Source organism: Haladaptatus marinus (assembly GCF_051194195.1).
Window position 1 is genome coordinate 601,282 of sequence record NZ_JBLZNK010000003.1, and the last position, 53,900, is coordinate 655,181.

At 59.2% G+C, this 53,900-nt stretch carries 61 protein-coding genes (2 of these 61 only partly in view); 36 read left to right on the forward strand and 25 right to left on the reverse strand.

The features are described 5' to 3' along the window. The 3 genes from ACN2TU_RS08975 to ACN2TU_RS08985 all read left to right on the forward strand — a co-directional run. Positions 1–304, forward strand: the final stretch of a protein-coding gene (locus tag ACN2TU_RS08975; RefSeq protein ID WP_435154771.1) for a PKD domain-containing protein. Its footprint begins 1,070 nt before the window's first position; 304 of the gene's 1,374 nt are visible here — the last part of the coding sequence; the start codon falls outside the window, past its left edge; it ends in the stop codon at positions 302–304. 71 nt (positions 305–375) lie between these two features. Further along, positions 376–1,713, forward strand: a complete 1,338-nt coding sequence (gene hmgB, locus ACN2TU_RS08980; protein WP_435154772.1) for a hydroxymethylglutaryl-CoA synthase — start codon at positions 376–378, stop codon at positions 1,711–1,713. A 421-nt stretch (positions 1,714–2,134) separates the two neighbouring features. Further along, positions 2,135–3,100 (forward strand): winged helix-turn-helix domain-containing protein, encoded by a 966-nt coding sequence (locus ACN2TU_RS08985; protein ID WP_435154774.1) that lies wholly within the window; start codon positions 2,135–2,137, stop codon positions 3,098–3,100. Positions 3,101–3,137: 37 nt separating this feature from the next. Here ACN2TU_RS08985 and psmA read toward each other — a convergent pair whose 3' ends face one another. The 3 genes from psmA to ACN2TU_RS09000 form a co-directional block, all read right to left on the reverse strand. Continuing rightward, positions 3,138–3,881, reverse strand: coding sequence for an archaeal proteasome endopeptidase complex subunit alpha (gene psmA / locus ACN2TU_RS08990; protein WP_435154776.1), 744 nt, complete (start codon positions 3,879–3,881; stop codon positions 3,138–3,140). After that, the gene (locus tag ACN2TU_RS08995) at positions 3,878–4,495 is read right to left on the reverse strand and encodes an Ntn hydrolase family protein (RefSeq protein ID WP_435154777.1); all 618 of its coding nucleotides are present in this window, start codon (positions 4,493–4,495) and stop codon (positions 3,878–3,880) included. Before ACN2TU_RS08995 ends, psmA begins: the two co-directional genes overlap by 4 nt. A gap of 419 nt (positions 4,496–4,914) precedes the next feature. Further along, positions 4,915–5,622: a helix-turn-helix domain-containing protein gene (locus ACN2TU_RS09000; RefSeq protein WP_435154778.1), complete on the reverse strand. Its 708-nt coding sequence runs from the start codon at positions 5,620–5,622 to the stop codon at positions 4,915–4,917. A 538-nt stretch (positions 5,623–6,160) separates the two neighbouring features. Here ACN2TU_RS09000 and ACN2TU_RS09005 point away from each other — a divergent pair. The 3 genes from ACN2TU_RS09005 to ACN2TU_RS09015 all read left to right on the forward strand — a co-directional run bounded on the left by ACN2TU_RS09005 (position 6,161) and on the right by ACN2TU_RS09015 (position 7,713). Continuing rightward, a complete protein-coding gene (locus ACN2TU_RS09005; RefSeq protein ID WP_435154779.1) occupies positions 6,161–6,772 on the forward strand; it encodes a metal-dependent hydrolase in 612 nt (203 codons plus the stop codon). A gap of 24 nt (positions 6,773–6,796) precedes the next feature. Beyond that, positions 6,797–7,288: a GNAT family N-acetyltransferase gene (locus ACN2TU_RS09010; RefSeq protein ID WP_435154780.1), complete on the forward strand. Its 492-nt coding sequence runs from the start codon at positions 6,797–6,799 to the stop codon at positions 7,286–7,288. 197 nt (positions 7,289–7,485) lie between these two features. Then, complete coding sequence (locus ACN2TU_RS09015; RefSeq protein ID WP_266078084.1) at positions 7,486–7,713, forward strand: hypothetical protein; 228 nt, start codon at positions 7,486–7,488, stop codon at positions 7,711–7,713. 21 nt (positions 7,714–7,734) lie between these two features. Here the strand turns inward: ACN2TU_RS09015 and ACN2TU_RS09020 are convergent, their stop codons facing one another. The 3 genes from ACN2TU_RS09020 to ACN2TU_RS09030 are packed head-to-tail and all read right to left on the reverse strand — an operon-like array spanning position 7,735 to position 9,234. Next, entirely contained in the window at positions 7,735–7,968 is a 234-nt protein-coding gene (locus tag ACN2TU_RS09020; RefSeq protein WP_435154781.1) for a DUF7385 family protein, read from the reverse strand. Continuing rightward, complete coding sequence (locus ACN2TU_RS09025) at positions 7,965–8,573, reverse strand: GNAT family N-acetyltransferase (RefSeq protein ID WP_435154782.1); 609 nt, start codon at positions 8,571–8,573, stop codon at positions 7,965–7,967. The genes ACN2TU_RS09020 and ACN2TU_RS09025 overlap by 4 nt, the downstream gene beginning before the upstream one ends. Before the next feature lie 31 nt (positions 8,574–8,604). Next, entirely contained in the window at positions 8,605–9,234 is a 630-nt protein-coding gene (locus ACN2TU_RS09030) for a GNAT family N-acetyltransferase (protein ID WP_435154784.1), read from the reverse strand. 44 nt (positions 9,235–9,278) lie between these two features. Here ACN2TU_RS09030 and ACN2TU_RS09035 point away from each other — a divergent pair, with 44 nt between their 5' ends. The 3 genes from ACN2TU_RS09035 (at position 9,279) to ACN2TU_RS09045 (ending at position 10,499) form a co-directional block, all read left to right on the forward strand. Beyond that, on the forward strand, positions 9,279–9,428 hold the full coding sequence (locus ACN2TU_RS09035; protein ID WP_435154786.1) for a hypothetical protein: 150 nt from the start codon (positions 9,279–9,281) through the stop codon (positions 9,426–9,428). 68 nt (positions 9,429–9,496) lie between these two features. Beyond that, entirely contained in the window at positions 9,497–10,165 is a 669-nt protein-coding gene (locus ACN2TU_RS09040) for a bacterio-opsin activator domain-containing protein (RefSeq protein WP_435154787.1), read from the forward strand. 112 nt (positions 10,166–10,277) lie between these two features. After that, on the forward strand, positions 10,278–10,499 hold the full coding sequence (locus ACN2TU_RS09045) for a HalOD1 output domain-containing protein (RefSeq protein ID WP_435154788.1): 222 nt from the start codon (positions 10,278–10,280) through the stop codon (positions 10,497–10,499). Between the two features lie 20 nt (positions 10,500–10,519). Here the strand turns inward: ACN2TU_RS09045 and ACN2TU_RS09050 are convergent, their stop codons facing one another. Continuing rightward, on the reverse strand, positions 10,520–10,969 hold the full coding sequence (locus ACN2TU_RS09050) for a pyridoxamine 5'-phosphate oxidase family protein (RefSeq protein ID WP_435154789.1): 450 nt from the start codon (positions 10,967–10,969) through the stop codon (positions 10,520–10,522). 85 nt (positions 10,970–11,054) lie between these two features. Here ACN2TU_RS09050 and ACN2TU_RS09055 point away from each other — a divergent pair, with 85 nt between their 5' ends. Together ACN2TU_RS09055 and ACN2TU_RS09060 are read left to right on the forward strand one after the other, a co-directional pair. Continuing rightward, complete coding sequence (locus ACN2TU_RS09055; protein ID WP_435154791.1) at positions 11,055–11,942, forward strand: PhzF family phenazine biosynthesis protein; 888 nt, start codon at positions 11,055–11,057, stop codon at positions 11,940–11,942. A 62-nt stretch (positions 11,943–12,004) separates the two neighbouring features. Beyond that, positions 12,005–13,477: a replication factor C large subunit gene (locus ACN2TU_RS09060; protein ID WP_435154792.1), complete on the forward strand. Its 1,473-nt coding sequence runs from the start codon at positions 12,005–12,007 to the stop codon at positions 13,475–13,477. Positions 13,478–13,501: 24 nt separating this feature from the next. Here the strand turns inward: ACN2TU_RS09060 and ACN2TU_RS09065 are convergent, their stop codons facing one another. From ACN2TU_RS09065 to ACN2TU_RS09090, 6 genes are all read right to left on the reverse strand, one after another. Next, positions 13,502–14,044, reverse strand: a complete 543-nt coding sequence (locus tag ACN2TU_RS09065) for a GNAT family N-acetyltransferase (RefSeq protein WP_435154794.1) — start codon at positions 14,042–14,044, stop codon at positions 13,502–13,504. Positions 14,045–14,311: 267 nt separating this feature from the next. Continuing rightward, positions 14,312–15,985: a Na+/H+ antiporter NhaC family protein gene (locus tag ACN2TU_RS09070; RefSeq protein ID WP_435154795.1), complete on the reverse strand. Its 1,674-nt coding sequence runs from the start codon at positions 15,983–15,985 to the stop codon at positions 14,312–14,314. Between the two features lie 75 nt (positions 15,986–16,060). Further along, positions 16,061–16,795 (reverse strand): amino acid ABC transporter ATP-binding protein, encoded by a 735-nt coding sequence (locus tag ACN2TU_RS09075; RefSeq protein WP_435154796.1) that lies wholly within the window; start codon positions 16,793–16,795, stop codon positions 16,061–16,063. After that, positions 16,792–17,625 (reverse strand): amino acid ABC transporter permease, encoded by an 834-nt coding sequence (locus tag ACN2TU_RS09080; RefSeq protein ID WP_435154797.1) that lies wholly within the window; start codon positions 17,623–17,625, stop codon positions 16,792–16,794. Before ACN2TU_RS09080 ends, ACN2TU_RS09075 begins: the two co-directional genes overlap by 4 nt. Before the next feature lie 18 nt (positions 17,626–17,643). Then, the gene (locus ACN2TU_RS09085; RefSeq protein ID WP_435154798.1) at positions 17,644–18,486 is read right to left on the reverse strand and encodes a transporter substrate-binding domain-containing protein; all 843 of its coding nucleotides are present in this window, start codon (positions 18,484–18,486) and stop codon (positions 17,644–17,646) included. 94 nt (positions 18,487–18,580) lie between these two features. Further along, positions 18,581–19,060, reverse strand: coding sequence for a COX15/CtaA family protein (locus tag ACN2TU_RS09090; protein WP_435154799.1), 480 nt, complete (start codon positions 19,058–19,060; stop codon positions 18,581–18,583). Between the two features lie 379 nt (positions 19,061–19,439). On the opposite strand from ACN2TU_RS09090, the gene ACN2TU_RS09095 reads away from it, so the two are divergent. Together ACN2TU_RS09095 and ACN2TU_RS09100 are read left to right on the forward strand one after the other, a co-directional pair. Next, positions 19,440–20,519, forward strand: coding sequence for a M24 family metallopeptidase (locus ACN2TU_RS09095; protein WP_435154800.1), 1,080 nt, complete (start codon positions 19,440–19,442; stop codon positions 20,517–20,519). Between the two features lie 72 nt (positions 20,520–20,591). Beyond that, positions 20,592–22,850 carry an NADP-dependent malic enzyme gene (locus tag ACN2TU_RS09100; protein WP_435154801.1) on the forward strand — a complete coding sequence of 753 codons (2,259 nt, stop codon included), beginning with the start codon at positions 20,592–20,594 and terminating at the stop codon, positions 22,848–22,850. Positions 22,851–22,918: 68 nt separating this feature from the next. On the opposite strand, the gene ACN2TU_RS09105 is transcribed toward ACN2TU_RS09100, so the two are convergent. After that, positions 22,919–23,599: an IS6 family transposase gene (locus tag ACN2TU_RS09105; RefSeq protein WP_435154802.1), complete on the reverse strand. Its 681-nt coding sequence runs from the start codon at positions 23,597–23,599 to the stop codon at positions 22,919–22,921. Between the two features lie 75 nt (positions 23,600–23,674). On the opposite strand from ACN2TU_RS09105, the gene ACN2TU_RS09110 reads away from it, so the two are divergent. Next, positions 23,675–23,803, forward strand: a complete 129-nt coding sequence (locus ACN2TU_RS09110) for a hypothetical protein (protein ID WP_435154803.1) — start codon at positions 23,675–23,677, stop codon at positions 23,801–23,803. A 289-nt stretch (positions 23,804–24,092) separates the two neighbouring features. Here ACN2TU_RS09110 and ACN2TU_RS09115 read toward each other — a convergent pair whose 3' ends face one another. Continuing rightward, on the reverse strand, positions 24,093–24,509 hold the full coding sequence (locus ACN2TU_RS09115) for a hypothetical protein (protein ID WP_435154805.1): 417 nt from the start codon (positions 24,507–24,509) through the stop codon (positions 24,093–24,095). A gap of 88 nt (positions 24,510–24,597) precedes the next feature. On the opposite strand from ACN2TU_RS09115, the gene ACN2TU_RS09120 reads away from it, so the two are divergent. Then, positions 24,598–24,780, forward strand: a complete 183-nt coding sequence (locus ACN2TU_RS09120; RefSeq protein WP_435154806.1) for a hypothetical protein — start codon at positions 24,598–24,600, stop codon at positions 24,778–24,780. A 75-nt stretch (positions 24,781–24,855) separates the two neighbouring features. Next, positions 24,856–24,993, forward strand: a complete 138-nt coding sequence (locus ACN2TU_RS09125) for a C2H2-type zinc finger protein (protein WP_435154807.1) — start codon at positions 24,856–24,858, stop codon at positions 24,991–24,993. A 13-nt stretch (positions 24,994–25,006) separates the two neighbouring features. On the opposite strand, the gene ACN2TU_RS09130 is transcribed toward ACN2TU_RS09125, so the two are convergent. Beyond that, on the reverse strand, positions 25,007–25,642 hold the full coding sequence (locus ACN2TU_RS09130; RefSeq protein WP_435154808.1) for a reverse transcriptase-like protein: 636 nt from the start codon (positions 25,640–25,642) through the stop codon (positions 25,007–25,009). 129 nt (positions 25,643–25,771) lie between these two features. Between ACN2TU_RS09130 and ACN2TU_RS09135 the strand changes: the two genes are divergently transcribed. The 6 genes from ACN2TU_RS09135 to ACN2TU_RS09160 all read left to right on the forward strand — a co-directional run bounded on the left by ACN2TU_RS09135 (position 25,772) and on the right by ACN2TU_RS09160 (position 32,672). Next, the gene (locus ACN2TU_RS09135; RefSeq protein ID WP_435154809.1) at positions 25,772–27,376 is read left to right on the forward strand and encodes an ABC transporter substrate-binding protein; all 1,605 of its coding nucleotides are present in this window, start codon (positions 25,772–25,774) and stop codon (positions 27,374–27,376) included. A gap of 31 nt (positions 27,377–27,407) precedes the next feature. Continuing rightward, positions 27,408–28,394 carry an ABC transporter permease gene (locus ACN2TU_RS09140; RefSeq protein ID WP_435154810.1) on the forward strand — a complete coding sequence of 329 codons (987 nt, stop codon included), beginning with the start codon at positions 27,408–27,410 and terminating at the stop codon, positions 28,392–28,394. Then, positions 28,391–29,407: an ABC transporter permease gene (locus tag ACN2TU_RS09145; RefSeq protein WP_435154811.1), complete on the forward strand. Its 1,017-nt coding sequence runs from the start codon at positions 28,391–28,393 to the stop codon at positions 29,405–29,407. The genes ACN2TU_RS09140 and ACN2TU_RS09145 overlap by 4 nt, the downstream gene beginning before the upstream one ends. After that, positions 29,404–30,603, forward strand: coding sequence for an ABC transporter ATP-binding protein (locus ACN2TU_RS09150; RefSeq protein ID WP_435154812.1), 1,200 nt, complete (start codon positions 29,404–29,406; stop codon positions 30,601–30,603). Before ACN2TU_RS09145 ends, ACN2TU_RS09150 begins: the two co-directional genes overlap by 4 nt. Further along, positions 30,600–31,907 carry an ABC transporter ATP-binding protein gene (locus ACN2TU_RS09155; RefSeq protein WP_435154813.1) on the forward strand — a complete coding sequence of 436 codons (1,308 nt, stop codon included), beginning with the start codon at positions 30,600–30,602 and terminating at the stop codon, positions 31,905–31,907. The genes ACN2TU_RS09150 and ACN2TU_RS09155 overlap by 4 nt, the downstream gene beginning before the upstream one ends. 102 nt (positions 31,908–32,009) lie before the next feature. After that, a complete protein-coding gene (locus ACN2TU_RS09160) occupies positions 32,010–32,672 on the forward strand; it encodes an HAD family hydrolase (protein ID WP_435154814.1) in 663 nt (220 codons plus the stop codon). Here the strand turns inward: ACN2TU_RS09160 and ACN2TU_RS09165 are convergent. After that, entirely contained in the window at positions 32,631–34,517 is a 1,887-nt protein-coding gene (locus ACN2TU_RS09165) for a molybdopterin biosynthesis protein (protein WP_435154816.1), read from the reverse strand. The genes ACN2TU_RS09160 and ACN2TU_RS09165 overlap by 42 nt on opposite strands. Then, entirely contained in the window at positions 34,514–35,725 is a 1,212-nt protein-coding gene (locus ACN2TU_RS09170) for a molybdopterin molybdotransferase MoeA (protein ID WP_435154817.1), read from the reverse strand. Before ACN2TU_RS09170 ends, ACN2TU_RS09165 begins: the two co-directional genes overlap by 4 nt. Before the next feature lie 72 nt (positions 35,726–35,797). Between ACN2TU_RS09170 and ACN2TU_RS09175 the strand changes: the two genes are divergently transcribed. Continuing rightward, complete coding sequence (locus ACN2TU_RS09175) at positions 35,798–36,580, forward strand: GIDE domain-containing protein (RefSeq protein ID WP_435154819.1); 783 nt, start codon at positions 35,798–35,800, stop codon at positions 36,578–36,580. 13 nt (positions 36,581–36,593) lie between these two features. Here ACN2TU_RS09175 and ACN2TU_RS09180 read toward each other — a convergent pair whose 3' ends face one another. After that, complete coding sequence (locus ACN2TU_RS09180) at positions 36,594–36,767, reverse strand: hypothetical protein (protein WP_435154820.1); 174 nt, start codon at positions 36,765–36,767, stop codon at positions 36,594–36,596. A gap of 218 nt (positions 36,768–36,985) precedes the next feature. Here ACN2TU_RS09180 and ACN2TU_RS09185 point away from each other — a divergent pair, with 218 nt between their 5' ends. Beyond that, complete coding sequence (locus tag ACN2TU_RS09185) at positions 36,986–37,342, forward strand: Hsp20/alpha crystallin family protein (protein WP_435154821.1); 357 nt, start codon at positions 36,986–36,988, stop codon at positions 37,340–37,342. Positions 37,343–37,348: 6 nt separating this feature from the next. Continuing rightward, positions 37,349–39,022 carry an ABC1 kinase family protein gene (locus ACN2TU_RS09190; protein ID WP_435154823.1) on the forward strand — a complete coding sequence of 558 codons (1,674 nt, stop codon included), beginning with the start codon at positions 37,349–37,351 and terminating at the stop codon, positions 39,020–39,022. Positions 39,023–39,029: 7 nt separating this feature from the next. Here the strand turns inward: ACN2TU_RS09190 and ACN2TU_RS09195 are convergent, their stop codons facing one another. Then, the gene (locus tag ACN2TU_RS09195) at positions 39,030–39,443 is read right to left on the reverse strand and encodes a GNAT family N-acetyltransferase (protein WP_435154824.1); all 414 of its coding nucleotides are present in this window, start codon (positions 39,441–39,443) and stop codon (positions 39,030–39,032) included. 114 nt (positions 39,444–39,557) lie between these two features. Here ACN2TU_RS09195 and ACN2TU_RS09200 point away from each other — a divergent pair, with 114 nt between their 5' ends. Then, on the forward strand, positions 39,558–39,923 hold the full coding sequence (locus ACN2TU_RS09200; RefSeq protein ID WP_435154826.1) for a hypothetical protein: 366 nt from the start codon (positions 39,558–39,560) through the stop codon (positions 39,921–39,923). Positions 39,924–39,939: 16 nt separating this feature from the next. On the opposite strand, the gene ACN2TU_RS09205 is transcribed toward ACN2TU_RS09200, so the two are convergent. Next, positions 39,940–40,398 carry a DUF5518 domain-containing protein gene (locus ACN2TU_RS09205; RefSeq protein WP_435154828.1) on the reverse strand — a complete coding sequence of 153 codons (459 nt, stop codon included), beginning with the start codon at positions 40,396–40,398 and terminating at the stop codon, positions 39,940–39,942. A gap of 175 nt (positions 40,399–40,573) precedes the next feature. On the opposite strand from ACN2TU_RS09205, the gene ACN2TU_RS09210 reads away from it, so the two are divergent. Next, complete coding sequence (locus ACN2TU_RS09210; RefSeq protein ID WP_435154830.1) at positions 40,574–41,638, forward strand: aminotransferase class I/II-fold pyridoxal phosphate-dependent enzyme; 1,065 nt, start codon at positions 40,574–40,576, stop codon at positions 41,636–41,638. A gap of 459 nt (positions 41,639–42,097) precedes the next feature. Here ACN2TU_RS09210 and ACN2TU_RS09215 read toward each other — a convergent pair whose 3' ends face one another. Continuing rightward, positions 42,098–42,727 carry an RNA ligase partner protein gene (locus ACN2TU_RS09215; protein WP_435154831.1) on the reverse strand — a complete coding sequence of 210 codons (630 nt, stop codon included), beginning with the start codon at positions 42,725–42,727 and terminating at the stop codon, positions 42,098–42,100. 454 nt (positions 42,728–43,181) lie between these two features. Between ACN2TU_RS09215 and ACN2TU_RS09220 the strand changes: the two genes are divergently transcribed. The 3 genes from ACN2TU_RS09220 (at position 43,182) to ACN2TU_RS09230 (ending at position 45,988) form a co-directional block, all read left to right on the forward strand. Then, the gene (locus ACN2TU_RS09220; protein ID WP_435154833.1) at positions 43,182–43,562 is read left to right on the forward strand and encodes a translation initiation factor IF-5A; all 381 of its coding nucleotides are present in this window, start codon (positions 43,182–43,184) and stop codon (positions 43,560–43,562) included. Beyond that, positions 43,563–44,369 carry an agmatinase gene (speB, locus tag ACN2TU_RS09225; RefSeq protein ID WP_435154835.1) on the forward strand — a complete coding sequence of 269 codons (807 nt, stop codon included), beginning with the start codon at positions 43,563–43,565 and terminating at the stop codon, positions 44,367–44,369. It abuts the gene before it with no gap. 857 nt (positions 44,370–45,226) lie between these two features. After that, complete coding sequence (locus ACN2TU_RS09230) at positions 45,227–45,988, forward strand: Nif3-like dinuclear metal center hexameric protein (RefSeq protein WP_435154837.1); 762 nt, start codon at positions 45,227–45,229, stop codon at positions 45,986–45,988. Between the two features lie 150 nt (positions 45,989–46,138). Here ACN2TU_RS09230 and ACN2TU_RS09235 read toward each other — a convergent pair whose 3' ends face one another. Then, positions 46,139–46,279 (reverse strand): hypothetical protein, encoded by a 141-nt coding sequence (locus ACN2TU_RS09235; protein WP_435154839.1) that lies wholly within the window; start codon positions 46,277–46,279, stop codon positions 46,139–46,141. A 259-nt stretch (positions 46,280–46,538) separates the two neighbouring features. On the opposite strand from ACN2TU_RS09235, the gene ACN2TU_RS09240 reads away from it, so the two are divergent. Beyond that, positions 46,539–47,552: a deoxyhypusine synthase gene (locus ACN2TU_RS09240; protein WP_435154840.1), complete on the forward strand. Its 1,014-nt coding sequence runs from the start codon at positions 46,539–46,541 to the stop codon at positions 47,550–47,552. Between the two features lie 6 nt (positions 47,553–47,558). On the opposite strand, the gene ACN2TU_RS09245 is transcribed toward ACN2TU_RS09240, so the two are convergent. Next, positions 47,559–47,948, reverse strand: a complete 390-nt coding sequence (locus ACN2TU_RS09245) for a pyridoxamine 5'-phosphate oxidase family protein (RefSeq protein ID WP_435154842.1) — start codon at positions 47,946–47,948, stop codon at positions 47,559–47,561. A gap of 497 nt (positions 47,949–48,445) precedes the next feature. On the opposite strand from ACN2TU_RS09245, the gene ACN2TU_RS09250 reads away from it, so the two are divergent. From ACN2TU_RS09250 to ACN2TU_RS09265, 4 genes are all read left to right on the forward strand, one after another. After that, on the forward strand, positions 48,446–48,640 hold the full coding sequence (locus tag ACN2TU_RS09250; RefSeq protein ID WP_266078150.1) for a cold-shock protein: 195 nt from the start codon (positions 48,446–48,448) through the stop codon (positions 48,638–48,640). Between the two features lie 135 nt (positions 48,641–48,775). After that, positions 48,776–49,618, forward strand: a complete 843-nt coding sequence (locus tag ACN2TU_RS09255) for an ion transporter (RefSeq protein ID WP_435154844.1) — start codon at positions 48,776–48,778, stop codon at positions 49,616–49,618. Positions 49,619–49,730: 112 nt separating this feature from the next. Next, positions 49,731–50,222, forward strand: a complete 492-nt coding sequence (locus ACN2TU_RS09260) for an SRPBCC family protein (protein WP_435154846.1) — start codon at positions 49,731–49,733, stop codon at positions 50,220–50,222. Between the two features lie 163 nt (positions 50,223–50,385). Continuing rightward, positions 50,386–51,900, forward strand: a complete 1,515-nt coding sequence (locus ACN2TU_RS09265; RefSeq protein ID WP_435156160.1) for a phosphoenolpyruvate carboxykinase (ATP) — start codon at positions 50,386–50,388, stop codon at positions 51,898–51,900. 146 nt (positions 51,901–52,046) lie between these two features. Here the strand turns inward: ACN2TU_RS09265 and ACN2TU_RS09270 are convergent, their stop codons facing one another. Further along, positions 52,047–52,607, reverse strand: a complete 561-nt coding sequence (locus ACN2TU_RS09270; protein WP_435154848.1) for a VOC family protein — start codon at positions 52,605–52,607, stop codon at positions 52,047–52,049. Positions 52,608–52,837: 230 nt separating this feature from the next. On the opposite strand from ACN2TU_RS09270, the gene ACN2TU_RS09275 reads away from it, so the two are divergent. Next, on the forward strand, positions 52,838–53,900 hold the 5' portion of the coding sequence (locus ACN2TU_RS09275; protein ID WP_435154850.1) for an alpha/beta hydrolase family protein. Its footprint extends 125 nt past the window's final position; 1,063 of the gene's 1,188 nt are visible here — the first part of the coding sequence; its start codon is at positions 52,838–52,840; the stop codon falls past the right edge of the window.

Sequence of the window (53,900 nt, forward strand, 5' to 3'; positions counted from 1 at the left end):
TGACGACGTATTCGGTAACTTCTACGATGCCCCAGAGGTGTCCGTTTCGGGAACTAGAAACGGATATGCACGGAGGACACCCGGAGGATACGATTTGGACAGTGAAATCGAACTTCGAAATAATGGTAGAAATCGGTACGCTACCATACAAAGCGGCACGGAAGCCCGCGTGTATTTGATAGAATTCCAGAAACAAAACGACAAACCAGTCGATATAAGCGTAGAAACGATAACAGTCACCGTTTCGGTTCACATACGCAAACGGAACAACGGAAACGAAGACGTTCTCCGTCCCCTCCGGTAAACGGATTTCGACGACCGTCGATAGTTCTATCGACAAATCCTTATACCACGTTGGACAAAGTGGTGGCAAGAATGACAGCCGTCGGTATCGATGCCATCGAAATCTGGACCGGGAAGTTGAAACTCGACCTGCCGGAGACGGTCGCACCTGTGAAGGACAAGGATCCGGATTATTTCACGAAGGGACTGGGACTGTATGCCAGTTCGTTCCCCGACGCACACGAAGACATCGTGACGATGGGCGCGAACGCGGCCTACCGTCTCATGGAGCGAAAGGATCTGACGCCGGACGATATCGGTCGAATCGACGTGGCGACGGAAAGTGCGTTCGACAATTCGAAGCCGGTTTCGACGTACATCGCGGGCTGTCTCGAACAAGTGTACGACGGCGACTTCCACCACGCCAACAAAGGTGAGCGGAAGTTCGCCTGTATCGCGGGAACACAGAGCCTGGATGACGCCTACAACTGGATCAAGGCGGGGCGAAATCGCGGACGATCCGCACTCGTCGTCGCCACCGACACCGCGCTCTATGCGCGTGGCGACCCCGGCGAGGCGACGCAAGGAGCAGGTGCAGTTGCCATGCTCATCAGTGAAGACCCGGCTCTGATGGAGCTTTCGACGGAGCAGGGGTACGGCAGCGCCGACGAAACCGACTTCCTGAAGCCCAACCAGCAGTTCCCGAGCGTCGACGGCAAACGCTCCATGCAGGTCTACCTCGCTCGGATGCGCGAGGCACTGGAGGACTTCGAGAGCGTCGCAGGTGACACCCACCCCGAGGACTTCGAGTACATCCCGTTCCACACGCCGTTCCCCGGTATGGTGCGCAAAGCGGGGCTGCTCGGCTATCGACACATGATTCGGGACACCGAGGTCGAAGAGGAGTTGGCGGAGGAAATCGGTCGCCAACCCCGCGAAGAAGAGTACGACGACCGCGAAGCCTACGAAGAGGCCATTCGCGCGTACATGGACGAACTCAAATCGACCGACCAGTATCAAGCGTGGTACAGCGACACCATCGAACCGACCCTCGGCATCTCCCGCGAAGTCGGCAACTGGTACACCGGCTCGGTTCACATCGCCCGCGCCTCGGCACTCCGGTACGCCGCAGAAAACGACGTCGACGTGACCGGAAAGCAACTTCTCGTCGCCTCCTACGGTAGCGGTGCGCAAGCCGAAATCCACTCCGAAACCATCCAGAACGGGTGGGAAGAGGAAATCGACAAACTCACCATCGACGAGCAGATTCGCAACCGCTACAACCTCTCTTTCGAGGAGTACGAGCAGGTTCACGACCGCCACAATCACGACAAGCGCGTCGAACTCGGCGACTTCACGGAACCCGAAGACGAGTTCATCTTCACGGGTCGCGGCGAGATGGACGAGCGCGTCTACGAATACGTCGAATAACGCTTCGAGTACGGCGATGAAGTGACGTTCCGGTTTTTCGAGTTATGATTTCTTCGTGTGGCTGAGCTACCGAGACGGTCGGTTTGGGAGTGTTGACTACTGATACAGGCAGTAGGCCACGCCCTCACTCGTCATTCGCTCCTTGCAGTCGCTCATTCCTCGTTTGCCCGATGCGACAGAAGGAACGAGTGGCGACGCCACGAGTGACTGACCAAGCGAGGGCGTGAATTGGAGTTAGCATCAGCGATCAACATGTTGTAACCAACAATATCACAAAATTAATAGAAGTTCACAACAGGATAACGCCAGACTACCCACCGAAGTTTCCGTGGACAAACGATTTATCCGAGTCGCCACCCACTGTGTAACCAAGGAACACACCCTGAACGACGAATTTCTCGAACAGCAACCCACCAACACAATGACCGAAACCGAGTCAGAGTCACAGTCGGCGAACGACCTCCCCGAAACTACGGCCTCCGAAAGTGACGAACAAGTTAACCCGACGGACGCCTTCTCCGTCCTCGGTAACGAGGTTCGGATGGCGGTGCTTCGCGCGCTCGTGGACGCCGAAGCGGACGGAAAGGATACCCTTGCGTTCTCCGAACTTTTCGAGGCGACCACCGCCGACAACACGGCGGGCTTTTCGTATCATCTTCGCCAACTGACCGACTATTTTATTCGGAAAACGGAGCGTGGCTACGCGCTGACCTACGCTGGGCGCGAAATCGCCCGCGCGATTCGTGCCGGAACCTACACCGACAGCGTGGATTTCGACCCCATCGACCTGTCCGACCCCTGCCCCTTCTGTCGGGAGGAATCCCTCGTCGCCCACGGCGAAGACAACTACGTCGTCATCGAATGTGCGGCCTGCGACAGGCCGACACTCACCCTCCCGTTTCCGCCGGGTGGCCACCGGGCACATGACCGTGACGGCCTGCTGACGGCGTTCGACCGCCACCACCGCCACCGCCTATCGCTCATGGCCGACGGCGTCTGTCCGGAGTGTAGCGGCCCGGCGGCGGCCCATGTCGGGTATTTCGACACGGATTCCGGTTCCGACGAGGACGATACCTCGGATGGCGCGGACCGTCCGAACGTCCGGTTCGACTGCGACCGTTGTGGCTGTCGGCTTCGCTCGCCGGTGACCTTGGCGGTGCTCGAACATCCCGAGGTCATTTCGTTCTATCATCGCCACGGAATCGACATCCGGGAGCGACCCGTCTGGAACGTTGGCGAGGAGTGGCGCGAAGCGGTCGTCTCCGAGAAACCGTGGTGTGTGCGGGTTTCGACGGAACTCGACGGCGATGTGCTGGCCCTCTTCGTCGCCGAAAATCTCGACGTGGTGACGGTACAAGAGACGACGGTTTCGGGCGCGGCATCGTAGTGAAAAATAGGGAACCGACTTCGATTCCGACCGTCTACTATGCCCCGTCGGCCAGCAGGTCAAGCGATTCTAACGTTTCTCGACGAGCGTCCACATCGAGTCCGCGGTACGTCGGGTCGATAACTCCGACATCGACTTCTTCGGGAGAGAGCGGTTCACCCCGTACGTCGGCGAGTGCTGACAGTGCAAGTTCGATGCCTGCATCGACCGAAGGCTCGGAGTCGTAGTTCGTTTCGAGATACTCCCGAACCGTGTCGTCGTCCGCACCGATTGCGGTTGCCTGCCATTCGTAGGGTGTTCCCGACGGGTCTGTTTCGAACAACCGCGGACGGAGGTCGCCGTTCGTATCGGAATCAACGCCGCCGACCAACAGAGCCGCGCCGAACGGCCGCGCGCCGCCCTGCTGGGTGTACTCCTGAACGTGGTCGGTCACGGCTTTCGTGAACGGTTCGACGGCCATCGGTTCGTCGTAGCGCAGGCGGTCGGTTTGGGCGCGTCGTCTGCCGAAATCCACGAGTTGGCGGGCATCCGCGACGTGACCTGCACTCGCAACGCCGAGATGAGTGTCGATCTTGTGAATCTTTTCGATACCCGCCGCTTCGAGCAGGGGTGGCCGAACGCGTTTGCTCGCTGCCAAGACGACCCCGTCGTGACCGCGAATGCCGACGCTGACGCTTCCTCGGCGAACCGCCTCGCGGGCGTATTCGACCTGGTACAACCTGCCGTCGGGCGAGAAGATGTTCGTCCCGCGGTCGTATGCCTGTTGGCGCTGACCGTTCATGCGACCACCTCCTCGAACCCGTCGTAGCCGCGAATTTCGACGCCATCGCTCGTGACGGTCGCTACCGTGACCCCGTTTCCGCTCGCAGTGTCGCGTTCAGTGGCACTTTCGATAGCCCGGACTGCAACGCGGCGGGCGGATTCGGTCGAGAGGTCGGCTTCGTATTCGCGTTCGAGGACGCCGTAGGCGAATTGCATGCCGCTTCCGCCCGCGACGTACTCCGATTCCATGACGCCCCCGCCCGTATCCAAATCGAAGACGTGCGAACCGGTTGCATCGACGCCCCCGAGAGTTGGCTGTGCGCCGCGGTACGGCCCGCTTCGAAGGAGATTCCCGGTGAGCGTAGCGAGCGCGGACATGTCAATGACGGTGTTTCGCCGCGTCTCGTAGAGGTTGGTTTCGGCCCGGAGCGTCCGGACGAACGATTGGAGGTCACCGACACCACCTGCGAGCGTTATCGCGGCGGTCGGGTGAACTTGCTCGATTTTCCCCATTTTCTTGTTGGCGACGAAACGACCACCGAGGCTGGCGCGGCGATCTGCCGCGAGCAGGACGCTATCAGCCGTCGTCAAGGCAACCGTCGTCGTCCCGGTCGTGAGTTTCGATTCGGCCATAGAGAAACGAAGATCCCCTGTTCGGAAAAGTATTAGCTAAAATATATTTTAGCTCGTGTTAGGAATCGTTCCATTCGACCATCTCGTTTACGTCGCCGGACAGCGGTCCCTCCACGAGCGTTTGGAACGCGCCGCGCCCGGCGAGGGTTCGGAGGTGCGGACGAAATTCCGCCACTGACCGGCGCACTCGACGTGGAGATGCCAGGTGTGTGCGGACGAGTGCGCGGTCGAAAGATGTTCACGTGGCCGTCGGGTGGGTGGTGCGATTTGAATCTCATCGGTCGTTTTATCGACATTTTCGGCACACCACGGAAAGGTCGGGCAGTCAGACTCGACACCTGTGTGGGTTTTCTCGGCACTCATTAATAAAATTGAACACATACGAAATGATTTAATTGTGGCATTCAGTACGCCATCCTTTACGGGGCGAGGTCGCGCATGGCGTCTAGCATCATCTCCTTCTCGCAGTCAGTGACGGCAAGCGAGAAGCCGTCGAGTTGGGCGAGTTTCCCTGCGTGCTCCCAGAGGTCGTCGGCATCGAGTCCGTGGAGGACGACCGCGTTCGGCGTCGGGTTGACGACGCGCATGGCGACCAGCGGGGATTCCCCGCGACTGACGTTCGTGAAGACGAGCGCACGACTCGTGCTCTGGCCATAGAGGCGGTAGAATTCCTCGCTCGAAAGACGGGTAATGGCCTCGATGCTGTCGATGACCGTGTGACCGGTAATGCCGTTTTTCGCTCCTGATGCGACTTCCGTGGCATCGATTGCTTCGTAAAACTGCGAGAGCGGAACGCTCGACGGATACTCGCGCAGGTCGTTGACAATGTTGCTGTCGAAACCTGCCGAAAGGACGCGGGCGTACTGTCGGATTCGGTCGCCACCTCGCTGTTCGTCGATGTCGAGCAGGGCCATCACGGTTCGGTGAACGACGCCGATGCCGGGGTTCTCGCGCCGTCCGCTCTCGTAGTCGGAGATGACTGACGAGGAAACGTCGAGATGGTCGGCGAGCGCGGTCTGGGACACGTCGAAGTCGGTGCGCCACTTTCGGAGGGTCGCCCCGGGGTCGTCGGAAAGCGTGATTTCGCCCGCTATCTGTTCCGCGAGCGTCCGGCGCGCATCTGTCATGAATTTGGGTGTGGTTGTCGGACGGAAAAGTATATCGAAAACACCCTTCGACACCCGTCGAAACTACGGGGAAGGAGACATCGGGTTCGGCGTCAGTGATTTCGGGATTCGAGGTTGTTTTCGGACACACCGAACCGGTTAGTCCCGCTTTTTCACGTATCTAGAGCGTCCTTCGGTGCTGCCGGCCCCAATCAGACCGCCGCACCCGCCAGCAAACCCACTCCTCCCCGCCCGCAAGGAGATGCACTTCATGGCTCTCTCACGCTCGCCACTCGTGTGAAACTCGCGGACGCAACCGTTCGTCTGGGTGGGGTGCAGTGATAATGCGTTGGCGTGGCTTCAAGGACAAACCGTCCGAGAAGGTCACTGCAACGCGCCCGGAAACGTCCCAATAACGTTCCCAAGCACATCCCGACCGAAACTAATCCAGAATAAACGCGACTCATCCGAACGTACCGACCGTCATCGGAAAGTACGGCGAGCCTACACCAGTCATTGCCGGACAATTACTATCTCCGACGATGCCGTCCAACCCCTGATGCCATCGACGGTCGTACACGTCGCGGTGGCAGGCTTACTCGCTACATCACTGCTGTCTGACCATTTCGATGGTCGTGCAGCAGTGGTGGTGATGGCCGCCGCCGCACTACCAGACCTCGACACACTGGTGGGGTTGTGGGTTCCGGGGGGACACAGGGCGGTCTTACACACGCTACTCATTCCGATGGGAATCGGCGCGCTCCTCCTCGCGGACAGAGCGAACGGCAACTGGATTCGTCGGCGCTGGGGGGAGTCCGGCGTCCGAATCGCGTGGGTGAGTCTCATCTCACTGCTGGTCGCGGGAATCGGATTGGATCTGTTCACAAACGGCGTAAACGCGTTCTATCCCCTTCACGACCAGTTCTACAGCGTCTCCGGAAAGTTGCAGTTTTCGAACGAAGAAGGCTTCGTCCAGACGTTCATCGAACCGCACGCCCGTGGTTCGACGGAGAACACGCATTACCGAACCGGATTCGACCTCGCAAGAGGGCCGGACCCGAACCAAAAAGAACGGGTGTTTCCCATCGTCAGAAGTGGACGGCAACTCTTATTCGGGCTGATGAGTTTCGGGATTCTCGGGTTCCGGGTCTGGGAGTCACGCAAAAAGTAAGCCCTTGCCACACAGACAAGGGGTATGGAAATTCGCCCGTACGGACGGAGTGACACCGATGCAGACGAATTGTGGGAACTCAAGCGTGGTTTCGAACTCGGACTCGGCGCGGGAACAGGTGGTGACGACAAAGCCGAACGCTACAACCAAAAACTGACCGAGGACTACAGGGAGCAATACCTCGACTGGGTCGAACGGTGCGTGGCCGACGACGACCGCTGTGTCACCGTCGCCGACGCTGGCGACGGACTCGTGGGCTACGTGTTCGTCCTGCCTGTCCGTCTCGCGTTCATCTGGGATGCGGCAGTGTTGAACGAGATTTTCGTCCATCCCGACTATCGCGGCACCGGCGTCGCCGACGACCTGATGGATGCCGCGATTGCCCTCGCCCGTGACCAATCGCTCCCGTTGGACAGACTCGTTCTCGACGTTGACAGGGAAAACGACCGAGCACAGGCGTTTTATGACCGTTACGGCTTCGAACATTGGGGTGAGATGGTCGCTCGAAAACTGTGACCTGGAACATCGCTCGTGAATGAGAATCAATCGCACGGCATTTAGTTACACGAGATTCGATAGCACACCACCGAAATTATAGATCATTCCAAACCCCATCCCAAATCGAGATATTTATTCGACTCTGAGTTAATCTCTGTATAACGCCTGCCAGTCACCCATTACTCTCTCAGGGGGACGGCAGGAGGTGAGAAACGATGTGGCAAGAGTACGTCTTCCTAGCTGGTAGTATCGTCATCATGATTTCGCTCATCCCGACGATTCGGGACGAAGAGGCACAGGTACCGCTTCGAACCAGCCTCCCCTCTGTCGTGGTGTTGTTCGTTCAAACGTTGGCATTCCTCTCGATGGGGTTGACCGCTTCGGCGGCGGGAACCGGGATGGGCTTCGGTCTGTGGTCGCTCATCGCGAAATACAAATCGTAAGGGAACGACCCGAAAACGGCGTCAGTCGTGTGTGAACAGCAATGTTCGGTTCTCTTCTCGAACGACACAGAACCGCATCGATCCGGTTGGTTGAAAGCTGTGTTTTCGTTGTTCAGTCAACAACACCTCGGCGAACGGTTCGTCGCACGCCGGACAGACCACCGAATCCCGACTTTCGAAGAGGAAAGTGTGTCCGGCATCTCTCTTCAGCTTCAGCCGATGGCGAACTGCGTGGACATCGAATCGGTCAGTCATGACCAACCACCGTCGCGGTTCGTTTCCCATTCGTCACGCGAAATCGTGTAGCGACGCCCGTCGTCCACTTCGTCGTCCATCGGAACCCAATTGCGCAGTACTGCGTCGAACTGCCCACCGAATCGCTCGACGTATTTCTCGATGGCCCGACGCGACTGTCGATTTCCAGCGTTGTGGCCGACCGAGACGAGTTCGAAGTCGAGACAGTCGAACGCCACGGAAAGCAGTGCCGCTGCCCGCTCGCCCGAATATCCTCGACCCCAGAATCGTTTCCCGAGGATGAGACCGAGGCGAGCGCTCCGTTTTTCCCACTCCGGATACAGCACCGCAGTTCCGGCCAGTTCACCTGCGTTCGGTTCGTCCGCTTTCGGACGAACCGTGTACTGGGCGAGAGAACCGTCGTCCCATCGCGTTTCCGCCTGCTCGATTCGGTCACGAGGTTCCTTCATCGACCGATACGGCGACTGCGGAATGTGTTCGAACACCTTGTCTCCCTCGGAACCCGAGAACAAGTCGTACAGTTCGGAGACGGAAACGTTGTCATAACAGAGTCGTTCCAGCACCAGTCGGTCGGTTTCGATGCGCTCGGGAAACAGGTTCGTCATGCTTCGGCGTCCCTCTCGCCGCTCGTCGCCCTCACAGTTCGTCACCGTCTTGGCTTTCCTGCCACTGTTCGCGCGTCACGGTGTATCGGTGGGCATCGTGAACCTCATCGCCGTCGGGATGCCAGTTGCGGAGCAGTCCGTCGTACTGGCCATCGTGCGCCTCGATATACTTCTGGATGGCTCGCTTCGATTGCTCGTTCCCATCGCAATGGTCGACTGCGACGAGTTCGAGGTCGAGCGTCTCGAAGGCGAGTTCCATCAGCGCGGCGGCACGTTCGCCGGAGTAGCCCCGCCCACAGAAGGGTTTTCGGAGCCACATACCGAGCGTGCCAGTTCGTCGTTCCCACTTCATGTTTAGACCGGTCAGGCCGACGATTTCGTCGGATTCGGTGGAGGACTCAGACGAGACATCAATTTCGCCTTCCTTCAGGCGAATCACGAACTCCGCACCCTCGCCTTCGGCGCGGTTTTTCTCCATCGTGTCGATGAAATCCTTTGTCTCCTTCGGTGTCGCGTGTGGATCCCACGTAACGTGTTCCGTAATCTCGTCGATATTCGGCGCGTCGTGGGAAATATGCGAGTAGAGATCGAACACATCGACGTTCTCGTGGGTCAGTGCATCCAGTACGAGGCGTTCCGTTTCGATGCGTTCGGGGAACATAGCACGGACGACTGGTGGCAAGGATAAAAAATTTTTGACAGTTGGTGAGTGTCACGCACACCGATAGCCACGACCAGCGTGTCGAGAATTGCGAGACCGGCGAGGAACCAGAACGCCGCCTCGACGCCGAATCGTCCCGCAATCACACCGCCAGCAATCGAGAACTCTGCTCACACTACCCACGCAGGACGTAATGGGTTACGAGCCCTAGCCGGATCGAATGACTCGCCAATCTCAACCGCAGCCGCCACGAGGAGAGACCGTGGAACTGGAATTTTCGCTCCGGGACGAGTCGTGTTTTTTCGTCTCGGCCTCCAAGCAAGCGGGGTGCGAACTCGTCGGCGAGAAGGCGATTCGTCGGTCGGACGGAAACATCCTCGAATTTTTCGACGTTCGGGCGGCCCGGCCGGAAATTCTGCTCGATACCGTCGATTCCGTATCGACGGCACGTGATGCCAGAATCGTTCGTGAGCGTCCGGACTCGACGCTGATGTCGTTCGTCGTCACCGGGCCGTGCGTGACGACGACGCTGGCCGACACCGATGCCGTGTTGAAGCGCGCACGGGCGGAAAACGGTCACGCCGTCGTTATCGCGGACGTGCCGCCGTATGGAACAGTTCGGCAAGTCGTGGAGACGTTCGAAGAGAGACACGCTGCCGCCGGCCTCGTCGCCAAACGCTCCCTCGGTCGAAGCATCCCGGCGATTGCAGACCGAGAACAAACCGCCTACCTGCTATCGAATCTGACTGAAAAACAGATCCGTGCGGTCGAAACCGCGGTGCGATTCGGCTATCTTTCGTGGCCGCGCGAAAGCACCGCGGCGGGCTGTGCGAGCGCACTCGGCGTCTCGCAACCGACGTTCAGTCAGCATCTGTGGACAGGATTGGAAAAACTACTTGGAACGATGTTCGGCGGAGAGACTGCCGTGTGAAACGACACCCCCCACCAAACCATTCGACATAGGCGATACCGTCAGGGTTGTCGGGTCGATACCATGATTGCACGTGCGAAACATGAACGCGAGAAATCAGAGTCACACCGCAATGACCCGAACGCAACAGCACGAACCCATCAGTCACCAAATCGTTGTCGCAGTCGCCGACCATGCGGGAGTGGAAACGAGCAATCTTCCGCGACTGTACGACAGTATCGACCCGGACGCGCTGAACGCGATGGTCGAACACGGAGGAGCAAATCTCAGGATTTCGTTTTCGTTTGCGGGATACGAGGTGGTCGTCGACGACGATTCAATCGATATAAAATAGGGCCACGAACCGCTCGCTTCTCAGTCCTCGACTCGTGCTTCCTTTCGACTCGTCAGTTCGTCAGGGATGAGATGGACGAATCGAAACGAAACTTCTCTCGCAGGTCGGTCGAACATATCGACGATGGGAATATCGACCCGGCCCATTCCGTCGATGATTTCCGAGTCTACGTCCGCCGCTTCCACGTCGTCTAGCTCTCCCGTGGCGATAACGCTCCGCCATCTCTCGTCCGTGTGGTCGTACGTGACGAACGAGATGGGTCGACCGACGAGTTCCGATTTCTCGCCCTTCGGGGCGGACGCGAATCGGAAGTAAAAGTGAGCCATCGTTGTGTCGTACCCGTACGACACCGGTCGAGATAACGGGGGCTCGTCGATACCTGCCGGAAACGAAATTACCCCTGTCCCACCAGTCATCAGAAATTCGTCCCGCTCCTCGTCTGTCATCTGCACTGTTTGGAAATCCCCCATAGCAGTGGCAGTACAACTCGTCGGGGGAAAAAGGTGTGGTGGGAGGGACAAACAGCTTTCCTGCTTCCGAGAGACAGATTCAGCCATGGCCGACAACCCATTCCACGTCGTGGACGTGTTCGCACAGGAGAAGTACGCCGGCAACCAGCTCGCCGTCGTCCACGATGCCGACTCCCTGACCGACGAGGAGATGCAGGATATCACTCGGGAAACCAAATTTTCCGAAGCGACGTTCATCGAATCGTCCACCCCCCGAGATGGTGGCTATGACGTGCGAATTTTCGACCCTGCCGAGGAGATCCCGTTCGCGGGACACCCGACCCTCGGCACCGCGTTCGTGATTCGGGAGTTCGTCCGCGACGACCGACCGGATGAACTGATACTGAATCTCGATGTGGGACGGATTCCGGTTCACATCGAACGGGACGACGAGGGAACCGAACGATTCTGGATGCGACAAATCCCGCCTACGTTCGAAAAGACTATCGACCACTCTCTCGCGACTCGTGTTCTCAGCCTCGACGAGGGCGCTATCGACGAAACCCATCCCGTCCAGCTCGTTTCGACCGGCCTCCCGACACTCGTCGTTCCACTCCGGTCGCTGGACGCAGTTCGGCGGGCACGGACGAATCACGAACCATACTACGAGGAACTCATCGAACCCTACGGAAACCTGAACATTCTGCTTTTCGCGCCGGAAACCGAGGCGGAAAACGATCTGCACGCGCGGGTGTTCGCCGACTGTGCCGGCGTCCCCGAAGACCCGGCAACCGGATCTTCGAACGGCTGTCTAGCCGCATATCTCGTCGCTAACGACTACTTCGACGCCGACCAAATCGACGTGCGAGTCGAGCAAGGATACGAGATGGGACGTCCTTCGCTGCTTCATCTTCGGGCGTCGGAGAGTACGGATGGAATCGAGATGCAGGTCGGTGGGCGAGTGATTCCGGTTGCGGAGGGGCGACTGCTATAGTCATCGGTCGTTCGGCTCAGCCTTCGCAACCACTAAACGCACTACCTGCATAGGTCGACGTAATGGTAGACTGGACGGAGAAGTATCGCCCGAGCACGCTCTCGGAAGTGCGCGGGAACAACAAGGCCCGGGACAAACTGCACGAGTGGGCCAAGACGTGGGACGAACACGGGGACGCCGTCATCGTCCACGGCAGTCCCGGTGTCGGGAAGACTTCGGCGGCCCACGCGCTGGCAAACGATATGGGATGGCAGACCATCGAACTGAACGCCAGCGACCAACGAACCGGCGATGTCATCAAACGCGTTGCGGGCGAGGCGGCGAAAAGCGGCACCCTGACGGGCGGCACGGCAGGTAGACGAATCGTCATCATGGACGAGGCGGACAACCTGACGCACAACGCCGACCGCGGCGGGTCGCGAGCGATTACGGATGTGGTAAAATCGGCGAACCAACCGCTCATCCTCATCGCCAACGAGTTCTATGACATGTCGAACTCCCTGCGAAACGCCTGTGAAACGATCGAATTCCGCGACGTGTCGGCTCGGAGCATCACCCCCGTCCTCCGCGATATCTGTCGGCAAGAGAATATCGAGTACGATTCCGAGGCGTTGGAAGCCATCGCGGAGAACGACAGTGGCGACCTGCGCTCCGCGGTGAACGACCTGCAAGCGGTTGCAGCGTCGAACGGCCATCTCACGGTTGACGACGTGGTGACCGGCGAGAGAGACACGACGAGCGGCATCTTCGACTTTCTGGACGACCTCATCAAAAAGGAGGACGCGGAAGGCGCGCTGAAGGCCTCCTACGACGTGGACGAGACGCCCGACAACTTGTTAAACTGGATAGAGGACAACGTCCCGAAGGATTACGAAGGCGAGGAACTCGCGGACGCTTACGAGTTCATGGCAAACGCCGACCGCTGGTTGGGTCGCGTACGGGCCACCCAGAACTACCGATACTGGCGCTACGCGACCGACAACGCGACCGCCGGTGTCGCCGCGTCACGCCGCGGAAAGAAGGGTGGCTGGACACGCTACGGCCCGCCGAGCTACTGGCGCAAACTCGGCAGTTCGAAAGGTGCGCGCAACACCCGGGACTACATCGCGCGGAAAATCGCGGAAGAGAGCGGTATCAGCATGAGCACGGCTCGGCGGGAGGTCATCCCCTACCTCGCTGAGATGACCCATCACTGCAAAAACCGGGAGTTGACCGTGGCGATGGCGGCGCGGTACGACATGGAGGAAAAGCACGTCTCGTTCGTCACCGGAAGCGGAAAGGACACCAAGAAAGTCCAGCAAATCGTCGAGGATGCGGACGAACTGAAGGAGAAGGCCGCAGTCGAACACTCCGGCGGTGCGTTCGAAGGTGGTTTTGTCTCGGAATCCGACGAAACGGAAGACGATGGGTCGGAGGCGGGAAGCGAGTCGGAATCCGATAAATTGGAAGACGAGGAACCCGAAGACCCCGACGAGAAGGAATCCGAGAGTGAAAACGAAGACGACGGCCAGTCCGGTCTCGGCGACTTCATGTGAAATCGGGCGGGAATCCCGTTGCGTTCAGTTCTCCCGCTCGTCTTCGAGCAGTCCGAACCGAATTACGTCACACCACTCTCCATCCACGTACGCCGATTTTCGAGAGACGCCTTCCTCCACAAAGCCGAGTTTTTCCAACACCCGTTTCGAGGCCTCGTTCGTGTCGAACGCGGAGGCAGTCACTCGATGGAGTCCGAGTTCGGCAAAAGCGAACTCGACCATACACTCGGCGGCGGCAGCAGCGTAGCCGTTGCCCCGTTCGTCCGGCGTAATCCAGTAGCCGAGTTCGCCGTCCCGCGTGACGTGTATCCACGGATGTTCGCGGACGAGGCGGACGAACCCGACGGGACTTCCCTCGGCGCGGACGAGCAGGCCGATGGAGTCGTCGTTTTGCCCCATGGTTCCGCCGAATCGTCGCCGTGCCCAATCGTTGTCGGCGGGAAGGTGGGCGTGTCGCGTCGCTCGCACACGGTGGTCATTCTGGTTCGCTCGGAGGAACTGGATGTCGTCTTCTGTCGCGGGCCGAAGCGTTACGTGGTCTGTTTCGAGAAATGGCGTGTTCGTCATTATGAAACGATATCACTTATCGGATTATCAAAATAAACGGATGCGACAAGAATTGCGGATCGAGAGAATCACGGAGATGAAACGATTGAAGGGGGACTTATCGACGTGGGGTTTGTGCATAGCGATTACAGTTAGGTTGTCTCATTATCACTTTCGGAACTGTATCGTGCTGAACCCCACATCAGCAGTTGTCTCGCCAAAATCAGCATCGGCCGATGAAGGAGTGACCCCCTACGTACCGCCGACAAAAAACGAAGAAAACCCGAGTCAGTACGGGAAGATTCGGAAGCCCTCGGGAAGCACGAAGCCGAGAAGCAGGAATAACGTGCCCGCAATCGTCGCGCAGATGATCGCATAAGGAATCTGCGTCTTGACGTGGACGAGGTGGTCGCTCCCGCTGGTCGAGGAGGCGAGCACCGTCGTGTCGCTGATGGGCGAACTGTGGTCGCCGAAGATACCGCCGCTGAACACCGCACCCATGACGAGGGGGAGGTTCGCGCCCGTGGAAAACGCCACGGGAATGGCGATGGGGAACATGATGCCGTACGTCGCCCACGAACTCCCGTCGGAGAAGCTGACCATGCTGGTGACCGCAAACAGTGCAACAGGCACGAGGAACGGCGGGACGCCGGAGAACCAGTTCGTCACGAACTTCGAGATGCCGAGAATCGTCACGGCGTTCTGGATGGAACTGGCGAACATCAGGATGACCGCGGCGAGGAGGATTCCCTTGAACCCGCGCGTCATGGCCTCCGTCGCGTCCTTATTGCTCGGGATATCGCCCTTCACCCGATAGAGGACGAACGCGACGACCAGCGCGGAGAAGGACGCCAGGCCGAGTTGGATACCGCCGATGTTGAACGACCATTGGCCGCCCGCTGGAAGGATGAGTTGATACCCGCCAAGCGAGAACAGGGTGGTCATTTGCGGGGCGGAGACGACAGGGCTCCCGCGCCAGAACATCGCGCCGAGACCGACGAGAATCATCGTCGCGATGGGGATGGCGAAGTTGCGCCAATCCGGGGTCGCCGTCTCTGCCATCTCGTACTCGTCCATCTCGCGGGAAATCATCGGGTCGTGGTCGTCGCCGACGACGCCGCCGCCGTTGCGGGCGCGCTGTTCCTCGTCACCCATCGTGAATATGTTGGGAACGACCTGCCACGCCACGAGTCCGGCGATGATAAGCGCTGTCCACGAGTAGAAGCCGAACGCGAGACTGTTGAAAAACAGCGGCCAGATCTGGTCGGTCGCCGCCGTCACTTCCTGTCCGCCCGTGTTGACGTACCCGCTCATATCCGCAGGGAGGGTGTTCTGTTTCGCCGCTTGTTCGAGGCCACCGCCGATGAATCCGATGAGCGCGACGCCCCACGTGGAGTAAAAGGCGAGGCGGGCCGCCGGACTTCCGGCGCTGTCCACATAGTAGGCGAGCTTCGCCCGCGAGACGTTGTACTTGTCCGTCAACGGACGCATCATCGAGCCGACGACGAGGCAGTTGAAGTAGTCGTCGATGTGGATAATGATACCCGCGAGAAACGCTGCTTTCTCGGCATCTGCGGGCGATTCAGCTCGCGCCGCCAATGCTTCGAGAACACCCTGAATCGCGCCGGAGCGAATCATCAAACCGATCATGCCGCCGATGGCGAAGATGGCGAGCAAGACGTTTTCGACGTACCACGAATCCGAAAAGAGCGGCGCAGTTGCGATGATGGTCGGGACGTGTTTCAAGCCAAATATCGCGCCGAGAAGGGGGCCAAACGCTCCCCCAATCATATCCGACGGAACGCCTGCTGAAGCGGGTTTCAGAGCGCCGTAAACCGCGCCCGCCCCCGCAACACCGACGAAAAGGCCGATGATAGCGTCGCGTGAATACCACGCGAGGCTAATTGCCAGCAGGGCCGGAACGATAGATAGCCAACCCGCGTTGATTTGATCGAGAGTCATACGGTGTCTCTCAAGTGGGCAAATAAATGGGTTTCGACGCGTGATACCTAATCGCCTGAAATCAAAAATTATTCCTTAGTGGACTCGTGCGAGAAACCGTCTCGCGCGCTCCGTTTCGGGATTGGCGAAAAACTCCCGCGGCGGCCCCGACTCCACGATGCGCCCCTCGGACATCAACACGACGCGGTCGCCGACTTCGCGGGCGAAGCCCATCTCGTGCGTGACGACGAGCATCGTCATGCCCTCCTCCGCCAAATTCCGCATGACTTCGAGCACCTCGCCGACGAGTTCCGGGTCGAGCGCGCTGGTGACTTCGTCGAACAGCATGACGCTCGGATCCATCGCCAGCGCACGAGCGATTGCCACGCGCTGTTGCTGGCCGCCCGAGAGCTGGTTCGGATATTTGTGGGCTTGGTCGGAGAGGCCGACGCGGTCCAACATGGCGCTCGCCCATTTCTCCGCCTCGTCGTCGGCAAATCCCTTGACGACTTTGGGTGCGAGTGCGACGTTCTCCACCGCCGTTTTGTGCGGAAACAGGTTGAAACTCTGGAACACCATCCCGATGTGTTCCCGGAGTTCGTTCACGTCTACGTCCGGGTCGGTGATGGCCTGTCCTTCGATTCTGATTTCGCCGTTCTGAATCTCTTCGAGTCGGTTCGTGCATCGCAGTAGCGTCGATTTCCCGCTTCCGCTCGGTCCGACGACGACCACGACTTCACCGTCATCGACGGCGAGATTGACGTCTTTCAACACGTGTGTCTCGCCGAAGTACTTGTCAACGTGGTCGTACTCCACTTCGGGGACGCTCATCGTTCCGTCCCCCACATGGAGCGCTCCTCTAGCGTCCGAACAATTTTCCCGAGCGGAAGCGTGATGACGAGGTAGGCAACCGAAACTACCACGATTGGCGTCCACGCGTCGAACGTCGCGCTGTTGACGTTGCGGAAGACGCTTATGAGTTCGGGAATAGCGAGCACCGTCAGCAACGACGTGTCCTTGACGAGAATCACGAGGTCGTTCCCGATGGCCGCCAGCGCGTTTCGCCAGGCCTGTGGCAGGATGACGAATCGCATCGAGTCGATATACGACATGCCGAGCGATCGCGCCGCTTCCGTTTGTCCCTCGGCGACGGAGTTGATGCCACCCTTTACAGCCTCGCCGATGTAGGCGGTGTGATTGAGCGTCAGACCGATAATCGCCGCCGCGAAACTCCAGTTCTGAAGCGGGAACTCGCCCGGTGGCCAGAACGCCGGAACACCGAGATAGATGACGAACAACTGGAACAGCAGTGGCGTCCCGCGGAAGAACTCTACGTACATCGTCGCGATGCCCTGTGTGAATGACGTACTGGAGACGCGCCCCAGTCCGACGAGCACGCCGAAAAAGAGCGCGAGCAAGCCAGAGATGAGGATTATTTGCAGGACGAGAAACAGCGCCTCGACAAACTGCGGTAGAATCGCTATCAGCAGGTCGTAATCCACGAAGTCGGCGAGAATCAGATAGAGAAAGAAGGCGACACCGGCTGCAAAGAGACCGGCAATCGTCATCCCGATCCATCTGACGCGCCGGTCGGTCAGCAACCCCTCTTTCCGCTCCGTCGAGCGTTCGATTCCCCTCTCGTCGGTGTACGTCTCAGCCATCACGTCCTCCTGTGGCGGTTAGCCACTGGTAGTCATGCCCCCATCGGTCGTCCCATTCGCCGTTTGGAAGTATTCCGAGTAGATTTCGTCGTACGTTCCGGACTCCCGAACCCCCGCCAGTGCGTCGTTGACCTGCTGTCTGAACTGGTCGTCATCCTGTCGAAACGCGATTCCGTACTCCTCGACAGTGAGCGTGTGGTATGGCGGCACGTCTTCACCCGTCGCTGCGGAGTCCTCCTCCGCTTCGAGGAAGACGACGTTCTCGTTCTGGTTGGCGAACTCGGCGTTGACCGTGTTGTCGTTGATGACTGCGGCAGCCTGATTGTTTCCAAGCGCGGAGAACGCGCCGGGAATCTGGTCATAACTGTCGATGGTGAGATTGCCGTTGAACTCCCGCCTCAACTCTTGTGCTGCTGCTTCGCCGGTCGTTCCCTTCTGAACTGCAACCGTCGTTCCCTGTAGGTCTGCTACTTGGTCAATGTTGCCGTTCCGCAACACGAGGATTGTCTGATACGCGGTGAAATACGGGTCGGAGAAATCGACCTGTTGTGCCCGCTCGTCGTTGATAGTCATCGCGCTCATGATGACGCGGAAATTCCCGTTGTTGAGACTCGGGATGATGGTGTCGAAACTCGTCTGAACGAATTCGTACTCCCGATTCAACTCTTCGCCGAAAATCGCCTCGGCGAGGTCTACGTCGAAACCGATGAGTTCTCCGCCCGTGGTACGGTATTCGAACGGTCGATACGGAATGTCGGAGCCGATTCTAACGACGCCGCCGTCCTGTGCGCTCGCGTTGCTCGCGAGCGTCAGCCCAGCGATAGCTCCGGCACTCCCCCTGAGAAAGGTCCGTCTGTGCATTGTGGTTCTCCCCCGATACTACATGGTCAATCATCGTATAGAAAGCTACTATCGGTTTCTCGCATGAATCCGCTAAAAGTTTCGTCGGGAGATGTTAGTCGTCCGACGGATAGCCAGCGGTCGATTCGCTTGCCGACGTTGCGCTTTTGTCGGGTTCTTCGTACGCCCACAGCGTGGTCGCCATCAGTGATGCGAAGATGACCATCGCGGCGGCGTGGTGAGCAACCTGCGAGGCGGGACCGTAGATGAGGACGGTGGCGCCACCGAGGAGCAGTTGCACCGGGAGGACGACGAGCGCGATGGTTGCCGCGACTCGGATGCGGGTGCTGTCGTAGTATTTCCACGCGCCTACGGTCGTTCCGAGGATGAAAAAGCCGGTTACCATCGCCACGAGGCGGTGGAACCATTCGATGAAACTCGGGATGCTCTGTGGGAGCAATCCACCGTCACAGTACGGCCACTGGGCGCTACAGGAGAGGCCCGCCCCCGACGCGGCGGTGTAGACGCCGAGTAGGATGAGAGCGAACGTCAGGCCCGTCGTGAAGGCGGCAAAGCGCCTGAATCGTGACCCCATCAGGCGCTCACCTCGGTAATGTCGTGTCGTATCACGGTAATCCCCTTTCCCGGGAGTTAGGAGGCGTCGTACTTAGGTCTGTCCGACTTTCCCTGAATGTGGGAGTCGGAGAAAAACGGAGCAAACGGCAGGACGAGTGGAATGTCGCGGATTGGCGGAGGATCGCTGTGGCAGGAGAAAGGGGACGGAAATGGGAACAGTTGGGCGGAAGGGTTCAGCGGGAGTTGTGCAGGCCTGCGAAGCCACCAGCGGGCGGCATGGTGGGCGTACATATCTTACTGTAAATGAGTAATAAATTTTATGGGAATGGTATGTCCTCTGACAGTCGGCGGAATCCGACAGAAACAGGTTCAAGGGAATTGAGGGCGACGGACACAGTATGACGAAACTGGATCGTCTCGACGCCCTCCTCGACGCGCGCGATCTCCAGTCAGTCTGGTTCGCACGCTCCAACAGTTTCGCGTGGCTTACGGGTGGGAACAACGTCGTTGACCGCGAGGGAGATGTCGGCGTTGCCGCCGTCGGCTACGATGGGGACGAACTTCGCGTCGTCACCGATACTATTGAGGCACCGCGCTTGCGCGACGAAGAACTACCCGACGACGTCGTCGTCACCGAATACGAGTGGTACGAACAGTCACTCGCGGGCGCTGTCGCAGAACACATGACGACACCCGCTGGCGCGGATTTCGACGTGCCGAACGTCGAATCGGTGGACGCCTCGTCACTTCGCCGACCGTTGACTCCGGACGATATCGACAGGTATCGAACCCTCGGCGAGGAGACCGCCGCGGCCGTCGAAGCCATCTGTCGAGAACTGGAACCGGACGATACGGAACGCGAAGTCGCGTCTGCCGTCCGCGGCGCGCTCGATTCGCAGGGCATCGAGACCCCGGTAGCACTCGTCGGTGGAAGCGAACGCGCCCAGCGGTACCGCCATTACACGCCGACCGATTCGAAGTTGGGTGAGTACGCGCTCGTCTCCGTCACCGCGGAGCGGGCGGGACTTCACGCCAGCCTGACCCGAACGGTCGCATTCGACCCACCGGACTGGCTGGAATCGCGGCACCGCGCCGCGGCAACGGTCGAAGCGACCGCATTGGCGGCGACACAACAGGCCGGAATCGACGGCGGGACGGCGGGCGACGTGTTCGAGGCAATTCAGACGGCCTACGGGCAGGTCGGTCACGAAGACGAATGGAAGAAACATCATCAAGGTGGTGCCGCGGGTTACGCCGGACGGGAGTGGATCGCCACGCCGACGACGGACGCCGAAATCCGACTGCCGATGGCGTTCGCCTGGAACCCGACCGTGCAGGGTGCGAAAAGCGAAGATACGGTTCTCATCACGGAGGACGGGATGGAAATCCTGACGAAAACGGGGAACTGGCCGACAAGTACGGTGACCGCAGTCGGGCACGAAGGAGCGATTCCACGTCCGACCGTGTTGGAACGGTGAGTTCGACGAACGTCGAAGGCAAATTCGACGGATTCGGATAGATTTTTAGCGGAGGGCGGGAAGATACCGGACATGGGACTCGAAGAGGATTCACTCGATTACCACCGCAGCGACCCGCCGGGGAAAATCGAGATATCGACGACGAAACCGACGAACACACAGCGCGACCTGAGTCTTGCGTACTCGCCAGGCGTGGCCGCCCCGTGCGAGGAAATCGCAGCAGACGAGGGGAAGGCGTACAATTACACTGCGAAAGGGAACCTCGTCGGCGTGGTGTCGAACGGAAGTGCCGTCCTTGGACTCGGCGACATCGGCGCGCAGGCCAGCAAACCGGTCATGGAAGGCAAAGGCGTCCTTTTCAAACGATTCGCGGACATCGACGTGTTCGATATTGAACTCGACCAGGCGAATCCGGACGACATCGTTCGAACTGTCAGCGCCATGGAACCGACCTTCGGCGGCATCAATCTGGAGGACATCAAAGCGCCGGAGTGTTTCGAAATCGAGGAGCGACTCCGCGAGGAGATGGACATCCCCGTCTTCCACGACGACCAGCACGGCACCGCTATCATCAGCGGGGCCGCCCTGCTCAACGCGACCGAAATCAACGGCAAGAGTCCGGAAGAACTCGACATCGTCTTCTCCGGCGCTGGGGCGAGCGCGATTGCGACGGCCCGCTTTTACGTCTCCCTCGGGGCGCGCAAGGAAAACATCACGATGTGTGACTCCTCTGGAATCATCACCAAAAACCGCGCCAAACGCGGGGACGTGAACGAGTTCAAAACGGAGTTCGCGCGCGACGTTCCCGAGGGAAGCCTCGCGGACGCGCTGAAGGATGCGGACGTGTTCGTCGGCCTCTCGGTCGGCGGCATTGTCAGCCAGGAGATGGTTCGCTCGATGGCCGACGACCCGATTATCTTCGCGATGGCGAACCCCGACCCGGAAATCGGCTACGAGGAAGCCAAAGACGCACGCGACGACATGGTCATCATGGCAACCGGGCGCTCCGACTACCCGAACATGGTCAACAACGTCCTCGGGTTCCCGTTCATCTTCCGCGGCGCGCTCGACGTGCGTGCCAGCGACATCAACGAGGAGATGAAAATCGCCTCGGCGCGCGCGCTCGCGGAACTCGCGAAAAAGGACGTGCCGGACGCCGTGGTCAAAGCGTACGGCGACCAACCGCTCCAGTTCGGTCCGGAGTACATCATCCCGAAACCGCTCGACCCCCGCGTGCTGTTCGAAGTCGCACCCGCGGTTGCCGAGGCCGCCATCGAAACCGGCGTCGCCCGGAGCGACCTCAAAGTCGGCGAGTACGTCGAAACGCTCGAAGCACGACTCGGCAAATCCCGCGAGATGATGCGCGTCGTCCTGAACAAGGCGAAAAGCGACCCCAAGCGCGTCGCACTCGCGGAAGGAACTGATAGAAAGATGATTCGCGCGGCCTACCAACTGCACGAGGAGGGTATCGCAGACCCCGTCCTCATCGGTGACCGCGAGGAGATCGAAGCCACCGCCACTGACCTCGGCCTCGGTTTTAAACCCGAAGTCGTGGATCCCAAAAACGGCGACTACGACGGCTACGCCGACCGTCTGTATGAACTGCGCGAACGAAAAGGAGTTACCCGAAGTGAGGCCGCAGAACTGGTCGAACGCGACAGCAACTACCTCGGGAGTGTGATGGTCGAACAGGGCGATGCAGATGCGATGCTTACCGGTTTAACCCACCAGTATCCATCGGCACTCCGACCGCCGCTACAGGTCATCGGCACCGCGCCAGACGTAAACTACGCCGCCGGTGTCTACATGCTCACGTTCAAGAATCAGGTCATCTTCTGTGCCGACGCGACGGTGAATCAGGCACCCGACGAGGACGTGCTGGCCGAAGTGACGAAGCAGACGGCGAAACTCGCACGCCGGTTCAACGTCGAACCGCGGGCCGCACTGCTTTCCTACTCCAACTTCGGCAGCGTGGATAACGAGGGAACCCGCAAACCGAGGGATGCGGCCCGGATGCTCCGCGACGACCCGGAAGTCGATTTCTCCGTGGATGGCGAGATGCAGGCCGACACGGCGGTCGTCGAGGAGATTTTGAACGGCACCTACGAGTTCTCGGATCTGGACGAACCCGCGAACGTCCTCGTCTTCCCGAACCTCGAAGCGGGCAACATCGGCTACAAACTCCTCCAGCGCCTTGGTGGGGCAGAAGCCATCGGCCCGATGCTCGTCGGCATGGACAAACCCGTCCACGTCCTCCAGCGCGGCGACGAGGTGAAGGACATCGTCAATCTGGCTGGCGTGGCGGTTGTGGACTCTCAGAAGAACGAATAACGCGAACGAACGAACGTGTAGCGAGAATTTTTCCGACTTCTTTGTTACTTTGTTGTCAGCGGCACTGTCTAGTTTAGCTCTTCCTCGACAGGCGTTCGGTTGTTGAGCGATTGATGCGGTCGTTGCTGGTTATAGTAATGCACAAACTGTTCAAGCCAGCGCTGGACGCTCGGCCGACTGCCCACCCACGACGTATGAAAGCGGTCGATTCGCTGCTTGAGCGTGTGAAACCATTTCTCGATCAGGTTTCGCTCGGTATAGTCGAGGTGACCGCTCAACCCAATTCGGAAGAGGGCAGTCCGATAGCCGTAGCCATCAACGAGAAACACCGCATCGGAAAGATCGTGTTTCTCGGCGAGTTCAGATAGAAATACAGCCGCTTGATCGGTCCCATGTCGATCAAACACTTTGACATCGAGTAACAGTTTTGTTTCGGTGTCGATTGCAGCGTACACCCAAGACCATTCGCCGTTAATTTTGACAGCGGTTTCGTCCACCGCGACCCGCGTCGGCGACGCCGACGGCGGATCCGAGACGCTGTCAGCGAGCCGATGTACCCACTGAAAAATTGCTTGATGAGAGCGATTTACGCCGAATAATTGAAGAATTTCTTTTGTTTCTCTGAGCGAACAGCCGGTCGCGTGGAGCCGGACGGCGAACGCCCTGACGGGCGTCGCCGTCCGCTCACGCTCCCAACATTCAAGCGTAGCCGTCTCTAAACTCTTATTGAGCAGGTTTGAGAGTAGCATGAATCACTAACTCTTCAACCTGCTCGTCCTTATCTAGACAGTGCCTTGTCAGCTGTTTCCGGCGTCGGTTATGAGATGATGGAACCAGCGGTGGCCGATTTGCTGTTTCTGGGAGAGTCGCTCGCAATTGCCGACTCCAAAATAACCGCACCCTCCCCAACCGACTCCCTCCTTCGCTTAGTTGTCCCTCGCGCGGACGAATAGTGACGGCTCACGGTTTCGCCTTCGCGCGCCATATGAGAAACCGGTGTTTCGGATAGACGCAATATCACATGGCGCGTGTGCCAGCAGGCCCAAGGCGTTCACCGCCGAGGGCCTGTCTGGGTTCACGCGAGGGACGAGTATCGCAGGGAGTGAAGCGACCGAGAAACGTAGTCGATTGGGGAGGGTGCGGTGGCGGTCAAGTGTTGTCGTGATTTACCAACGAAATAATGGAAATTCGATCAACTATCAGATAAGCATGAACAACTTCCAATCAAAAACGCAAGATGAGCTACCGAGGATGTCCCGATATCTGCTCTTTCGAAGTCCCTTCTTCCGCTTCAGAAACTGAGTACAGCGGTTTCACGGGAACAACGGTATGCGTCTTTGCCACGCCATCCCGATGCAGTCGCCACTTGGTCGATTCATGCACGACGTACTCCCCGGAACACGATTCCCGAATTCCGTCCACCAACCCCGCAAATTTCTCGGCATCGAACCTCGACTCGGGGACGTAGTCCGTCTCGACGACGATAGAATCCCGCTGGGGGAGTCGGTCGAGTTGTCCCTCGCAAACGACCTCGAACTCGTGTGCCAGTCGAGGAAGGTCGGTGTCGAGCGGGAGTTTGACGTACGCTTGTCTGTAGTCCGGTCGGTCAGTTCGTCGTTTCCAGTACCGTCTCAGCGAGTCGAATATCCGCGTGCTCATCGCGTGCCACACCTTGCACTGCCCACTCAGAGCAGTGTTGTAGTCGTTTCGTTGTCGGTATCACATCGATTCGTTACCTGTCATCGTCGTGGTGGATTCAGTAGGCGGAACGCCACGACCGGGTTACAGATTCAAAGGCGATTCCGGCGAGGGCGATGAGAACGATTATGTGGGCGACCCAACTGTACGACCTGGTTTGTACGACGTAATAGTGAGTGAGGACGCCGAAGATGACGACATAATAGCCGACGGTGAGCGCCAGCAGTTGTGACTCGTCGGTAATCGGCGATACGGTTTGTTTTGTGTATCGGCCGACATCATTGTAGACGGTTTACACGGGAACGTGATGGAAGCCGTTACCCACCACAGTCCCGTCGGTTCGACCATGTCCGAGGAAACCTATCGGTGTGAGGCGTGTGGAACCGAGTTCGATACCAAGGACGAACTTCGGAAACACATGCGCGAGCAGGGACTCGTGGACTGAACGTCCTTACGGATCAATCACTTGCATGCCTGTTCGCCCGGGACGGCGGCGGAATCTGTGGCTCGCTCGACCCCGGAGCGTCGGGGAGCAGACACCGCGCCGGTTCGCGGTTTACGTGGGCGTATTCCTTCGGTGCGTTCGCCAAGGGATGTGCGGGGTTGCAGTCGCTCCGGATTTGGGCGGCCCGGAGTTCGTCGAATCCGGCGATTCTGGCACGAATTCCTCGCCAGTGGAACTTCCCCGCTGGTGGAACCGAGAACGGTTTCGGAGGCCGCCAGTCGGTTCGGTTGGCGGCGAGCACCGCGTTGTTGACGTTGGCGGCCAGTTGGTCGTGGTCGACTAGTACGCCGACCCGTGCATCAGCAGGAGCACGAACCGCCAACACGTCCAGTCCGAGATGGAGTGCTCGGTACTCGGCAACGTTGTTATCGGGGACATCGTCGTCGGGAACCGAAAGCCGGGTGACACGCTTGCCATCGCGGGTTTCGATGATGACGCCAAGCCCGCCCTCACCGGCGTTGTGACTGTACGAACCGTCGGTGGCGACGTAGAAATCACGGTGGTGGGTATGAGGTGGGTGGGCAATGTGCGGCGTGGGCGACTCGTCGAACAAGTCTCGCAGTGAGGGATGTCGGCCGTGAACGGCCATATTCAACCTTTCGATGTCTGATTACATAAATGTGAGGTTGTGTTCGGCAATATATGTCATGAGATTATTAAACGCGGGAATGATGGCTTGTACCACAGATATATATCCCAGAAAACGTCATAGGAGGATATGCCCGACGAGCAACTGAATCGGCGGACGTATCTGAAACTTGCAGGTGGAGCCGCGGCATCGGCATCGATTGCCGGCTGTTCCGGCGGAAACAGTAACGAAAACCAGGACGGAACGACCACTGGCGATGGCGGTGGTGGCGGTGGCGGTGGACAGACGGGGGATTTCCCGGTCACCATCACGCAGGGGCAGATGCCATCGACGCTCGACCCACACAACCACCGAGAGACGACGACGGACAACGTCGTCTTGCAGGCCTACGAGGGTCTGCTTTCCCGTGACCCAAAGGGGAAGATTACCAAGAAGCTGGCGACGAACTACGAACGAACCGGCGACAAAACGGTCGAGTTCACCATCCGCGACGATGTGACGTTTCACAGCGGAGACGACCTGACCCCGGAGGACGTGGCCTTCAGCATCAACCGCATTGTCAAACCGAAAGTTGGCAACCTGGAAAGTCCACAGAGCGACCAGCTTTCCGGCGTGACGGGTGCGAAAGTGACGAACGGCAAAATCGAGGTCACATCCGACGGCGTCAATCCCATCGTGTTCGGTCTGTTCGCGACCTACTGTGACATCGTGCAGAAGAAGTGGATCGAGAACAACAGCAAGAACTTCATCGCCAAGAACATGAACGGCACCGGGGCGTTCAAACTGCAGAACTATCAAGAAGACGTGCAGGTCGTCTTCCAGCGCAACGAGAACTACTGGCGCGACCCGGCCGCCGTCTCGAAACTCACCATCAACGCGGCGAAGGAGTCGAGCACGCGAGTGAACCAACTCGTCAACGACGAGACGGACATCATCGTCAACGTTCCACCGCAGGACGCCGGGCGTGTGAAGGGGTCGGGCAACTCCCGCCTCGCCGCGGTGCCGAGTACGCGCATCATCTACAACGCGATGCGATACGACGTGGAACCGTTCTCCAGCACGCAGTTCCGCAAGGCGATGAACCTCGCCATCGACCTGCCGAGCATCATCAAAAACGTTCTCTCCAACTTCGCGGATCAGACCAGCCAACCGACGTTGGAAGGGTTCACCGGCTACAATTCGAACGTCAAGCCGTACGGAAAGCGGAAAAAGGAGGCGGAACGACTCGTTCAGGAAAGCGGTCATGCTGGCGCAAGTATCACGCTTCACACGCCGGTCGGCCGCTACCTGAAAGACGTGGAAATCGCACAGGCGGTGTCCCAGCAGATAAACCAACTCAGCAACGTCAATTGCTCCGTCCAACAGCGTGATTTCAACGCGCTCGCCGGGGAGTTGGCGGACGGGGACATCGAAACCGGGCCGCACTTCTACCTCATCGGCTGGGGGAACGCGACGTTCGACGCCAGCCAGACGATCATCCCGCTGCTGACGACGGATGGGGCGCTCACGTCATACAGCAACGAGCGGGTGGACAAACTGATGAACGAGGCACAGAACATGCCGGACGGCCAGAAACGCAACGCGAAGCTGAAAGAGGTGAACAAAGTTCTCCACGACCAAGCACCGTGGATATACCTCAACCGGCAGTACAGCGTCTATGGCGTCAGCCAACGGTTGAACTGGAAAGCACGGCGTGACGAACGAATCGAGGCATACGCGATTTCGCAAAAATAGGATGTCAGGATTATCGATGAGGTGTCACTAGATGTCGATGGGTCGATTCCTGCTCCGACGGAGCGTCCAGGGAATATTCGTCATCTGGGGCGTCGTTACCGTGGTGTTTCTCCTTCGATTCATCACGCCCGGCGACCCCGTCACGTTTATCGCACCGTTGGACGCGAGTCCGCAGTTGAAACAGCGAATCGCTGTCGAACTCGGCTTGAACAAACCGCTGTACGTCCAGTATTTCGAGTATATCACCGGACTCCTGCAAGGGGATATGGGCTACTCGTACATCTCGGGAACGCAGGCCAGCACGCGAATCTTCAACCGCCTTCCTGCGACGCTCGAACTGGCCGTCGCGGCGAGTCTCGTCGCGGTCATCATCTCGATTCCGCTGGGCGTTCTTAGTGCAACGCGACGCCACGAACCGGCGGACTATCTGGCGACGACGTTCTCGCTGGTCGGCATCAGCACGCCGAACTTCTGGCTCGGCATCATGTTGGTGTTGCTGTTGGCCGTCGCCGGACCGCTGCCGACGAGCCAGCGCGGAATCGGCCTGATACCAGCACTGGAGATGGTGTTCACGCAGGGAAGCTTCAACGGGCTCGTGACGTGGTTGAAACACATCTTCCTCCCGGCGATAACGCTGGGGACGTACTTCACCGCGCTCATCACCCGCCTCACGCGGAGCGGAATGTTGGACGAACTCGGGAAGACCTACATCCGGGCATCGCGGGCGAAAGGACTGCCCGAGACCTTGGTTCGGTACAAGCACGCGCTCCGGAACACCCTCATCCCGGTCATCACCGTCCTCGGCTTGCAGTTGGGGACGCTCATCGGCGGGGCAGTCATCACGGAGCAGGTGTTCGCGTGGCCGGGACTCGGCACGCTCATCATCAACTCCATCAACGCTCGTGACTGGCCGCTGATTCAGGGGTCGCTCATCGTCGTCGGCACCGGGTTCGTCGTCGTGAACATCTTCGTGGACGCGCTGTACGCCTACATCAACCCACAGGTGGTGTACGAATGATTTCACCGCGCACGCTTCGCAACCTCAAACGCGAGTTTAGACAGAGTTTGCTGGCGAAAATCGGTGTCGTCGTCGTTATCAGTGTCATCCTCGTCGCGGCGTTCGCGCCGCTCTTGGCACCGCACAATCCGACCCGACAGAATCTGGACGACTCCAATCTGCCGCCGTTAGGATTCAGCAAGCAGACGACGCAGACGAGTTCCCAGTTAGTCAATGGAACCGTGCAAATCGTGAACAACACGACCTACGTCGAGGCACAGCCGTCCCATCCGCTGGGAACCGACCAACTCGGGCGCGACATGCTCTCGCGGGTTATCTACGGCGCGCGAACCTCGCTCCTCGTCGGTCTCTTCGGGACGGCACTGGCGGCACTCATCGGGGTGACCGTCGGACTCGTCGCAGGCTACTACGGGAAAATCGTAGACGACGCACTAATGCGAAGCGCCGATATTATGTTGGCGTTCCCATCGCTCGTGTTAGCGATCGCGTTGGTCGGGTTGTTCAAACGCGCGGTGCTCACGTTCCCCGACCCGCTCGTGGCGTTGGGCGTCGTTTCCGGCATGCCCCAAAAAATTGCGCTTCCGGGGACGGTCATCCTCGTCGTCGCGCTCGTCAACTGGGTGTGGTTCGCCCGCGTTGCACGCGGCGAAGCACTGACGGTGACGGGTGAAGAGTACGTGAAAGCCTCCCGCTCCGTCGGGGCACGCGACACGTTCATCCTGCGCAAGCACATCTTGCCGAACAGTGTGACGCCGATCATCGTGCTGGCGACCATCCAAATCGCAGCCATCATCCTGCTCGAAAGCGCGCTGTCGTACCTCGGTTTTTCCGGGGTGAACCTCTCATGGGGCTTCGACATCTCGCAAGGACGGGATTATCTGGCCACCTCGTGGTGGATTTCGACGGTTCCCGGCCTGGCAATCGTCATCACCGTCATCGGAATCAACCTCCTCGGGGATTGGTTGCGTGACGCCTTAGACCCCGGTATCGAGGGCGAAGGAGGTGGCGTATGAGCGACCTGCTTCGCGTCCGCGACCTCTCGACGCGCTTTTTCACGGAAAAAGGGCAAGTCAACGCCTGCGAATCGCTCAGTTTCGATGTTCGGGAGGAAGAGGTGTTCGGCGTCGTCGGCGAATCCGGGTCGGGAAAGAGCGTCGCCGCGCTCTCCATCATCGACCTCGTGGAGTCGCCCGGCAGAATCACGTCCGGCGAAGTCTGGTATCGTAACCCGACGCTTGCCGAGGAGACGAAAAGCGACCGGCCGGAGGCCGTCGATGGCGAGTTCGTTGACATCCGGCAGTTGACGACCCGCGAACGACGTGCCCTGCGAGGGCCGTCGTTCAGCATGATCTTCCAGGACCCGATGAGCAGTCTGAACCCGTCGATTACCGTCGGCGAGCAGATCGCGGAGGCCGTCGAAGTTCAACAGCGAGCGCGGTCGAACCCGCGTTCGACGCGCTCGCGGACGCAGGGCTACGGGCTCACCAACTTAATCGCGAGCACCGTCCTGCCGTCGCAGGATTACGTCAGCGAGGCGAGTCACGCGAAAGCGGTCTCCCTGCTGGAACAGGTCGGTATTCCCGACCCCGCAGACCGTGCCGAGGAGTACCCACACCAGTTCTCCGGCGGAATGTTACAGCGGGCGATGATTGCACAGGCGCTCGCGGGCGAACCTGATTTGCTCATCGCGGATGAACCGACGACGGCCCTCGACGTGACGATTCAGGCCCAAATCTTGGATCTCCTGCGCGACTTGCAGGAGGACACCGGCATGAGTATCATGCTCATCACGCACAACCTCGGCGTCGTCGCCCGGATGTGCGACCGCGTCGGCGTGATGTACGCCGGGGAATTGGTCGAGCGCGGAACGCTCGAAGACGTGTTCGACGCGCCGGTGCATCCCTACACGCAGGGACTGCTCGGGTCGCTACCGGACTTGGAAAACCCCGACCCGAGACTCCAGCCGATCGAGGGGAACGTCCCCGACCTGCTGGATTCGGAGATGGAAGACAGATGTTACTTCGCCGACCGCTGTCCGAAGGCGATGGAGGAATGCCTTTCCCATCCCTCGATGGACGACGCTGGCGGAAGCACCGAACACGAGGCGCGCTGTGTGCTTACCCGGATGGAATACGACGAGTCGCACGCACTGTCGAAAAACCGGTTCCAACGCGACTCGACCGCCGAAAACAGAGGTGAGAACGAATGACTGACCCACTCCTTCGCGTTTCCGATCTCCAGAAGTACTACTTCGAACAGGATACCCTAACCGACCGACTGCTGGGGCGAGAGCCGAAAAGCGTGAAAGCGGTCGATGGTATCTCGTTCCAGATTCAGGAGGGCGAAACGCTCGGTCTCGTCGGCGAGTCGGGATGCGGCAAATCCACGACCGGCGAAACCTTGCTCAGTCTGCGCGACCCAACCGGCGGGCGCGTCGAGTTCGATGGCCAGGACGTCTACGAACTGAACGATTTGACCGAGTTCAGAAAGCGCGCACAGGTGGTCTTCCAGGACCCGTTCTCCAGCCTCGACCCGCGAATGACGGCGGGCGAAATCATCCGCGAACCACTAGACGTTCACGGTGTCGGCTCGCGGAGTGGGCGCAGGGAACGCGTGCAAGAACTCATGGAGCGCGTCGGCCTTTCGGCGGGGCAGATCGACCGCTATCCACACGAGTTCTCGGGGGGACAGCGCCAACGAATCGGAATCGCGCGAGCACTCGCGTTGGAACCGGATTTCATCGTGCTGGACGAACCGGTGTCGGCACTGGACGTGTCCGTGCAGGCCCAAGTGCTGAACCTCCTCCAGGACTTGCAAAACGAGTTCGGTCTGACCTACCTGTTCATCGCCCACGACCTTTCGGTCGTTCGCCACATCTCCGACCGCGTGGCGGTGATGTATCTCGGCGAAATCGTGGAGGTCGGCCCGGTGGACGAAATCTTCACCGACCCACAACATCCCTACACGCAAGCACTGTTGGAGAGCGTCCCCCGAGCGGACACCAGCGAGCAGGAACGCGACATCCACACGCTATCAGGTGACGTGCCCTCGCCGCGGAATCCACCATCTGGCTGTCACTTCAGGACGCGATGTCCGAACGTCATCCCGCCACGGGATGTGGAGATTCGACAGACCGCGTACCGCGAGGTTATGGATTACCGCGAGCGACTCGAATCCGACGAGATCAGTTTGCCGGGGGTGCGCGAACTGGCCGCCGGGCCTGACGAAAATCCGGCGGAACTGGACGACGAGACGCTCAAAGCCGAGTTGTGGAAAGAACTCTTCACCCATCAACTGGAGGGAGAAAACCGTGCCACCGTCGCCGAATCGTTTGACCGGTTCGTTTCCGACGACCGTGAGGGAGCAATCGAAGTGATGCGGAAGCGGTTCGAAAGCATCTGTGAACGGCAACGGCCGGTTCTCCAGAATCGCGAGCATCCCGCCGCATGTCATCTCTACGACCAACCGGAACCGGCTCCGGAAACGCGCGAAATGGAGTCGTCGGCGGACTGAACTCGAAGCGACGTTCTCGATTTTCAAACCGTCAGGGATCGAATTCCGCGACGATGTTAGACGAAGAGTTATAAGCGAAGAGGCATTACTAGAGGAACCCCGATGGTCGCTCGCGAGTACGATTTCTGGCTTCTCGATCTGGACGGAACACTCATCGATATCGAACCCACGTACATCAGCTCGGTGTTCGACCGTGTGAGCGACCGCCTTGGTCGGGAGTTCACCGAGTACGAATCGGAAATCATCTGGCACGGGCTTGGCGGGTCGCGGGACGCACAACTTCGCGAGTGGGGTATCGACCCGCCGACGTTCTGGGATGCCTTCCACTCGATAGAAGACCCGCAGTTGCGCGCCGAACACACGTTCTTGTACGACGATGCCGCCTTCGTCGCAGACCTGGATTGTCCGGTCGGATTGGTCACCCACTGCCAGCAATTCCTCACCGACCCCGTCATCGACCGTCTCGGCATTCGGGACTGGTTCGATACCGTCGTCTGCTGTGACGAGCAGATGGGGTGGAAACCCGACCCCGCACCGATCAAGTACGCGATGGCCGAGATGGGTGTCGAAAAAACCGACCGTGGTGTCCTCGCGGGCGACGGGTCGAGCGATATCGGTGCGGCATGGAACACCGGTCTCGATGCGGTTCACGTCGAACGCCACGACCCCCACCGTCGGAATCAGTGCGTTCTCGGTGATTACCGAGTCAACAGTTTCGACGAGCTATGGTCGAACGCCGGGCAGGCTATCGAGTACACCGATTAAATCGGAATCGAGCACCTCGCCTAGCGCTTCGACGCCAGCCTTCGATTCTCGGTTCGGGTTCGTCAGCACGCGAACCCGTTCCTCGCCGAGGGAGACGAACCCCAAATCAAGTTTTTCGGCGGTCGCACGCAAGCCGAGTCCCGCGTCCGCCGACCCCGATGCGACTTTCCGCGCCGGGCTTTCGTGCGCTTTGACCGTCATCTCGAATCCCGAAACGGATTCGACGAGTTCGTGGCGAGTCGTCCCGCGTTCGTCGGCGAGGTCAGCGATGGCGTTTCCGAGCGTCGTCCGCAGACCGGAGTCGGTGCCGCGATTGATGAACCGAAGGTCGCGTTCGACCAACTCTTCGAGTCCCTCGATACCCTCGGGATTTCCGGCAGGAACGACCAGACCCCACTCTCGGGAGTAGGACGCGAGTTCGGTTCCGTCACTCGCGTCGGTCGTGTCGCCGGTCGCCACCGCGAAATCCGGGACGCCGTTCCGAAGGCGACGCAGTCCCTCCCGACTGCCAAGCGCGAGATAGCGCGGCGAGTCGAGTCGGTCGAGGAGGCGCGACAGCGCGGGGTCGTCCTCGCCGACGCCGAAGACGGACGGCGGTTGCACGTCCGGCGAAAACAGTCGCACCTCGACCGGCTCGCCTTCCGCGAGGTAGGCCGTGTCCGGCGCGACGGTTACCACGCCGTCGGCCTCCACGAGACTGGTCGTCGCGCCACTTCCTTTGTCCACGGGATAGGCGAGCACACGACCCTGTTCGTCTTCGACCAAACCGGTCGGCATGAGTCGCATTCGTCCCTCCCCGTAGCGTTCTTCCACGGCCATTCGCGCGTCGATGGTCGCCGTGATCGGTTCCGGAACGCCCGCCGCCTTCCGAATGGCCGGTGCGACGAAGGTTCGAAAGATGGTCAGCGCGGAGACGGGATACCCCGGCAGACCGACGTACGCCGAGTTCGGAAACCGGCCGATGAGCATCGGTTTCCCGGGTTTGACGGCGACCCCGTGAAGCAGGAGTTCGCCCTGTGATTCGATGACTCGGTAGATTACGTCCACCGCACTTGCGCTGGTAGACCCCGACGAGAGCACGAGGTCGCACTCCTCGGCGGCCTCCAACAACAGGCGCTCCATCTCGTCATAATCGTCGCCCGCGTGGGGGTAGAGGACGGGTTCACCACCCGCTTCCTCAACTGCCGTGGCGATGGTGTAGCTGTTGACGTCGTAAATCTGGCCGGACCGGTCGGAAAGGGGATTACCGGGACGAACGAGTTCGTCTCCAGTCGAAATGATACCGACACGGGGTTTCCCGCGAACCGGTACCTCGTCCGCGCCGAGCGCGGACAACAACCCGATTTCCCGCGCCGTGAGTTGCGTTCCCGGGCCGAGCGCGAGCTGTCCCGCCGAAACGTCCGCCCCCGCGAGCATGACGTGGTCGCCGGGCGCGAGCGCGGTTCGGATTTCGACGCCATCTTCGTGTTCGTCCGTTCGCTCGACCATCACCACCGCGTCGGCACCGGGTGGCATCACGGCTCCGGTCGAGATTTCGACTGCTTCGCCGTCACTGACCTCGATGCCGGGTTCTTCGCCCGCGTGAACTTCACCGACGAGGTCGAGAATCGCGGGGTCAGCCTCGTCCGCGCCGAAGGTGTCCCGCGCTTGCACCGCATAGCCGTCCATGCTCGCACGGTCGAATCCGGGCACGTCGCGGTCTGCGTCCAGTCGTTCGGCCAGCACCCGGCCGCGCGCTTTTTCCAGTGGGACGTGTTCGGTTTCGGGCGTGAGGTCGAGCGACGCGATGGCCTCGCGAGCATCCTCCGGCTCGGCGAGGTCGCGGAACTCCTTGCGCTCAGTCATGCAGACCACTCCCAGTTCGCAACCGAAACCGTCTCACCTTCGGGTATCCCCTCGCGTTCTTCGGGCACTTCGACCCAGCCGTCCGCCAGCGCGACGCTGGAGAGGACACCGGAACCGCTGGCGCGCGTCGGGGTTGCCGTGCGGTCGTCCAGCGTGACTCGAACGAACGAGCGAATCCCCGGTTCGCTCCGAATTTTCCTGCTGAGGGTCGCGCTCGTCTTCGGCATGGAATCGAACGGCAGGTGGCCAGTCCACTTCAGTGCGGGGCGAAGGAACTGCATCGCATTGATGATGCAGGCGACGGGATACCCCGGAAGCATCACGATTGGTGTCCCTTCGACTCGGCCGAATGCGACTGGATGCCCCGGTTTCAGCGCAACACCGTGGACGAGGAGTTCACCCAGTTCCGATACGACTTCGGGGAGCAAATCGCGCTCACCCACCGACGACCCGCCAGTCGTGACGATGATGTCGTGGTCGAGATTCGATTCGATGGCGTCGCCGAGTGCATCCTCGTCGTCAGTCACGACGTGGTGGTAGGTCGCCTCGCCGCCCCACCGTTCGACGAATCGCGAGACGGTCAACCCGTTCGTTTCGACGACTTGACCGGGGTCGGGATTCGACTCGACCAGTTCTTCGCCGGTCGGAATCACGGCGACACGGGGGCGGTCGTACACCGTCAGTTCTCGGATGCCGACCGATTTCAGCATGCCGAGGTCGGACGGCCTGAGACGATGACCGGGGTCGTACAACGATTGTCCTTCTGCTACGTCCTCGCCGACCGGAGCGACGTTTTCGCCCTCCGCGACTGCATCGAACACTTCGATTTCCTCGCCGAACTCGTCGGTCTGTTCTATCATCACCACGGCGTCCGCGCCGTCGGGAAGTTCGCTTCCGGTGTGGACGCGAACCGCGGCTTTGGGTGCCATCTCGTCGGTTTGGCGGAGAATTTCGGGCGAACGGCCGCTCGCGTCGAAGGTATCCTGTGCTCGGACAGCGAAGCCGTCCATAGCCGCCCGCGAGTAGTGGGGAACGTTTCGCAGGGCGACGACCGCCTCGGCGAGCACCCGTCCGTCCGCCGCATCGAGAGATACGGATTCGGTGCGGTCGTGTCCGGATACCGCCTCCCGGAGTCGGTCGCGGGCGGCCGCCACACGAGTCGTCTCCTTGAATCCGGACTGCTTTCTGTCCGGTTGTTGGTCGCTCATGTCTTCCCGTTCGAGTCGGCGGGCAAAAAGGAAGCGGGGAACACTTATCGTCTGGTGGACATCAATTCCGGTATGACCCTCCCCGATTACCCTTTCGTACTGACAATTCTCTGCGTCAGTTCCCTCGTCGGGTGCGCCATGCTCTGGTATGGCAGTAAAGACCTCCGAGTCGCCTACCGAATCCTGACGAACGACCCAACCGACGTGATGTCGCTCGGCGACGGAACCCCCGTCGAAGTCGAAGGTGTCGCTCACGCCGAGCAAGGAGCCATCACGTCGCCGTTCACCGGAACCGAGTGTTTGGCGTACGAGTACGAAGTGCAGGAGGAAGAGAGCACCCAGCACGGGCGAAACTGGCGCACCATCGACTCGAGTCGGAACCACATCCCGTTCCGTGTCGAGGACAAAACCGCCAGCGCGCTCGTGGACCCTCGCGGCGCTGACTTTCGATTCAACGCCGAGCGTTCGATCGACGTTCGCGGCGGCAAACGACCGCCCGAACGAATCCGGCGGTTCATCGCCGAGAACAAGGACGTAGATTCGGAGGAGCGGTCGCTCGACCTCAAACTGTTCGAACTGAACACCGGAAAGGATAGAAAGTACATCGAGAAGCGGCTCGACCCGGGTGAACCCGTCTATACCCTCGGCGAAGCGCGCTACGATTCGTCCGCCGGAAGCGAGGCGGGCGAAGTGAACATCGTCATCGGCCACGGGGAGAGCGTCCCGCGATTTCTCGTCTCGGATACCAGCGAACGCGGCGCGGCGTGGCGGCTTGCGCGGGGTGGGCTTCCGTACGCGCTCGGGGGAACGGTTTTGTTGGCGATTGCCAGCGTGTTACTGCTGGAGACAATATAATCGGATCAACTCGTCAAAAAGAGAGGCGGTGTTTCGACCGATACGCGATGGACATGCCGATTGCGCCACCGACGGCGGGAGCGATGTACTCCATCCATCTCGTTTCACCTCGTACGGCTGTGTCGAAGACGACGATAGTGGAGTAGACGAAGACGATGAGGAGAGCGAGGAGCGTGATGTGTCTCACATCGTATCTATCGGACGACCGGATAGTAATTGTTGCGAAAAACCTGTTTTGGCACGGGGTTCAACCTCACCTCCGTCGGAACGAATTGTTCTCGCGATTTTACGGCATACATTTCGATATTTTACAGAAGCATCGTCGTCACCGTTAGCACGGGTGGGTTTCGATAGCGCATCTCCCATACCGCACCCTTTTTCGCCTTTGCCTACCAAAACGGAACCATGTCAGCGCTGCGCGATGCGTTGCGAGAACTCCCGGACGCCGTGTTCGCAGACCTACTGGAGAGCGAGGACGCGTATCTCCTCGTCATCGACATGCCCGGCGTCACCGAGGAGACAATCGATATCGACGTGACAGATGGCCGCCTCCAAATCGAAGCGCGGCGTGAGAAGGACGTTCCGATGGAGTTCGACTATTTGAGCGAGGAGCGTTCACTGTTCCTCGATGCCGAGCTCCCGCTTCCGCCGGATGCGACCGGGTCGGGGGCCGAAGCGACCGTCGCGCGGGGCGTCCTCGAAATCGTGTTGCCGAAGCGGTCGGCCGCACCGGACAAGTCCGTGCCTATCAAAGGTCGATAGCCTCGGGTGGTCTCTCTGGCATCTCTCCGCGCGTATCGTCGGTTCTTCGTCGTCGCATGGCACTTCCTGCCGCTCCTGCTGAGCTACGCCCGTGACCGACACCGGTTTTTCGTGTTCGGTCCGTCCCGGCAGGTGGACAGTGAAACCCGAATCGAGCGGGCGGACACGCTTCTCGAATCGCTACTCACGTTGGGGCCGACGTTCATCAAACTCGGTCAACTGCTCTCGACGCGACCGGACATCCTCCCGCCGGAGTACGTCGAGGAACTCTCGAAACTGCAAGACGAGGTTCCACCCGCCGAATGGGCGCGAGCAGAGAACGTGATCGAGTCCGAACTCGGGCGGGTGGACGACAACTTCGGCGAGTTCGACACCGAAGCCATAAGCGGTGCGAGCCTCGGACAGGTGTACGCCGCCAAAATCGACGGCGAGCGAGTCGCGGTGAAGGTTCGCCGACCCGGTATCGAGGAACTGGTCGAAGCCGACCTGCGCGTGATTCGTTGGTCGCTTCCAATCCTGATGCGGTTTATCGGACAGGGTCGAGCGTTCTCGCTCGACAACTTAGCCGACGAGTTTGCCCGAACGATTCGGGAGGAGATGGATTACGACCGGGAGGCGTCGATGCTGGCCGAAATTCGGTCAAACTTCGAAGACGAGGACGACATCGCCATTCCCCGCGTTATCAAGAGTCGCTCTGGCCCGCGCGTCCTCACCATGGAGTACATCGGCGGGACGAAAATCAATCGAGTCGAGGAGTTGGACGAAAAGGATATCGACCGCCACGAACTGGCGACGACGCTCCAGCGTGCCTACCTCCAGATGATAATTCAAGACGGCGTTTTCCACGCCGACCCGCATCCCGGCAATTTGGCGGTCAAAGACGACGGCACCATCGTCTTCTACGACTTCGGCATGAGTGGACACGTAGACGAGTTCATCCAACGCAAAATCGTTGATTTCTACATCGCTGTCGCGAACCAGGATATCGACGGCATTCTGGACTCGCTCATCGAGATGGGCACCCTCAGCCCGGAGGCCGACCGCGCGACGATGGGGAACGTGATGGAACTCGCCATCGAGGACGCTCGCGGCGAGGACATCGAGACCTATCGGGTTCAACAAATCGTCGAGCAAGTGGAAGACACGATTTACGAGTTCCCGCTTCGCCTCCCCTCGAATCTCGCTCTCGTCCTGCGCGTGGCGACGGTGGTCGAAGGCGTTTGTGTCACCTTAGACCCCGGATTCGACTTCATCGCCGTGGCGACGGAGTATCTGACCGAGGAAGGCTACCGCGAGGAATCCATCAAAAAGTACGTCTCCGAGACGAGCGACCAACTGCAAGCCTCGGCCCAGTCGCTCGTCAGAGCGCCACCGAAACTGGAACGGGCGCTAGACCGCATCGACCGCGACGACCTATACGCCCGCGTCAGCATCGAGGACGACAACGAGGTGTTCGACCTGCTGGCCAAACGCCTCATCTACGGCATCCTGCTCGCGTTCGGCGGCCTGACGACGGCGGTGTTGTACGCGGCGGAGGCGATTCCTGCCGCCGCGATTTCGGGTGCGATTTCGCTCCTCATCGTCGGCCTCCTCTATCGCTCGTTCCGCAAGCGGCGCGGAATACGGGCTACTCCGCAGTTCACGCGCCAGAATTTGCGGGAACGGCGTGGAAGGGAGTAACGGAATTTTACCGAACGACGTTCATCAGCTGCATTTCCTCGGGTGCAACCTCGAACCCCCACCGCTCGTAGAAGCTGACGACGTCTTCTCGGCAGCCGAGCGTGATGCTTTCGGCCTGCTGGAGGTCGGGATGCGCGAACAACGCGTCCATGAGAATTCGGCCGAATCCCTCGTTTCGGTGCGTTTCGGCGACGATTACGTCCTCGACGAACGCCCGAAACACGTAGTCGGTCAACACTCGTGCGAATCCGACTAGCTCGTCCGTTTTTTGGTCGCACACCCCGACGAATACGCCGGTTTCGTCGAGCATATGGCGTATTTCTAGGAGGTTTCGGTCGTCCGCCCAATAAGTCGATTCGTAGAGCTCGAAGAGTTGTTCGACCTGTTCGTCGGTTAGTCGATGGACGACATTCGGCTCCATACGGAAACCAACACGAGTTATCAAATCAATCTAGTGACGGGAGAAATACACGATGTTCAAAATATCAGACACACCCCAAATTACTTTTTCACAACACTAACCATCTATTCGAACGTGACATCACACGCTCAGCCCTCCACCACCGCGGCCGACCGAGACAGACGCTGGTGGCTGCTCGTCCTGCCTGGATTGGTATCAACCCTCCTTACAGCGGTCACGTCGGCGGTGTTCGGTATGTCGCCCGCACTACACTCGACGATTCCGGCACCGATCAGATTCGTCTTCGGTGTCGCAGTTCTCACAGCACCCGCCATCGTCGCTATCGGAATTCACTTCGACCGCCGATACGTCGCGTCGGTGTCGGAGTGGGAACCTCGGTCGGAGTACCTCCTCCTCGGGATTACCATGTGGTTCGGTATCGGCATTCCGTTTGGCCTGTTGTATCTGTATCGACGACACAAATACGTCGGCGTACCGTGATTTTTATCGAGCTGATTTAGTTAGCATTGGACAGTCGCGCGGTACCGACGCGCTTGCGTAGCCACTCACCGATGAGGCCACCGATTTTCCCAACCCAGAGGAGGATGCCGATCAAAATAGCGCCAGTGAGAACGGCCGCTACAACCGAAAGTAGAGCGACTAGCCACGAGTCGCCAACGGCATCTAAGAGCATCGGGTGGGCCCACCAATCGATTAGCACTGACCAACTCTGCCAGAGAGCGACTGGAAGCCCTCCAATGAACCCCGTGACTGCTCCTGCTTGAGTGCTTGGTACTGACCGGACTTCATAGAGATAGCCCGAAATTACGCATGCAACAAACAGGGCCATGGCAGATGCAGGGTCGGAGGTCAGGTTCTCTACAATCATAAACGGCATCGAAATGATGCCAAGGAGAACTGCGGTTCGGAATTTCGGAGTACGCAAATCGCGGCGGAGGTTCCGAAACAGGGTCATACGTTAACCATCGTGCCGTGACTGTCTGAATCTATCGTCATACTAACTAATTAGAAGTCGTTGTTACCAGTCAACAGCACGCATCAGATAGTCGCATGCAATCGAATGAAGAAATCGCCACGTCCGCGCTTGCCACGTCCCGTAGCTTTTCGACTGCCCGCGAACAAGGGACGGTATGCAGATAGCGCCATTCAAACTGGAACGCTGGTTCGCCGAGTACGAACACGAGGCGGACATCATGCTGGCCGAAAGCGGTATCCGAAGCCTCGACACCGACCGTTTCGACACGAACCCCGGGGAGTTGGGGTACGTTATTCCGACGAACGGCAACCCTGACTTTCGGGCTGAAGTCGGCGAACGCTACGACCGAACTGCCGACGAGGTTCTCTTTACTTGTGGGACGCAGGAAGCGAACTTTCTGGCGTTTCTGAGTTTGCTGGGCGAAGGTGGCCACGCAGTCGTCGTGACGCCGACCTACCAAGCGCTCCACGCCGTGCCGGAGTCGCTAGGCGAAGTCAGTCGGGTGGGGCTTGAACCCCCGGAATGGAAACTCGACGTTGACGCAGTGGCCGACGCGATTCGAGACGAGACGCGGGTCATCGTACTGAACAATCCAAACAACCCGACTGGACGCTATCATCCACACGAGAAAGTCGAAGCTCTCTACGACCTCGCGGCGGACGCCGGGGCGTACCTTCTCTGCGATGAAGTGTATCGCTTACTCGCGGAGGATCCACTGCCGCCCGTGGCGAGCATGGGCGAACACGGCATCAGCACGACGAGCCTCACAAAAGCGTACGGACTTGCAGGATTGCGATTTGGGTGGTTGGTCGGTGCTGAAGAAGTCGTGGACGGTGCGTGGGAGTGGAAGGATTATACTACGATTTCGCCGGGCATCATCGACCAGCACGTCGCGTGGCAGGCGCTCGGCGAGCAAGAGGACGAAATTTTGGCCGAAAACCGCGAGTTGGCGAAGCGAAATCGAGACAGGGTGCGCGAGTTCGTGGACGAGCACGGACTCGACTGGTACGACCCGGTCGGTGTGAACGGATTCGTCTCGATTCCAGACGGATTCGAGAACGGAAAGGAGTTCTGTCGCAGCGTCGTGGAGGAGGAGAGCGTCGTCCTCGCGCCGGGCGATTTGTTCGGCTACGACCAGTACTTCAGAATCGGGTTCGGGCTTCCTGCCGAGGAGTTAGAAGATGGCTTGGGGAGAGTTTCGGCGTTTCTCGACCGGTAGGAGTGAGGAAATTGCAGTGCTAGCTACCGCCGACTCAAATATACCACCCGGCGCGCGCTTGCACAGTCCCGAGGATAGTGGTCGTCCGAGGGTTTGTGCTGACAGCGTGCGAGGGACGACTGAGTGAGCCGTGCGAACGAAAGAGTCGGCTGGGGAGGACGTGACTCTGGTGGTTCCTCGGTGGGTGAAGGGCGAACGACCGTAGGGAGTGAGGGCTTCGTTTTTTGTCGTGATTTTCTTGCTCTCGTTTGATTAGACTGTGTTGGAGCAAATCGCGACAACAATGAAACCGCTTCCGCACAGCAACCGCACCACATCCTCCCCAACCGATTCCTTCGTCACACCGGAAGAGCTACGCTCTTCCGTGCTCTCGTTCGCTTCGCTCACAAGAACTCCGTTCTTCGGTCGTCCCTCGCGCGTTTCTCGCGTGCCTGAGGTATAATCTCGGAATCCGGTAGTTCACACCCCATCACTGGCTTCGAGATATGCTTCGAGAAGCGGTGGGAAATCACGCCCACGGAGGTAGCGCAGGCCGAAATCCTCGGCCCAGTTGACGATACCCGTATCCTCGGTGACGACGCCAGCGTCGAGTTCGCTGGCGAGGACGAGCAGGTCGAAATCTTCCCGCGAGTCGAGAACCCCGCGTCGAAGCGTCGAACGATACTCGCTCCGCAGGTCGGAGATGACCTCGCCGACGTTCGCTTCGCCGTCGTCGAACGCCTCGCGAACTGCGTTTTCGGAGACGCGCAGGCCCCTATCCACCCGACTGCTCATCTCGGCGATGAACCGATAGACGAGTTCGGCGGGAATCATCACTTCGAATCGAGCGGGATTTTTCTTGATGACCCACGTCTCCAGTTTCGAAAGTACGGATTCCGAAATTCCACGGTCCCGGAGGACGACCGTGAGTTCGTCGTGAACCGAGGGCGGAATATAACAGGAGATGTTGAGCGAGAGCTTCGCCGTGGCGATCGCATCGAGAAGTCGGTCGATGGCCGACTCCAAGTCCTCGTCTTCGTCCCGGATTTCCTCCGTGAGAAAGACCGACGTATCGAGCACGAACCGCTGTTTGAGCGGGTGTTCCGGCATGATTGCTGATTCGCGCGAAAGGACAAAAGCTCTCCCATGCTATTTGTTCACCCCACACATGTCTGAACCCCTGAAAAAAGTTCATAACGATTGATGACCAAGTACAAACTGTAGCGGGAGCCGTGAGGACAAACCGGACGGCCTACATCGATTGGGTGTAGACGCGGAGCAAAAACCAAGTGGTCGGTAACACGACACCGAGGTCAACGCTCCGACGGAGAACCGAAACGACTCAGAAATCGTCGTCAAAGACGATTGTAAAGACCAAGTAACGGACGACGTGAAAACGGCGTTCGTGAAACTGGTGGAAACCAGCAGGGTCGTACGAGTCGTGGAAAACGTCTCTCGTCCGGGTTCTATTCGCGGTTTCCGCTTCTTTCTCGCTGTTATAGCCTTCGAGCGACTGCGCGCGATTTCCAAACGGTTTATACCGAAGCGAACGCAATCCCGCGGTATGGCGAAAGAGCAAAAGGAAGTCCGCGAACTTCAGGAAGGCAATTACGTCATGATGGACGACGCCGCATGTGTCATCAACGCCTACAGCACCGCAAAACCTGGCAAGCACGGCAGTGCCAAAGCCCGAATCGAGGGCAAAGGCGTGTTTGACGAGAAAAAGCGCAGCCTCAGCCAGCCCGTCGACGCGAAAATCTGGGTTCCGATCATCAACCGAAAACAGGGACAGGTCGTCAGCGTCGAGAGCGACACCGTCGCACAGGTCATGGACCTCGAAACCTACGAGACCATCACCATCCAGACGCCCGGGGATATGGACATCTCGCCCGACGACGAGATCGAATACCTCGAAATGGACGAACAGCGTAAAATCGTACGTTAGATGTTCCCCGGCGCGTCCACTGACCGCGGCAAAGCGGAGTTCATGGTGGTGGGTGCGCCGCTCGACGTGTCCACCACGTTTCAGCCCGGTACGCGGTTCGGTCCCGAACGAATCCGCCGATTCGCCCGGACGTTCGACGATTACGACCACCGAACCGGGCAGTTCTTTTCCGACCTCGCAGTGCACGACCACGGCGACGTGTACGCGTGGGACGACGCCGAAGAGTATCTCGAATATGTCGAGGGCGTCCTGACCGATATCGTCTGGGACGGCGCCTGTCCGCTCCTCCTCGGCGGCGAACACACCGTCACAATGGCCGGAGTTCGAGCAACCGAGCCGGACACCTTCGTCTGCCTCGACGCCCACCTCGATTTGCGCGAAGCCTACGACGGCAATCCCTTGAGCCACGCGACCGTCACCCGGCATGTCCTCGACATCGCCGACCATGCCGTCATCCTCGGTGCGCGAACCGGAAGCGAGGATGAATGGGAGCGCGCCGCAGAATCCGACGTGACAGTCGTTCCACCCGAGGAGGTAGCCGACTGGGAACCCGATTTCGAGGGAACGACGTACCTCAGCGTGGATATCGACGGCGCAGACCCCGGATTCGCCCCCGGAACCGGCACCATGGAACCGTTCGGCCTCTCGCCACGGGAGATGCGCGACGTGGTACGTGACGTAGCCGAAGAAACCGAAGTCATCGGATTCGACGTCGTCGAAGTCAACGACCGCGACGACGGACAGGCCGCTTCGTTGGGTGGGAAACTCCTGCGAGAGTTCGTCTTTTCGCATGCGCACGATGGATAAGCTGGAAAACGTAGCGGAACTCGGATTTTTCGACCGTCTCGAAACGCTGACTGACCATGTGGCGCATGCGTCAGCAGGGCTGAGGATGCCGAAGTCCTGCTGAGTATCACGCGAGGGATGAGTATCGCAAGGAGCGGAGCGACTGAGAAACGCAATCGGTTGGGGAGGATGTGGCGAAGGCGGTGCCTTGGCGGATAGAGGGCGAGCGAAGCGAGGGCCGGAGAAAATCGAAGATTTTCACGGGTGAGCAAACGCGAAGCGTTTGCGAGCTACGGAAAACCGACGGTTTTCCGGTACCGCGAAAGATTGTGTCTTTCGCAGACTTCGTTTGGAGTCGTGATTTGCTACAACAGAATCGCCTCAAATAGGGGTGAGCAAATCACGACTCCAATGAAAACCGCCTCTGCCCCACGCCCTCCCCAACCGGTTCGTTCACTCGCTTTCGCTCGTTCAGTCATCCCTCGCACGGTTCCGACTTGACTTCTCGGACGGCCGTGTCCTCAAAGTCTCGCCAGCACGCGCCACAAGGTTAGTTTATTAATCGTAACTCACCGGTTTTCGGTGTTACCTCATCTGGAAAAAATCGAATCAGGAGTTGTCAGGTAGTCTGCGGTCGAAACCGAGTGGCACAGGGTTAGACCCTGAGCACGCGCCGAAGTTTGCTCACGATACGTCGCCTGAACCGTCGTGGCAGGCGTCGCCACGTAAACATTGCCTTGCGGAACTTGCCCATGGTTGGACACCTCGGTTACCGCTTGTCCCCTTCGAAGGGGGAGTAAAAATAGAGCGTGAGAGGCCTTAACCGTGATGGCGGGGAAGCCGAGACTTACAAGCCGACAGCCCTCCGATATATCGGTATGAATCTCGACGAACTGACCGAGGAGTACGACGACCGACTCCGAACGAGCGATTTCGCCGACGTGGATGCGAGCGCGAACGGTCTCCAAGTCGGCCCGGACACGAAGGAAATCGAGCGTGTCGCCTTCGCAGTGGATGCGGCGGAACAGACCATCGAAGAAGCCGCGGCGTGGGACGCAGACGCGCTCGTCGTCCACCACGGCCTGTCGTGGGGCGGCATCGAACGCGTGACGGAACACGACTACCGCCGAATCGCACCACTCATCGAAAACGACGTCGCGCTGTACGTCTCACATCTCCCGCTCGATGCGCATCCGGAACTCGGCAACGCGGCGGGGATTGCGAACCTGCTCGGACTCGATTCCCGGGAACCCTTCGGACGGATGGGGCCGGAACACATCGGCCAGCGTGGACACGGCGAGTTTACGGTCGAAGAAATCCACGACCGATTGGCCGACGAACTCGATACCGGTGGACAGGATGTGCAGGTGTTCGACTTCGGCCCCGACGTAATCGAGGACGTGGCCATCGTCACCGGAAGCGGGGTCGATTGGTTAGACGAGGCCGCGGATGTGGGTGCGGACGCGCTGATTACGGGCGAGGGCAAACAGAAGGTCTACCACGAGGCACGGGAGGCAGGCATCAACGTTTTCCTGGCCGGACACTACGCCACCGAGACGTTCGGCGTGCAGTCGCTTCAGTCGCTCGCGGACGAATGGGGACTGGAAACGACGTTCATCGACGCACCGACGGGGCTGTAACTACCGAATCGTGATGGCTGAACTACCACAGAAATTCGACTGAACTACCTGATTTTTCACACTGATTTTTCGATAATCGTCGTACGATTTCATAGAAATAGATGGTATTAAAAGGGGGGAAGACAAGCACTTAACTGTGTCCTGCGGGTTTCAACGACCCGAGAGGGTCGCCGAGACTATCGGAGTCACGTCTCGGTCTCGCTGGACACGGGCCGTCGCCGACCGGCCCCGATAGCCGAACCCTCGGGTTGCGGCTAATCGAAGCGTCTCTGGCGTCCGACTCCGCGTCATGCGCGCCCTCTGTGGCAGTCGGCAACACAGTTTCTCCTAGTGAGTGACGATGTGAGAGGAATTTTCGGAGCGACCGGAACAGGAAATACGAGGTAGGGGTAGGTCGCAGTAACGCACCCGAATCGCTGTTGGCGGGGAGAACGAACTCTAACCGAGTCGTATTCGTCTATCTCGGGGAGGATGTCACCGTCAAGCGCGACGGTCTACTCATCATTGATTAATCGCGGCGTTCAAGCCGCTAGCTCACACAGCATGGGACATGAGCGACCACCACGAAGACGACCACCACGTTCACCGCGAAGAGTTTCACCACGACCCCATCGCCCACGCGGAAGTCCATGCGGGCATGACGGTCGGCGAACTGGCCGAGGAGTACGGCTCCGCGGGCGTCGGTGCAGCCAACATCCACAAAGCAGTGGACATCTACGCCGAAATGCTTGACGACGACGTGACCAACTTTTTCGGACTCGCCGGGGCGATGGTTCCGACCGGAATGCGCAAAATCGTCGCCGACCTCATCCGCGACGGCCACATCGATGCGCTGGTGACGACCGGCGCAAACCTCACCCACGACGCCATCGAGGGAATCGGCGGGAAACACCACCACGGGAGGGATGAGCAGGATGGAAAATCGATGCGCGACCACGACGAGCAACTGCGCGACGAGGAAGTAGACCGAATCTACAACGTCTATCTTCCACAGGAACATTTCGCGCTGTTCGAGTCGCACCTGCGTTCGGAAGTCTTCCCGAACATCGAGGAGACGGTCAGCATCCAACGCATGACCGAAGAGTTGGGACGCGCAAACAGCGAAGTGAACGAACGCGAAGGAATCGAAGAGGACGCGGGAATCGCCGCCGCCGCCTACGAAAACGACGTTCCAATCTACTGTCCGGCAGTGCAAGACTCCGTCCTCGGCCTTCAAGCATGGATGTACTCCCAAACTAGTAATTTCACCCTGGAAGCCCTGAAGGACATGACCCACCTCACCGACCTCGCGTTCGAAGCCGACAAATCCGGCGCGATGGTTGTCGGTGGCGGCGTGCCGAAAAACTACGTCCTGCAAACCATGCTTGTTTCTCCGAGTGCGTACGATTACGGCGTCCAGTTGACGATGGATCCACCACAAACCGGTGGTCTCTCCGGTGCCACACTGGACGAAGCGCGGTCGTGGGGGAAGTTGGAGAAGGCGGCCCGGAACGTCTCGGTCTACGCCGACGCGACGATTACGCTTCCGCTCGTCGTCGCGGCGGCACGAGAGCGAATCGAATAACCGAATTCAGTATCGGGTGAAGGTACCCGACCCGACCTCGATTTTCACGAGCGTGTTTTCCGGATACGCGCTTGTCCCGGCCCCGTAGCGCGGATTGATTCGAGCGGCGGCCGCCCGCGTCTCTTCCTCATCCTCGATGATGGTCGCCGTTCCCTGTATCGTGACCATCCACTCCGCTTTGCCATCGGTGTCCTGCTGGAACGAGACGGCGACATGCGGATTGTCCCGGATGTTCGCCAGTTTTCGGCCACCCGTGAGAATCGAAATGGTTCCGTCTTGATAGTGGTACCACACCGGCGCGACGTGCGGACGGTCGTTGGAACTGGTCGCGAGGTGGGCCATAATTGAATCTTCGGAGAGCAGAGTTTCGGCTTCGTCGGGGAGCGCGTTCGTCATAGATGGAGAGACGGTCGGCAGGCAGGAAGTGTTTTGGCGTGTCGTGGGAGAGAGTATCAGTCTTTTTGTGCTCGGATGTGTAGGTCGAAGTGGCCGATGACGAAGCTTGCGTTCCGAACTAGTCTGGCGGCTGGTTGTGACGAACCCTATGAGTGCCGAGGCCACAATAACTGAACCGTCGAACCACCGTTTTCGAGAACCAATCCATCGAAAGAGACGTTTTTCTATATCATTGGACGTCGTGGCCTGGACGATACGGTTCGACGCAAGCAACGAGGCTGAAACGAAGGCGGTGTACAGTGCTTGAACGACTACTGTGGATACTGTAGAAGTCCGCGCTCGTTGTGACGGTTCGACCACCGATTCGACAGAAAACCGCGGTATAGTGGCCAAGTGTATGCCAAAACCGACTAATAAAATTATTTGTCTAAAAAACACCGTTCTTTTCGGACGAATGCGGAACCCTTATCCGTCCACTCCATCTTTATGTAGTTGTAATGGCAAACGGTAAAGTTGATTTCTTCAACGACACAGGCGGCTACGGTTTCATTTCGACAGAGGATGCTGACGAGGACGTTTTCTTCCACATGGAAGACGTCGGCGGTGAGGATCTTACGGAAGGTACTGAAATCGAATTCGATATCGAACAGGCTCCCAAGGGGCCACGCGCGACGAACGTCGTTCGTAACTAAATTTTACACTGTCGCCTCGCGGCGACACAGCGTCACTTCGTTTTTTGGTGAACTAATTTCCCGAGAGCGATCGCTTTGGAGAGTCGGTGGTGACAGTCGGCGAGACTCTTTACGAATCGCGTTTCAATACGGCGTATGGGCAGTCACCCATCGCCACAGGTTCCACGCGACTTTCGGGAGCGGGTGGAGTTCTATCTCCTCGACCACAAGACGCCGCTCGGGAAGGCGATCGACATCGCGTTGCTGGGACTGAATCTGGTGTTCGTCGGCGTTTTCGTCGCGCAAACCTACTCCGTTTCGGTGACGATGGAGGCATGGTTGTGGCGCGTCGAGGCCGGTATCGCGCTCGTATTCGTGATGGAGTACCTACTCCGACTGTACGGTGCCCGGAACCGACTGGGCGAGTTCACCAATCCCTATACGATCGTCGATTTGCTTTCGGTACTCCCGACGCTGTCGGTGATGCTGCTGCCCGCCTCGGTGGTCATCGTAAATATCGGCTTCCTGCGAGTCGTTCGCGTCGTCCGCGTGCTGCGATTCTACCGATTTACGCAGGACGAGGAGTTTTTCTTCGGAACTGTCTCGCTCGGCACCCTCCGGGCGATGAAACTCCTGTTGACGGTGCTGGTCATCTTTTTCGTTTCCGCCGGACTGTTCTACAGCGTCGAGTTTCGGGCAAATCCCAGAGTCAACAACTTCGGCGATGCATTCTATTACACGGTCGTCACCCTCACGACCGTTGGGTTTGGCGACATCGTCCCGGTAACGCACTTGGGGCGATGGGTGACGGTTGCGGGCGTTCTCACCGCAATCATCCTCATCCCATGGCAGGCGGGGAAGATAGTTCGGGAGTGGACAGACAGGGAGAAAGTTAACGTCACCTGCCCGCAGTGTGGACTCTCCTACCACGACCCGGATGCGTCCCACTGCAAGGCGTGTGGACACGTCATCTATCAGAAATACGATTCCCGACAGTAGGGAAAATCCGGACGCGTTCGAGGCGGCAAATCACCGCGTTATCCATGCAGTACCTCTAAAAACGACGATAGAACCAGTATATGCCAGTACTATTACTGTTCGTAGTTCATCAATGAAAGCATCCGCCACAGTGGAAGTGTTCCGGCCGATAGACGAGGTATTCGAATACATCGCGAACGTCGAGAACATGAACCAGTGGGTCGTAAGCGTCGGTGAGACGAAGCGAGTTTCGGGCGACGGCACTGGTGTCGGTGACAGATACGAGAGTTCCTACACCTACGGTGGAAAGACCCACGACATGAACTTCGAGGTGACCGAGTACGAGTCGCCGACGAGGTTCGGCATAACCGCACCGGAGGGGCCGTTTGCCTTCGACGGGAGATTGGAACTCGAAGCGACCGAGCGCGGGACGCTCGTCACGAATACCATCGACAACGAGGCGGATGGACGGTTCACTGCGTTCATGTTCACCGTGTTCAAGCCGATTATGCGATGGCTGATGGCGCGACGACTCCGAGAGGAACTCAGCGAACTAAAATCGGTGTTAGAGGGGAACGGAAGTTCGGTTTCGGGGCCAAATCAAGCAGGGCCTTCCGGAGTGTGAGCCGCGACGGCGTCGGTCGAACGATTGCGTTTGTGCGCCGAAATCGAGGAATTATTTACTCGGTTCCGAAATCACGATTCCGCCAAAAATCGTGTTATGACACCACTAAGGGCGCTGTAAACCGTGCATAATTATAGGCGTCTACGTACCTCTCATGAGTACGATGTCAGACAGTGGGCAGGCAGTCCGACCCCTGAAAGAGACGCTCCCTAATCCGACAGAGGCAGACAATGTCATCTACAATCCGTCACTCGAAGAGCTCCGCGAGTTCTCGCGCGAGTTCGAAACCACGGCGGAGTTCGGATCCCCGTCCTACGTGAGCCGCGAACGCTCCCGTAACGCGGACAAGACGAAGAACGCGATAGACGACGAGTTCGGCTCGGAGGATTACGCGCACGTCGAGGACGCCCTCGAATACGCGATGGACAACGAAATCCTCTGTATTGACCGCCAGATGGGTCGTCACGAAGAGCACTCCTACCGATGCCGGTTGTACGTCCCGAAGGAGTACGGCCGCATCGCCCTCGCATGGGCAAAGCTGTTCGAACCCGTAGACGGTGAGGGCGAACCGGATTTCGTCACCGTACAGGTTCCCGAATGGGACGAAATCGCGGTTCGTATCCTTCCCAAAGAAGGCCTCACCGCGGTTCTCGGTAGCGACTACACCGGCGAGGCGAAGAAGTCGTTCCTCCGTCTGTTCATGTTCCACGCCAAGCGAAAGGGCGGCCTCGGCCTCCACGCGGGCAGCAAGCGAGTCACACTCCGTGACGCCGACGGCGATCTCCAGAACGTCGGGCAGGCGTTCCTCGGCCTCTCGGCGACCGGCAAATCGACGCTGACGGCTCACGGCCTCTGGTTGGAGGAGGAGGACGGCGAGACGGCGACAATGCTTCAGGACGACGTTTGTGCTCTCCTCCCCGATGGCTCCATCGCTGGCAGTGAAGGCAACGGACTGTACGTCAAAACCATCGGACTGGATGCCGACGAACAGCCCTCGATGTACGAGGCTGTAACCCACGAATCCGCAGTCCTCGAAAACGTCGATGTCGCCGACGACGGAACCGTGGACTTCGACAGCGACCTCCACACCTCGAACGGCCGGGCCATCATCCTCCGTGACCAGCTCGCGTCTGCAGGCGAGGATATCGACCTCGACGGGGTTGACCAAGTGTTCTTCATCACCCGCAATCCGGTCATGCCGCCGGTCGCCAAACTGTCGTCCGAGGAGGCCGCGGTGGCGTTCATGCTCGGCGAATCCATCGAAACCAGCGCTGGTGACCCGTCGAAGGCTGGCGAATCCATCCGCGTGGTCGGCACTAACCCGTTCATCGTCGGCTCGAAAGGCGAGGAGGGCAACCGTTTCCGCACCCTCATCGATAACCTCGGCGTGGACTGTTTCGTCCTCAACACGGGCCACCTCGGCGAGAAGGATATCGGCGTGAAAGAGTCGGTGACACTCCTTCGAGAAATCGCTCGCGGCACGGTCGAGTGGACTGAGGACGAAGCGACGGGCCTCTCCGTCCCGAGTTCAGTGCCCGGTATCGACATCGAGGAGTTCGGCGTGGCCGACAACGTCACCGACTACGAGTCGGAACTGGAGAACCTACGCACCGAGCGTCAGGTACACCTCGACACGTTCGAAGACTTGGACGAAGACATCAGGGACTCGGTTTACTGAACGACCCACTCGCGGTTTCTCCGCACCGAAATCGGTTTTTGCGTTTTCGGTAGTTCGCTGACGTCGTTTTTCACGTTCCGTACCCGACACGACAGTGTGGCAACAATAAAAAATGAATCCGATAGTCGTTCGTCGGAGCAGTCTTTCTATCCCGAATCGAGACCGTCCCTCACCGTGTCGAAATCCAAGTCGATGTCCACCGGTTCCGTGAAGACGAGTCGATAGCCGTCGGGGTCGGCGAGCGTCACCTGCCGCGTATTCCACGGCGTCTCGGCGGGCGCACTTACAACGGTGGTGTCGTGCGATTGTGCCCGCTCGAACACGTCGTCTACCGTCTCGTTTTCGACGTTGAAGGTGAGCGACATTCCAGAACCGCCGAGTTCGGATGCTGCTTGCTCTCCTTGCCCCCGGTTATTGGATTCGTCGGCGGGAACGAGCATTACGTCGGCGTACTTTCGATAGCGAAGGTGAGAGACTCCCGGCAACGGTGCAACCTCCCGAAATCCGGCGACCTCGCGATACCAGCCGGTCGAGCCGTCCACGTCGGTCACTTCCAACGTGACGAACATCGGCATCGGATAGATGTCGGGGTCGTTCGTTTCGTCCGTCGGGTTCGATTCGGTCGGCGGTTTCGATTCGGTTGTTCGACTCTGCTCGTCGATCGGTCGTGATTCTTCGTCCGTCGATTCGTCGTTTGGTGTTGGCATCTGTCGTGAATTCTGTAGCGTTGTCACTGCGTACTGTGTCTATGCAGTTCCGAAAGCAGAAGCTCGACCCACGTCGAGTGGCGTGCTCGACGCAGAGCGAACGGAAACGAAAGAGACCGCGTTAAATCGCCATTATTACTGGGAAGATGACCGAGATGGTATTTAGCTATTTTGTCGGTTTTTGTATTATTGCAGCATGACCTATCATCTCCGCCCTCGTCCGTTGGGTCATGAACGTCCAATTCGAGGACGAAACGTTCGACTATCAGACCCTTCGAGCGATGAGCTATACTACCTACGGCGGGGCCGAACCGGGCGAATGTCTCGCCACGGTCGAAAACATCGGAGAGGGGGATTTCGAGGCGTGGTTTACCGAGTGGCGACGAACCGCCGACCGGGTCGCCGAAACGGCCCGGGACGCACTCGACGGGGGCCACCGCGAAACCGCGCGAGGGGCGTTTTTCCGGGCACACAACTACTATCGAACCGCGGAGTTCTTTCTCGATGCGGACGACCCGCGGCGACTCCCGACTTACGAACGGAGCATGGAAACGTTCAGAAACGCGCTCGAATTGCTCGATTTCTCCGTCCAACAGGTCGAAATTCCGTACGAGAACACTACCCTTCCGGGCTACCGATTCGTTCCCGAATCGAGCGACGAAAACCCCGTTCCGACCGTCGTCTGTCTCGGCGGGTTCGACTCGATTGCGGAGGAACTCTACTTCCTCTGTGGCGTCCCGGCGGCGCTCGAACGCGGCTACTCCTGCCTCATCTTTGATGGTCCGGGACAGGGTGCCCCGCTCCGAATCGACAGGCTTCGGGCACGACCCGATTGGGAAGCGGTCGTCGGTCCCGTCCTCGATTATCTCGAAGGGGAGGACGAGGTGGACGAGAATCGAATCGCATTGCTCGGTGCGAGCATGGGTGGGTACTACGCACCCCGTGCCGCGGCGTTCGACGACAGGGTGGCCGCCTGTATCTCATTCGACCACTGTTTCGACCTCTGGTCTGCGTCGGCACACGGACAGGAGCGAGTCGCCGAACTCATCGAGTACGCCCCTGGCGTGCTCGTAAACGCACTCGCTTCCCTCGGCGCACGATTCGACACGGGCGCACACTGGCAGTTGGAAAACTCCAGCTGGGTGTTCGGCACCGATGCGGCGATCCTCCGTCGGACGCTCCGAGATTACTCGCTCCGTGACGTTGCAGACCGAATAACCTGCCCAACGCTGGCGCTCGCGGGCGAGGACGACCATCTGATTCCACTGCCGCTCGTCTACGAGTTCGTGGACG

What these genes read in the sequence shown, in the direction of transcription:
- hmgB (WP_435154772.1), top strand. Translation starts at nt 376, where the DNA reads ATGACAGCCGTCGGTATCGATGCCATCGAAATCTGGACCGGGAAGTTG.
- ACN2TU_RS08985 (WP_435154774.1), top strand. Translation starts at nt 2,135, where the DNA reads ATGACCGAAACCGAGTCAGAGTCACAGTCGGCGAACGACCTCCCCGAA.
- psmA (WP_435154776.1), bottom strand. Translation starts at nt 3,881, where the DNA reads ATGAACGGTCAGCGCCAACAGGCATACGACCGCGGGACGAACATCTTC.
- ACN2TU_RS08995 (WP_435154777.1), bottom strand. Translation starts at nt 4,495, where the DNA reads ATGGCCGAATCGAAACTCACGACCGGGACGACGACGGTTGCCTTGACG.
- ACN2TU_RS09000 (WP_435154778.1), bottom strand. Translation starts at nt 5,622, where the DNA reads ATGACAGATGCGCGCCGGACGCTCGCGGAACAGATAGCGGGCGAAATC.
- ACN2TU_RS09005 (WP_435154779.1), top strand. Translation starts at nt 6,161, where the DNA reads ATGCCATCGACGGTCGTACACGTCGCGGTGGCAGGCTTACTCGCTACA.
- ACN2TU_RS09010 (WP_435154780.1), top strand. Translation starts at nt 6,797, where the DNA reads ATGGAAATTCGCCCGTACGGACGGAGTGACACCGATGCAGACGAATTG.
- ACN2TU_RS09015 (WP_266078084.1), top strand. Translation starts at nt 7,486, where the DNA reads ATGTGGCAAGAGTACGTCTTCCTAGCTGGTAGTATCGTCATCATGATT.
- ACN2TU_RS09020 (WP_435154781.1), bottom strand. Translation starts at nt 7,968, where the DNA reads ATGACTGACCGATTCGATGTCCACGCAGTTCGCCATCGGCTGAAGCTG.
- ACN2TU_RS09025 (WP_435154782.1), bottom strand. Translation starts at nt 8,573, where the DNA reads ATGACGAACCTGTTTCCCGAGCGCATCGAAACCGACCGACTGGTGCTG.
- ACN2TU_RS09030 (WP_435154784.1), bottom strand. Translation starts at nt 9,234, where the DNA reads ATGTTCCCCGAACGCATCGAAACGGAACGCCTCGTACTGGATGCACTG.
- ACN2TU_RS09045 (WP_435154788.1), top strand. Translation starts at nt 10,278, where the DNA reads ATGACCCGAACGCAACAGCACGAACCCATCAGTCACCAAATCGTTGTC.
- ACN2TU_RS09050 (WP_435154789.1), bottom strand. Translation starts at nt 10,969, where the DNA reads ATGGGGGATTTCCAAACAGTGCAGATGACAGACGAGGAGCGGGACGAA.
- ACN2TU_RS09055 (WP_435154791.1), top strand. Translation starts at nt 11,055, where the DNA reads ATGGCCGACAACCCATTCCACGTCGTGGACGTGTTCGCACAGGAGAAG.
- ACN2TU_RS09060 (WP_435154792.1), top strand. Translation starts at nt 12,005, where the DNA reads ATGGTAGACTGGACGGAGAAGTATCGCCCGAGCACGCTCTCGGAAGTG.
- ACN2TU_RS09065 (WP_435154794.1), bottom strand. Translation starts at nt 14,044, where the DNA reads ATGACGAACACGCCATTTCTCGAAACAGACCACGTAACGCTTCGGCCC.
- ACN2TU_RS09070 (WP_435154795.1), bottom strand. Translation starts at nt 15,985, where the DNA reads ATGACTCTCGATCAAATCAACGCGGGTTGGCTATCTATCGTTCCGGCC.
- ACN2TU_RS09075 (WP_435154796.1), bottom strand. Translation starts at nt 16,795, where the DNA reads ATGAGCGTCCCCGAAGTGGAGTACGACCACGTTGACAAGTACTTCGGC.
- ACN2TU_RS09080 (WP_435154797.1), bottom strand. Translation starts at nt 17,625, where the DNA reads ATGGCTGAGACGTACACCGACGAGAGGGGAATCGAACGCTCGACGGAG.
- ACN2TU_RS09085 (WP_435154798.1), bottom strand. Translation starts at nt 18,486, where the DNA reads ATGCACAGACGGACCTTTCTCAGGGGGAGTGCCGGAGCTATCGCTGGG.
- ACN2TU_RS09090 (WP_435154799.1), bottom strand. Translation starts at nt 19,060, where the DNA reads ATGGGGTCACGATTCAGGCGCTTTGCCGCCTTCACGACGGGCCTGACG.
- ACN2TU_RS09095 (WP_435154800.1), top strand. Translation starts at nt 19,440, where the DNA reads ATGACGAAACTGGATCGTCTCGACGCCCTCCTCGACGCGCGCGATCTC.
- ACN2TU_RS09100 (WP_435154801.1), top strand. Translation starts at nt 20,592, where the DNA reads ATGGGACTCGAAGAGGATTCACTCGATTACCACCGCAGCGACCCGCCG.
- ACN2TU_RS09105 (WP_435154802.1), bottom strand. Translation starts at nt 23,599, where the DNA reads ATGCTACTCTCAAACCTGCTCAATAAGAGTTTAGAGACGGCTACGCTT.
- ACN2TU_RS09110 (WP_435154803.1), top strand. Translation starts at nt 23,675, where the DNA reads ATGATGGAACCAGCGGTGGCCGATTTGCTGTTTCTGGGAGAGTCGCTC.
- ACN2TU_RS09115 (WP_435154805.1), bottom strand. Translation starts at nt 24,509, where the DNA reads ATGAGCACGCGGATATTCGACTCGCTGAGACGGTACTGGAAACGACGA.
- ACN2TU_RS09125 (WP_435154807.1), top strand. Translation starts at nt 24,856, where the DNA reads ATGGAAGCCGTTACCCACCACAGTCCCGTCGGTTCGACCATGTCCGAG.
- ACN2TU_RS09130 (WP_435154808.1), bottom strand. Translation starts at nt 25,642, where the DNA reads ATGGCCGTTCACGGCCGACATCCCTCACTGCGAGACTTGTTCGACGAG.
- ACN2TU_RS09135 (WP_435154809.1), top strand. Translation starts at nt 25,772, where the DNA reads ATGCCCGACGAGCAACTGAATCGGCGGACGTATCTGAAACTTGCAGGT.
- ACN2TU_RS09140 (WP_435154810.1), top strand. Translation starts at nt 27,408, where the DNA reads ATGTCGATGGGTCGATTCCTGCTCCGACGGAGCGTCCAGGGAATATTC.
- ACN2TU_RS09145 (WP_435154811.1), top strand. Translation starts at nt 28,391, where the DNA reads ATGATTTCACCGCGCACGCTTCGCAACCTCAAACGCGAGTTTAGACAG.
- ACN2TU_RS09150 (WP_435154812.1), top strand. Translation starts at nt 29,404, where the DNA reads ATGAGCGACCTGCTTCGCGTCCGCGACCTCTCGACGCGCTTTTTCACG.
- ACN2TU_RS09155 (WP_435154813.1), top strand. Translation starts at nt 30,600, where the DNA reads ATGACTGACCCACTCCTTCGCGTTTCCGATCTCCAGAAGTACTACTTC.
- ACN2TU_RS09160 (WP_435154814.1), top strand. Translation starts at nt 32,010, where the DNA reads ATGGTCGCTCGCGAGTACGATTTCTGGCTTCTCGATCTGGACGGAACA.
- ACN2TU_RS09165 (WP_435154816.1), bottom strand. Translation starts at nt 34,517, where the DNA reads ATGACTGAGCGCAAGGAGTTCCGCGACCTCGCCGAGCCGGAGGATGCT.
- ACN2TU_RS09170 (WP_435154817.1), bottom strand. Translation starts at nt 35,725, where the DNA reads ATGAGCGACCAACAACCGGACAGAAAGCAGTCCGGATTCAAGGAGACG.
- ACN2TU_RS09175 (WP_435154819.1), top strand. Translation starts at nt 35,798, where the DNA reads ATGACCCTCCCCGATTACCCTTTCGTACTGACAATTCTCTGCGTCAGT.
- ACN2TU_RS09185 (WP_435154821.1), top strand. Translation starts at nt 36,986, where the DNA reads ATGTCAGCGCTGCGCGATGCGTTGCGAGAACTCCCGGACGCCGTGTTC.
- ACN2TU_RS09195 (WP_435154824.1), bottom strand. Translation starts at nt 39,443, where the DNA reads ATGGAGCCGAATGTCGTCCATCGACTAACCGACGAACAGGTCGAACAA.
- ACN2TU_RS09205 (WP_435154828.1), bottom strand. Translation starts at nt 40,398, where the DNA reads ATGACCCTGTTTCGGAACCTCCGCCGCGATTTGCGTACTCCGAAATTC.
- ACN2TU_RS09210 (WP_435154830.1), top strand. Translation starts at nt 40,574, where the DNA reads ATGCAGATAGCGCCATTCAAACTGGAACGCTGGTTCGCCGAGTACGAA.
- ACN2TU_RS09215 (WP_435154831.1), bottom strand. Translation starts at nt 42,727, where the DNA reads ATGCCGGAACACCCGCTCAAACAGCGGTTCGTGCTCGATACGTCGGTC.
- ACN2TU_RS09220 (WP_435154833.1), top strand. Translation starts at nt 43,182, where the DNA reads ATGGCGAAAGAGCAAAAGGAAGTCCGCGAACTTCAGGAAGGCAATTAC.
- speB (WP_435154835.1), top strand. Translation starts at nt 43,563, where the DNA reads ATGTTCCCCGGCGCGTCCACTGACCGCGGCAAAGCGGAGTTCATGGTG.
- ACN2TU_RS09230 (WP_435154837.1), top strand. Translation starts at nt 45,227, where the DNA reads ATGAATCTCGACGAACTGACCGAGGAGTACGACGACCGACTCCGAACG.
- ACN2TU_RS09235 (WP_435154839.1), bottom strand. Translation starts at nt 46,279, where the DNA reads ATGACGCGGAGTCGGACGCCAGAGACGCTTCGATTAGCCGCAACCCGA.
- ACN2TU_RS09240 (WP_435154840.1), top strand. Translation starts at nt 46,539, where the DNA reads ATGAGCGACCACCACGAAGACGACCACCACGTTCACCGCGAAGAGTTT.
- ACN2TU_RS09245 (WP_435154842.1), bottom strand. Translation starts at nt 47,948, where the DNA reads ATGACGAACGCGCTCCCCGACGAAGCCGAAACTCTGCTCTCCGAAGAT.
- ACN2TU_RS09250 (WP_266078150.1), top strand. Translation starts at nt 48,446, where the DNA reads ATGGCAAACGGTAAAGTTGATTTCTTCAACGACACAGGCGGCTACGGT.
- ACN2TU_RS09255 (WP_435154844.1), top strand. Translation starts at nt 48,776, where the DNA reads ATGGGCAGTCACCCATCGCCACAGGTTCCACGCGACTTTCGGGAGCGG.
- ACN2TU_RS09260 (WP_435154846.1), top strand. Translation starts at nt 49,731, where the DNA reads ATGAAAGCATCCGCCACAGTGGAAGTGTTCCGGCCGATAGACGAGGTA.
- ACN2TU_RS09265 (WP_435156160.1), top strand. Translation starts at nt 50,386, where the DNA reads ATGTCAGACAGTGGGCAGGCAGTCCGACCCCTGAAAGAGACGCTCCCT.
- ACN2TU_RS09270 (WP_435154848.1), bottom strand. Translation starts at nt 52,607, where the DNA reads ATGCCAACACCAAACGACGAATCGACGGACGAAGAATCACGACCGATC.